General features: G+C 50.0%; 59 protein-coding genes, 1 tRNA gene and 1 pseudogene (1 of these 61 running past the window's edge). 40 read left to right on the top strand and 21 right to left on the bottom strand.

Annotation, left to right across the window (positions count from 1 at the left end):
• On the top strand, positions 1-435 hold the 3' portion of the coding sequence (gene zapC, locus KP80_RS12920; RefSeq protein WP_052284056.1) for a cell division protein ZapC. Its footprint begins 108 nt before the window's first position; only the last 435 of its 543 coding nucleotides appear in the window; its start codon lies beyond the left edge, outside the window; it ends in the stop codon at positions 433-435.
• Here zapC and KP80_RS12925 read toward each other — a convergent pair.
• A complete protein-coding gene (locus KP80_RS12925; protein WP_052284057.1) occupies positions 432-1,541 on the bottom strand; it encodes a YcbX family protein in 1,110 nt (369 codons plus the stop codon). The two genes, zapC and KP80_RS12925, sit on opposite strands and share 4 nt — an antisense overlap.
• A 98-nt stretch (positions 1,542-1,639) precedes the next feature.
• On the opposite strand from KP80_RS12925, the gene rlmKL reads away from it, so the two are divergent.
• The 6 genes from rlmKL to rmf all read left to right on the top strand — a co-directional run bounded on the left by rlmKL (position 1,640) and on the right by rmf (position 9,566).
• On the top strand, positions 1,640-3,745 hold the full coding sequence (rlmKL, locus tag KP80_RS12930; protein WP_052284058.1) for a bifunctional 23S rRNA (guanine(2069)-N(7))-methyltransferase RlmK/23S rRNA (guanine(2445)-N(2))-methyltransferase RlmL: 2,106 nt from the start codon (positions 1,640-1,642) through the stop codon (positions 3,743-3,745).
• Positions 3,746-3,757: 12 nt separating this feature from the next.
• Positions 3,758-5,665: an ABC transporter ATP-binding protein gene (locus tag KP80_RS12935; protein WP_052284059.1), complete on the top strand. Its 1,908-nt coding sequence runs from the start codon at positions 3,758-3,760 to the stop codon at positions 5,663-5,665.
• A 13-nt stretch (positions 5,666-5,678) separates the two neighbouring features.
• Entirely contained in the window at positions 5,679-6,938 is a 1,260-nt protein-coding gene (pqiA, locus tag KP80_RS12940; protein WP_052284060.1) for a membrane integrity-associated transporter subunit PqiA, read from the top strand.
• A gap of 4 nt (positions 6,939-6,942) precedes the next feature.
• Positions 6,943-8,580 carry an intermembrane transport protein PqiB gene (gene pqiB / locus KP80_RS12945; protein ID WP_052284061.1) on the top strand — a complete coding sequence of 546 codons (1,638 nt, stop codon included), beginning with the start codon at positions 6,943-6,945 and terminating at the stop codon, positions 8,578-8,580.
• Complete coding sequence (gene pqiC / locus KP80_RS12950) at positions 8,580-9,143, top strand: membrane integrity-associated transporter subunit PqiC (RefSeq protein ID WP_052284147.1); 564 nt, start codon at positions 8,580-8,582, stop codon at positions 9,141-9,143. The genes pqiB and pqiC overlap by 1 nt, the downstream gene beginning before the upstream one ends.
• Before the next feature lie 255 nt (positions 9,144-9,398).
• On the top strand, positions 9,399-9,566 hold the full coding sequence (gene rmf, locus KP80_RS12955) for a ribosome modulation factor (RefSeq protein WP_052284062.1): 168 nt from the start codon (positions 9,399-9,401) through the stop codon (positions 9,564-9,566).
• Between the two features lie 97 nt (positions 9,567-9,663).
• On the opposite strand, the gene fabA is transcribed toward rmf, so the two are convergent.
• Positions 9,664-10,182 (bottom strand): bifunctional 3-hydroxydecanoyl-ACP dehydratase/trans-2-decenoyl-ACP isomerase, encoded by a 519-nt coding sequence (gene fabA, locus KP80_RS12960; protein WP_052284063.1) that lies wholly within the window; start codon positions 10,180-10,182, stop codon positions 9,664-9,666.
• A 69-nt stretch (positions 10,183-10,251) separates the two neighbouring features.
• Complete coding sequence (locus KP80_RS12965; RefSeq protein WP_052284064.1) at positions 10,252-12,012, bottom strand: AAA family ATPase; 1,761 nt, start codon at positions 12,010-12,012, stop codon at positions 10,252-10,254.
• 184 nt (positions 12,013-12,196) lie between these two features.
• Here KP80_RS12965 and matP point away from each other — a divergent pair, with 184 nt between their 5' ends.
• Positions 12,197-12,652: a macrodomain Ter protein MatP gene (matP, locus tag KP80_RS12970; RefSeq protein WP_052284065.1), complete on the top strand. Its 456-nt coding sequence runs from the start codon at positions 12,197-12,199 to the stop codon at positions 12,650-12,652.
• 83 nt (positions 12,653-12,735) lie between these two features.
• Here matP and ompA read toward each other — a convergent pair whose 3' ends face one another.
• Entirely contained in the window at positions 12,736-13,791 is a 1,056-nt protein-coding gene (gene ompA, locus KP80_RS12975; RefSeq protein WP_052284066.1) for a porin OmpA, read from the bottom strand.
• 353 nt (positions 13,792-14,144) lie between these two features.
• On the bottom strand, positions 14,145-14,654 hold the full coding sequence (sulA, locus tag KP80_RS12980; RefSeq protein WP_052284067.1) for an SOS-induced cell division inhibitor SulA: 510 nt from the start codon (positions 14,652-14,654) through the stop codon (positions 14,145-14,147).
• A 217-nt stretch (positions 14,655-14,871) separates the two neighbouring features.
• Between sulA and KP80_RS12985 the strand changes: the two genes are divergently transcribed.
• Positions 14,872-15,480: a TfoX/Sxy family DNA transformation protein gene (locus KP80_RS12985; protein ID WP_052284068.1), complete on the top strand. Its 609-nt coding sequence runs from the start codon at positions 14,872-14,874 to the stop codon at positions 15,478-15,480.
• 11 nt (positions 15,481-15,491) lie between these two features.
• Here the strand turns inward: KP80_RS12985 and yccS are convergent, their stop codons facing one another.
• The gene (gene yccS / locus KP80_RS12990; RefSeq protein WP_052284069.1) at positions 15,492-17,618 is read right to left on the bottom strand and encodes a YccS family putative transporter; all 2,127 of its coding nucleotides are present in this window, start codon (positions 17,616-17,618) and stop codon (positions 15,492-15,494) included.
• Between the two features lie 20 nt (positions 17,619-17,638).
• Positions 17,639-18,085: a YccF domain-containing protein gene (locus KP80_RS12995; protein WP_052284070.1), complete on the bottom strand. Its 447-nt coding sequence runs from the start codon at positions 18,083-18,085 to the stop codon at positions 17,639-17,641.
• A gap of 123 nt (positions 18,086-18,208) precedes the next feature.
• On the opposite strand from KP80_RS12995, the gene helD reads away from it, so the two are divergent.
• On the top strand, positions 18,209-20,263 hold the full coding sequence (helD, locus tag KP80_RS13000; RefSeq protein ID WP_052284071.1) for a DNA helicase IV: 2,055 nt from the start codon (positions 18,209-18,211) through the stop codon (positions 20,261-20,263).
• Positions 20,264-20,306: 43 nt separating this feature from the next.
• Here the strand turns inward: helD and mgsA are convergent, their stop codons facing one another.
• Positions 20,307-20,765 carry a methylglyoxal synthase gene (mgsA, locus tag KP80_RS13005; protein ID WP_052284072.1) on the bottom strand — a complete coding sequence of 153 codons (459 nt, stop codon included), beginning with the start codon at positions 20,763-20,765 and terminating at the stop codon, positions 20,307-20,309.
• A gap of 133 nt (positions 20,766-20,898) precedes the next feature.
• Between mgsA and KP80_RS13010 the strand changes: the two genes are divergently transcribed.
• Positions 20,899-21,312, top strand: coding sequence for a CoA-binding protein (locus KP80_RS13010; protein ID WP_052284073.1), 414 nt, complete (start codon positions 20,899-20,901; stop codon positions 21,310-21,312).
• Positions 21,313-21,355: 43 nt separating this feature from the next.
• Here KP80_RS13010 and hspQ read toward each other — a convergent pair whose 3' ends face one another.
• Together hspQ and rlmI are read right to left on the bottom strand one after the other, a co-directional pair.
• The gene (gene hspQ, locus KP80_RS13015) at positions 21,356-21,673 is read right to left on the bottom strand and encodes a heat shock protein HspQ (RefSeq protein WP_052284074.1); all 318 of its coding nucleotides are present in this window, start codon (positions 21,671-21,673) and stop codon (positions 21,356-21,358) included.
• Positions 21,674-21,743: 70 nt separating this feature from the next.
• Entirely contained in the window at positions 21,744-22,934 is a 1,191-nt protein-coding gene (gene rlmI, locus KP80_RS13020) for a 23S rRNA (cytosine(1962)-C(5))-methyltransferase RlmI (RefSeq protein ID WP_052284075.1), read from the bottom strand.
• 142 nt (positions 22,935-23,076) lie between these two features.
• Between rlmI and yccX the strand changes: the two genes are divergently transcribed.
• Entirely contained in the window at positions 23,077-23,355 is a 279-nt protein-coding gene (gene yccX / locus KP80_RS13025; protein ID WP_269432224.1) for an acylphosphatase, read from the top strand.
• Here the strand turns inward: yccX and tusE are convergent.
• Both tusE and yccA read right to left on the bottom strand, forming a co-directional pair.
• Entirely contained in the window at positions 23,352-23,681 is a 330-nt protein-coding gene (tusE, locus tag KP80_RS13030) for a sulfurtransferase TusE (protein ID WP_052284077.1), read from the bottom strand. The genes yccX and tusE overlap by 4 nt on opposite strands.
• Positions 23,682-23,770: 89 nt before the next feature.
• Complete coding sequence (yccA, locus tag KP80_RS13035; RefSeq protein WP_052284078.1) at positions 23,771-24,430, bottom strand: FtsH protease modulator YccA; 660 nt, start codon at positions 24,428-24,430, stop codon at positions 23,771-23,773.
• A 235-nt stretch (positions 24,431-24,665) separates the two neighbouring features.
• Here yccA and KP80_RS13040 point away from each other — a divergent pair, with 235 nt between their 5' ends.
• The 5 genes from KP80_RS13040 to KP80_RS13060 all read left to right on the top strand — a co-directional run bounded on the left by KP80_RS13040 (position 24,666) and on the right by KP80_RS13060 (position 28,102).
• Positions 24,666-26,285 (top strand): ABC transporter substrate-binding protein, encoded by a 1,620-nt coding sequence (locus tag KP80_RS13040; protein WP_052284079.1) that lies wholly within the window; start codon positions 24,666-24,668, stop codon positions 26,283-26,285.
• A 144-nt stretch (positions 26,286-26,429) separates the two neighbouring features.
• A tRNA-Ser gene (locus KP80_RS13045) sits at positions 26,430-26,517 on the top strand.
• A gap of 445 nt (positions 26,518-26,962) precedes the next feature.
• The gene (locus KP80_RS13050; RefSeq protein ID WP_052284148.1) at positions 26,963-27,211 is read left to right on the top strand and encodes a type II toxin-antitoxin system HicA family toxin; all 249 of its coding nucleotides are present in this window, start codon (positions 26,963-26,965) and stop codon (positions 27,209-27,211) included.
• Complete coding sequence (locus KP80_RS13055; RefSeq protein WP_052284080.1) at positions 27,204-27,662, top strand: type II toxin-antitoxin system HicB family antitoxin; 459 nt, start codon at positions 27,204-27,206, stop codon at positions 27,660-27,662. Before KP80_RS13050 ends, KP80_RS13055 begins: the two co-directional genes overlap by 8 nt.
• Complete coding sequence (locus KP80_RS13060) at positions 27,662-28,102, top strand: hypothetical protein (protein WP_052284081.1); 441 nt, start codon at positions 27,662-27,664, stop codon at positions 28,100-28,102. Before KP80_RS13055 ends, KP80_RS13060 begins: the two co-directional genes overlap by 1 nt.
• Positions 28,103-28,463: 361 nt before the next feature.
• Here the strand turns inward: KP80_RS13060 and KP80_RS13065 are convergent, their stop codons facing one another.
• The 6 genes from KP80_RS13065 to KP80_RS13085 form a co-directional block, all read right to left on the bottom strand.
• Positions 28,464-29,495, bottom strand: coding sequence for a tyrosine-type recombinase/integrase (locus KP80_RS13065; RefSeq protein ID WP_052284149.1), 1,032 nt, complete (start codon positions 29,493-29,495; stop codon positions 28,464-28,466).
• A complete protein-coding gene (locus KP80_RS22480; RefSeq protein WP_072129105.1) occupies positions 29,434-29,712 on the bottom strand; it encodes a DUF4224 domain-containing protein in 279 nt (92 codons plus the stop codon). Before KP80_RS22480 ends, KP80_RS13065 begins: the two co-directional genes overlap by 62 nt.
• A gap of 69 nt (positions 29,713-29,781) precedes the next feature.
• On the bottom strand, positions 29,782-32,268 hold the full coding sequence (locus KP80_RS13070) for an exonuclease (RefSeq protein ID WP_052284082.1): 2,487 nt from the start codon (positions 32,266-32,268) through the stop codon (positions 29,782-29,784).
• Between the two features lie 141 nt (positions 32,269-32,409).
• Positions 32,410-32,754 carry an Rrf2 family transcriptional regulator gene (locus KP80_RS13075; protein WP_082221741.1) on the bottom strand — a complete coding sequence of 115 codons (345 nt, stop codon included), beginning with the start codon at positions 32,752-32,754 and terminating at the stop codon, positions 32,410-32,412.
• A gap of 41 nt (positions 32,755-32,795) precedes the next feature.
• Positions 32,796-32,981, bottom strand: a complete 186-nt coding sequence (locus tag KP80_RS13080) for a hypothetical protein (RefSeq protein WP_052284084.1) — start codon at positions 32,979-32,981, stop codon at positions 32,796-32,798.
• Between the two features lie 301 nt (positions 32,982-33,282).
• Positions 33,283-33,672, bottom strand: coding sequence for a helix-turn-helix domain-containing protein (locus KP80_RS13085; protein ID WP_052284085.1), 390 nt, complete (start codon positions 33,670-33,672; stop codon positions 33,283-33,285).
• Positions 33,673-33,773: 101 nt separating this feature from the next.
• Between KP80_RS13085 and KP80_RS13090 the strand changes: the two genes are divergently transcribed.
• The 15 genes from KP80_RS13090 to KP80_RS13150 all read left to right on the top strand — a co-directional run bounded on the left by KP80_RS13090 (position 33,774) and on the right by KP80_RS13150 (position 46,566).
• On the top strand, positions 33,774-33,989 hold the full coding sequence (locus tag KP80_RS13090; RefSeq protein ID WP_052284086.1) for a transcriptional regulator: 216 nt from the start codon (positions 33,774-33,776) through the stop codon (positions 33,987-33,989).
• Positions 33,990-33,991: 2 nt separating this feature from the next.
• Positions 33,992-34,546, top strand: coding sequence for a toxin YdaT family protein (locus KP80_RS13095; protein WP_052284087.1), 555 nt, complete (start codon positions 33,992-33,994; stop codon positions 34,544-34,546).
• 46 nt (positions 34,547-34,592) lie between these two features.
• The gene (locus KP80_RS22485) at positions 34,593-35,609 is read left to right on the top strand and encodes a DnaT-like ssDNA-binding domain-containing protein (protein WP_072129106.1); all 1,017 of its coding nucleotides are present in this window, start codon (positions 34,593-34,595) and stop codon (positions 35,607-35,609) included.
• Positions 35,521-36,066 (top strand): replication protein P, encoded by a 546-nt coding sequence (locus KP80_RS13100; RefSeq protein ID WP_231625924.1) that lies wholly within the window; start codon positions 35,521-35,523, stop codon positions 36,064-36,066. Before KP80_RS22485 ends, KP80_RS13100 begins: the two co-directional genes overlap by 89 nt.
• Positions 36,067-36,080: 14 nt before the next feature.
• A complete protein-coding gene (locus KP80_RS13105; RefSeq protein ID WP_052284088.1) occupies positions 36,081-36,521 on the top strand; it encodes a PerC family transcriptional regulator in 441 nt (146 codons plus the stop codon).
• 814 nt (positions 36,522-37,335) lie between these two features.
• On the top strand, positions 37,336-41,613 hold the full coding sequence (locus tag KP80_RS13110) for an autotransporter outer membrane beta-barrel domain-containing protein (RefSeq protein WP_156315654.1): 4,278 nt from the start codon (positions 37,336-37,338) through the stop codon (positions 41,611-41,613).
• Between the two features lie 283 nt (positions 41,614-41,896).
• Positions 41,897-42,136: a hypothetical protein gene (locus tag KP80_RS22490; protein WP_072129114.1), complete on the top strand. Its 240-nt coding sequence runs from the start codon at positions 41,897-41,899 to the stop codon at positions 42,134-42,136.
• Positions 42,137-42,263: 127 nt separating this feature from the next.
• Positions 42,264-42,464, top strand: coding sequence for a hypothetical protein (locus KP80_RS13115; RefSeq protein WP_052284090.1), 201 nt, complete (start codon positions 42,264-42,266; stop codon positions 42,462-42,464).
• Entirely contained in the window at positions 42,461-42,838 is a 378-nt protein-coding gene (locus KP80_RS13120; protein ID WP_052284091.1) for a RusA family crossover junction endodeoxyribonuclease, read from the top strand. Before KP80_RS13115 ends, KP80_RS13120 begins: the two co-directional genes overlap by 4 nt.
• Positions 42,823-43,872, top strand: a complete 1,050-nt coding sequence (locus tag KP80_RS13125; protein WP_052284092.1) for a DUF968 domain-containing protein — start codon at positions 42,823-42,825, stop codon at positions 43,870-43,872. The genes KP80_RS13120 and KP80_RS13125 overlap by 16 nt, the downstream gene beginning before the upstream one ends.
• Before the next feature lie 12 nt (positions 43,873-43,884).
• On the top strand, positions 43,885-44,484 hold the full coding sequence (locus KP80_RS13130; protein WP_052284093.1) for a hypothetical protein: 600 nt from the start codon (positions 43,885-43,887) through the stop codon (positions 44,482-44,484).
• A 394-nt stretch (positions 44,485-44,878) separates the two neighbouring features.
• Complete coding sequence (locus KP80_RS13135) at positions 44,879-45,145, top strand: HP1 family phage holin (protein WP_052284094.1); 267 nt, start codon at positions 44,879-44,881, stop codon at positions 45,143-45,145.
• A complete protein-coding gene (locus KP80_RS13140) occupies positions 45,120-45,659 on the top strand; it encodes a lysozyme (RefSeq protein ID WP_052284095.1) in 540 nt (179 codons plus the stop codon). The genes KP80_RS13135 and KP80_RS13140 overlap by 26 nt, the downstream gene beginning before the upstream one ends.
• 94 nt (positions 45,660-45,753) lie before the next feature.
• Positions 45,754-46,284 carry a DUF2514 domain-containing protein gene (locus KP80_RS13145; protein ID WP_052284096.1) on the top strand — a complete coding sequence of 177 codons (531 nt, stop codon included), beginning with the start codon at positions 45,754-45,756 and terminating at the stop codon, positions 46,282-46,284.
• 18 nt (positions 46,285-46,302) lie between these two features.
• Positions 46,303-46,566, top strand: coding sequence for a hypothetical protein (locus KP80_RS13150; protein ID WP_052284097.1), 264 nt, complete (start codon positions 46,303-46,305; stop codon positions 46,564-46,566).
• Between the two features lie 46 nt (positions 46,567-46,612).
• Here KP80_RS13150 and KP80_RS13155 read toward each other — a convergent pair whose 3' ends face one another.
• Entirely contained in the window at positions 46,613-47,158 is a 546-nt protein-coding gene (locus KP80_RS13155) for a hypothetical protein (protein WP_052284098.1), read from the bottom strand.
• A 533-nt stretch (positions 47,159-47,691) separates the two neighbouring features.
• Here KP80_RS13155 and KP80_RS13165 point away from each other — a divergent pair.
• The 8 genes and pseudogenes from KP80_RS13165 (at position 47,692) to KP80_RS13200 (ending at position 54,929) form a co-directional block, all read left to right on the top strand.
• Positions 47,692-48,507 carry a hypothetical protein gene (locus KP80_RS13165; protein WP_052284100.1) on the top strand — a complete coding sequence of 272 codons (816 nt, stop codon included), beginning with the start codon at positions 47,692-47,694 and terminating at the stop codon, positions 48,505-48,507.
• Positions 48,508-48,683: 176 nt separating this feature from the next.
• Complete coding sequence (locus KP80_RS13170; protein WP_052284151.1) at positions 48,684-49,172, top strand: DUF1441 family protein; 489 nt, start codon at positions 48,684-48,686, stop codon at positions 49,170-49,172.
• The gene (locus tag KP80_RS13175) at positions 49,172-51,274 is read left to right on the top strand and encodes a phage terminase large subunit family protein (protein WP_052284101.1); all 2,103 of its coding nucleotides are present in this window, start codon (positions 49,172-49,174) and stop codon (positions 51,272-51,274) included. The genes KP80_RS13170 and KP80_RS13175 overlap by 1 nt, the downstream gene beginning before the upstream one ends.
• On the top strand, positions 51,271-51,483 hold the full coding sequence (locus KP80_RS13180; RefSeq protein WP_052284152.1) for a hypothetical protein: 213 nt from the start codon (positions 51,271-51,273) through the stop codon (positions 51,481-51,483). Before KP80_RS13175 ends, KP80_RS13180 begins: the two co-directional genes overlap by 4 nt.
• The gene (locus KP80_RS13185) at positions 51,411-52,982 is read left to right on the top strand and encodes a phage portal protein (protein WP_197276158.1); all 1,572 of its coding nucleotides are present in this window, start codon (positions 51,411-51,413) and stop codon (positions 52,980-52,982) included. Before KP80_RS13180 ends, KP80_RS13185 begins: the two co-directional genes overlap by 73 nt.
• A pseudogene (locus tag KP80_RS23400) lies at positions 52,927-53,358 on the top strand (head maturation protease, ClpP-related); the annotation flags it as partial. The gene KP80_RS13185 and the pseudogene KP80_RS23400, both read left to right, overlap by 56 nt.
• Before the next feature lie 103 nt (positions 53,359-53,461).
• Positions 53,462-54,697, top strand: coding sequence for a tyrosine-type recombinase/integrase (locus tag KP80_RS13195; protein ID WP_052284104.1), 1,236 nt, complete (start codon positions 53,462-53,464; stop codon positions 54,695-54,697).
• 1 nt (position 54,698) lies between these two features.
• Entirely contained in the window at positions 54,699-54,929 is a 231-nt protein-coding gene (locus KP80_RS13200; RefSeq protein ID WP_052284105.1) for a helix-turn-helix transcriptional regulator, read from the top strand.
• A gap of 19 nt (positions 54,930-54,948) precedes the next feature.
• Here the strand turns inward: KP80_RS13200 and KP80_RS23095 are convergent, their stop codons facing one another.
• On the bottom strand, positions 54,949-56,124 hold the full coding sequence (locus tag KP80_RS23095; RefSeq protein ID WP_072129107.1) for a DUF5677 domain-containing protein: 1,176 nt from the start codon (positions 56,122-56,124) through the stop codon (positions 54,949-54,951).
• A gap of 31 nt (positions 56,125-56,155) precedes the next feature.
• Positions 56,156-56,350, bottom strand: a complete 195-nt coding sequence (locus KP80_RS13210; RefSeq protein WP_052284107.1) for a toxin-antitoxin system HicB family antitoxin — start codon at positions 56,348-56,350, stop codon at positions 56,156-56,158.
• Between the last annotated feature and the right edge of the window lie 96 nt (positions 56,351-56,446).

Raw genomic sequence — 56,446 nt, forward strand, 5'->3', positions numbered from 1 at the left:
CGAATGTTAACCCCTGATGCTTTTGACCCAACCGGTTTTTGCGTTGACGATGCCGCGCTTTATTTCTCATTTGAAGAAAAATGTCGTGACCTCGTGCTGTCAAAAGAACATCGTGCTGAACTGATCTTAAATGCGCTGGTTGCGATTCGGTTTCTTAAACCGCAAATGCCCAAGAGCTGGCATTTTCGCGCGCATCAAGACGCATGGGCCCCGGCTACCGGAGACGCCGCCAGCGTATGGCTAAGCGATGACGACAGTCAGGTGAATCTGCTGGTGGTTGAGCCGGGTGAAAACGCTGCGCTCTGCCTGCTTGCACAGCCGGGATTGGTCCTTGCTGGACGGACCATGCAATTAGGTGATCCCATTAAAGTGATGAACGACAGGCTGCAACCCCAACCGGGGCTGGATGGCTACAGCCTGGAACAGGCCGTTTAAAGCTTGAGTTTCAGTGCAGTTTTCGGAACGCAGCTGCAGCTTAGAATGGTGCCATCGTTGCGAATTGCGCTCTTCTTCAGCGGATTCACTTCTCCGTCTAACAGCGTAACCCGGCAGCTACCGCAGAGCCCGGCGCGGCAGGAATACGGTACGCGGATGCCTTGCTGTTCCAGCTGCTCCAGCAAGATTTGCTGATTATTACCGCTGAACGTTTTCCCCTCCCAATCAATATCCACCAACGCGTTTTGCACAACGGCTGACACAATCACATCGTCGCTTTTGCCGACGCTGTAGATTTTGGCAGGCCCGGTGGTCAGGATTTCAACCTCATCGCCGACGCGAATCACACCGCTATTACGGGCAATGAGATTCTGGCCAAAATCAACGTCACCGCTGGCTGGATCGGTGCGGAAGGATTGCAAGGTACTGAGCGGTTCACCGCCTGGATGTTTTTGCCCTTTTTCTGGGCTGATGGTGGTAAAGACACACCGGCTACAGGGTTTCACAACATCAAATACTACCGAGCCAATACGAATGGTTTTCCAGCTATCTTCCGCCCATGCCTCGACGCCCGTAACCACCAGATTAGGGCGGAACTGTTCCATACGAACGCTGGCTTTACAGCGCTGCTGGACGTCGCGCAGCGACGCTTCGTTGGTCAGCAAATAGGGAAATCCATCGGCAAAAGACAGCGGTACTGCATCGTGGCGTTTCACGCGGCGGGTGAGATCGGTACCAAGCCAGCGCAGCTGGACATTGCGCTTAAAGAACGGCGAAAGCCACTGATTGATAGCATCCGGGGCAATACGCGAGGTAAAATGATTGCCCCACACTTCGGTCGGCGATGCCTGATCGGTGAAATCAGCAAAACGCACCAGTGCGCTGCTGCCGTCGGGGGCGGTGAGATGGAGACCATCGTGCAGGACGGCGGGAGTAAAACGCACCATCGCTGGGAACTGACGGGCGGTAATAAAGGTGCCATCAGGTTCGGTAATCATAAAAATGCGATCAAACGCAAATCCGCTAATATCAGCGAAGGCATGCGTTAGCCCAATACCCCGCATAGATTTCACCGGATGAATAAAAAGCCGCGATAATGTAGCCACAACGCTATCCCTGAATCGAAATTAAGCCTTTAACTTTATGACATGGGCTACAGATTGGCTATAATGCGCAACAATTTTCTGCGAGTAAAAGTGACGATATGAATTCTCTGTTTGCCAGTACGGCCCGTGGGCTGGAAGAGCTGTTAAAAACTGAACTGGAAGGTCTGGGCGCGCAAGAGTGCCAGATCACCCAGGGTGGCGTCCATTTCCAGGGCGATACGCAGCTTCTGTACAAAAGCCTGATGTGGAGTCGCCTGGCGTCGCGCATCATGATGCCGCTGGGAGAATGTAGCGTCTGGAGCGATCTCGATCTTTACCTTGGCGTACAGGCTATCGACTGGACATCGATCTTTACCCCGGATGCCACTTTCGCGGTGAGCTTTGGCGGTCTGAACGATAGCATTCGTAACAGCCAGTATGGTGCGTTGAAAGTTAAAGATGCCATCGTCGATGCCTTTACGCGCAAAAATTTGCCACGCCCGAATGTCGATCGCGAAAATCCCGATCTGCGTATTAACGTTCGTCTGAACAAAGAAACAGCCTATATTTCTCTCGATCTGAGCGGCGATGGTCTACACCTGCGTGGCTACCGCGATCGCGCCGGTATGGCACCGATCAAAGAAAACCTCGCTGCGGCTATCGTGATGCGTTCCGGCTGGGTGCCAGGTACGCCGCTGCTCGATCCAATGTGTGGTTCCGGTACGCTGCTGATTGAAGCGGCGATGTGGGCGACCGATCGTGCTCCCGGGCTACACCGTAGCCATTGGGGTTTCAGCGGTTGGGCTCAGCACGATGAGGTTATCTGGCAAGAAGTGAAAGCTGATGCACAAACCCGCGCACGTGCTGGTTTGGCTGCCTATGAATCACGTTTCTACGGTTCTGATACAGATCGTCGTGTGGTTGAAATTGCCCGTAGTAACGCCCGTCGTGCGGGTATTGGTGAACTCATCACGTTTGAAGAAAAGGACGTTGCGCAGCTGAGTAATCCACTGCCAAAAGGACCCTATGGTACGGTTATCAGTAACCCACCGTACGGCGAACGTCTGGAAAGCGAACCGGCGCTGATTGCACTGCACAGCCTGCTGGGGCGCACGATGAAAAGCCAGTTTGGCGGTTGGAACTTGTCGCTGTTTAGCGCCTCGCCTGAGCTCTTAAGCTGCGTGTCTCTGCGCGCTGAACGCCAGTTTAAAGCGAAAAATGGCCCGTTGGACTGCGTGCAGAAAAACTATCACCTGGCAGAGAGCACGGGCGAAACGAAAGCGACAGTGGCAGAAGATTATGCTAACCGCCTGCGCAAGAATTTGAAGAAATATGAGAAGTGGGCGAAGCAGGAAGGTATCGAATGCTACCGTCTGTATGACGCCGACCTTCCTGAATATAACGTTGCCGTTGACCGTTACGCTGATTGGGTCGTGGTACAGGAATATGCGCCACCGAAAACTGTCGATGCGAATAAAGCGCGCCAGCGTCTTTTCGATATCATCGCCGCAACCATTTCCGTACTCGGAATTGCACCAAATAAACTGGTGCTAAAAACACGCGAACGTCAAAAAGGTAAAAACCAGTATCAGAAGATGAATGAGAAGGGTGATTTCATGGAGGTGAGCGAGTACAACGCGCGCCTGTGGGTCAACCTGACTGACTATCTGGATACCGGCCTGTTCCTCGATCACCGTATTGCTCGTCGTATGCTGGGTCAGATGAGCAAGGGTAAGGACTTCCTTAACCTGTTCTCCTATACCGGCAGTGCCAGCGTGCATGCAGGGCTGGGCGGCGCGCGTTCTACTACGACAGTTGATATGTCGCGTACCTATCTGGAGTGGGCAGAACGAAACCTGCGCCTGAATGGTCTAACCGGTCGCCCACACCGCCTGATGCAGGCCGATGTGCTGTCATGGCTGCGCGATAGCGACGAACAATTCGACGTGATCTTCATCGATCCACCGACCTTCTCGAACTCCAAACGTATGGAAGATGCGTTTGATGTTCAGCGTGATCATCTGCGTTTGATGAAGGATCTGAAGCGCCTGCTGCGTAAAGGCGGCACCATCATGTTCTCCAATAACAAACGCGGTTTCCGTATGGATCACGACGGTTTGGCTGAGCTGGGACTGAAAGCACAAGATATTACCCAAAAAACACAGTCGCCGGATTTTGCCCGTAACCGTCAGATCCACAACTGCTGGCTGATTACCGCAGCCTGAAAGGAATAAAGAATGTCATTAATTAGTATGCATGGCGCCTGGCTGTCGTTCAGTGACGCGCCGCTTCTCAATAATGCCGAGCTGCATATTGAGGACAATGAGCGAGTTTGTCTGGTTGGTCGTAACGGCGCGGGTAAATCGACGCTGATGAAAATCCTCAACCGTGAACTGGGGCTTGACGACGGGCGCATCATCTACGAACAGGATCTGGTTGTGGCGCGTCTGCAACAGGATCCACCGCGCAACGTTGAAGGTAGCGTTTACGACTTCGTCGCCGAAGGGATTGCCGAGCAGGCAATATACCTCAAGCGTTATCATGATATTTCGCATCTGGTGATAACCGATCCGAGCGACAAAAATCTGCAGGAACTGGCAAAAGTCCAGGAACAGCTGGATAACCTTGGACTGTGGCAGCTGGAAAACCGTATCAACGAGGTACTGGATCAGCTAGGTTTGAAGGCGGATACCGAACTGGCATCGCTTTCCGGTGGCTGGCTGCGTAAAGCTGCATTGGGCCGTGCTCTGGTCAGTGCGCCTCGCGTTCTGCTGCTTGACGAACCAACGAACCACCTTGATATCGAAACCATCGATTGGCTTGAGGGCTTCCTGAAGGCCTTCAAGGGAACGATCATTTTCATCTCTCACGACCGTTCATTCATTCGTAACATGGCGACTCGTATCGTCGATCTCGATCGCGGTAACCTGGTGACCTATCCGGGTAACTACGACCAGTACCTGCTGGAAAAAGAAGAAGCGCTGCGTGTTGAAGAACTGCAAAACGCCGAATTCGATCGTAAGCTGGCGCAGGAAGAGGTATGGATTCGCCAGGGCATTAAAGCGCGCCGTACTCGTAACGAAGGTCGAGTTCGCGCGCTGAAAGCGATGCGTAATGAGCGTAGCGCACGTCGTGAAGTGATGGGCAGCGCGAAAATGCAGGTTGAAGAGGCCTCACGCTCCGGCAAAATTGTGTTCGAAATGGAAGATGTCAACTATCAGGTTGATGGCAAAGTGCTGGTGAGAGACTTCTCCGCGCAGGTGCAGCGTAGCGATAAAATTGCGCTGATTGGCCCGAACGGCTGCGGTAAAACCACGCTGCTTAAGCTGATGCTGGGCCAACTGCAGGCCGATAGCGGGCGAATCCATGTAGGTACTAAGCTGGAAGTGGCTTACTTTGATCAGCACCGTGCAGAGCTGGATCCGGACAAAACGGTGATGGATAACCTTGCGGAAGGCAAGCAAGAAGTGATGGTTAACGGTAAGCCGCGCCATGTACTGGGCTATCTACAGGACTTCCTGTTCCATCCTAAGCGGGCAATGACCCCGGTTCGCGCACTGTCCGGCGGTGAACGAAATCGTCTGCTGTTGGCCAGACTGTTCCTGAAGCCAAGCAACCTGTTGATTCTCGATGAACCAACCAACGACCTGGATGTCGAAACGCTCGAACTGCTGGAAGAACTGATTGATGGCTACCAGGGAACCGTACTGCTGGTGAGTCACGATCGTCAGTTTGTCGATAATACCGTGACGGAATGTTGGATCTTCGAGGGTGAAGGGCGTATTGGCCGCTATGTCGGCGGCTACCACGATGCGCGTGGGCAGCAGGCTCAGTCTCAATCTCGACAGCAGGCCGTTGCGAAAAAAACTCCGGAAGCGGCCCAGCCGAAAGCAGAAACTGTCAAACGCACAGCAACCAAATTAAGCTATAACCTGCAGCGCGAATTGGAACAGCTGCCGCAAAAGCTGGAAAAACTAGAAGCGGACCTGGAAGCATTGCAGCTACAGGTTGCTGATGCGACGTTCTTTAGCCAGCCTCATGACCATACCCAAAAGGTATTGGCTGATATGGCGCAAGCAGAGCAGGCGCTGGAAGAAGCGTTTGAACGATGGGAATATCTGGAAGCGTTGAAAAACGGCGCCTGATTGAGGACTTTTCATGTGCGAACAACATCATGCTGCGCAGCATATTCTGTGTTCACAGTGTGACATGCTGGTGGCGTTGCCGCACCTTGAGCACCGACATAAGGCGAATTGTCCGCGTTGTGGTACGACGCTGACCACATCGTGGGATGAACCAAGACGGCGCCCGACGGCGTACGTCCTGGTTGCGCTCTTTATGTTGGTTCTGGCCAACCTGTTTCCGTTTATCAGTATGAACGTGGCGGGTGTGAGCAGCGAAATTGAACTGCTGGAAATCCCCAGCGTCATGTTTTCTGAAGATTACGCCAGCCTCGGCACTTTTTTCCTGCTGTTTGTTCAACTGGTGCCGGCATTTTGCCTGATAACCATTCTGTTGCTGGTGAATCAGGTCAGAATGCCCTACAGGCTTAAAACCTTCCTTGCGCGTATTTTGTTTACGCTCAAAACGTGGGGAATGGCGGAAATCTTCCTTGCTGGAGTACTGGTGAGCTTTGTGAAGCTGATGGCCTATGGTGATATTGGCGTCGGCAGCAGCTTCCTGCCCTGGTGTCTCTTTTGCTTACTCCAGTTGCGTACTTTTCAGTGCGTGGATCGACGCTGGCTGTGGGATGATATCGGTCCAATGCCTGTACTTTCGCAGCCGTTAAAGCCTGGAATCACCGGAATACGGCAGGGGCTGCGTTCTTGCTCGTGCTGTACGGCAATTCTCCCTGCTGACCTGCATGAATGCCCGCGTTGTCACAGTAAAGGCCATGTCCGGCGTAAAAACAGCCTGCAGTGGACCGTCGCGCTGCTGGTGACGTCAATTATGCTCTATCTCCCCGCCAACATCTTGCCGATTATGATTACCGATTTGCTGGGTGACAAAATGCCGTCGACCATTATTGCCGGCGTGATTTTATTGTGGAGTGAAGGATCGTATCCGGTGGCTATGGTGATTTTCATCGCCAGTATTATGGTCCCGACCCTGAAGATGATTGCTATTGCCTGGCTTTGTCTGGACGCGAACGGGCTTAAACGTCGTCATCAGGATAGCGAGCGAATGCACCTGATCTATGAAGTGGTGGAGTTCGTGGGGCGCTGGTCAATGATTGATGTCTTTGTCATTGCCGTGCTCTCTGCGCTGGTGCGTATTGGGGGATTAATGAATATCTATCCGGCAATCGGCGCGCTGATGTTTGCGCTGGTTGTCATAATGACCATGTTCTCAGCAATGACCTTTGATCCGCGACTGTCCTGGGATCGGGAACCTGAATCAAGCCATGAGGAGTCGTAATAGCATGGAAACCAAGAGTGGGGAGGCAAACGTGCAGAAAGTGAAAAACTGGTCTCCCGTTTGGATCTTCCCGATCGTCACGGCGCTTATCGGCGCGTGGATCCTGTTTTACCACTACAGCCATCAGGGGCCGGAGGTGACGCTTATCACCACCAACGCTGAAGGGATTGAAGGGGGTAAAACCACGATCAAAAGTCGCAGTGTGGATGTCGGCGTGGTTGTCAGTACCACGTTAACTGACGATCTCACGCATGTGGAAATTAAAGCGCGGCTGAACTCCGGAATGGAGAAGCTGCTGCATAAAGACTCCGTGTTCTGGGTGGTGAAACCGCAAATTGGACGTGAAGGGATCAGTGGTCTTGGGACGTTGCTGTCCGGTGCATACATAGAGTTGCAGCCGGGTTCCAAAGGGGCGGAGCCTGGCAATTACCAGCTGCTTGATGCGCCACCGCTTGCGCCGCCGGATGCCAAAGGCATTCGCGTGGTGCTGGATAGCAAAAAAGCAGGGCAGTTGAATCCCGGCGATCCCGTGCTATTCCGTGGTTATCGAGTAGGGTCAGTTGAAACCAGTACCTTTGATCCTAAAAACCGCAGTATCTCTTATCAGTTGTTTATCAGCGCACCGAATGATCGTCTGGTGACCAGCAACGTTCGTTTCTGGAAAGACAGCGGCGTGGCGGTTGATCTTACCTCTGCCGGGATGCGCGTGGAAATGGGATCGTTATCCACGTTGTTTAGCGGTGGCGTGAGTTTCGATGTGCCGGAAGGCGTCGATCTCGGTCAGCCTATTGCCGAGAAAACCGAATTTAAACTCTATGACGATCAGAAAAGTATTCAGGATTCGTTGTATACCCAGCACATTGATTATTTGATGTTCTTCAAAGATTCGGTTCGAGGTCTGCAGGTTGGCGCGCCGGTAGAGTTCCGCGGTATTCGTTTAGGTACGGTCGCCCAGGTTCCATACTTTGTTAAAGGGCTGCATCAATCGTTGACCAGCGACTATCGTATACCGGTCAAAATCCAGATTGAGCCGGAACGTCTTGCCGCGCAGTTTGGTGAAAGCCCGGACATTCGAGGCCATCTGCCAGCGTTGATTGAACGTGGTCTGCGCGGATCGCTTAAAACCGGCAACCTGGTAACCGGTGCGCTGTACATTGACCTCGACTTCTATCCGAAAGAACCGCCGGTATCTAATGTGAAAGCATTTGATGGCGTGGCGATTATTCCTTCGGTGAGCGGTGGTCTGGCGCAGATTCAGCAGCGAGTCATGGAAACGCTGGATAAATTTAACAATTTGCCGCTGACGCCGATGGTTGAACAGGCAACGAATACGCTGACTGAAAGCCAGAACACGATGCGCCGTCTGCAAACGACGCTGGATAATCTGAATAAGATCACTGCCAGCCAGTCGGCTCAACAGCTGCCAGCAGATATGCAAAAAACGCTACGTGAGCTCAATCGCAGTATGCAAGGCTTCCAGCCGGGCTCAGCGGCCTACAACAAAATGGTGGCAGATATGCAGCGCCTGGATCAGGTGCTACGTGAACTGCAGCCGGTGCTGAAGACGTTGAATGAGAAGAGCAATGCGCTGGTATTTGAAGCGAAGGATAAAAAAGATCCAGAGCCTAAGAGGGCGAAATGATGAAAAAGTGGTTAGCACTGGCTGCGGCTTGCCTGTTGGCAGCCTGCAGCAGCGGCGGGGAGAACAAAACCTATTATCAGCTGCCGCTGGCGACAGGAACTGTACAAAATGGCACAAGCACCAGCCAACGCATGCTGTGGGTTGAACAAGTCAGCGTGCCTGATTTTCTTGCGGGCAGCGGCGTGGTCTATCAGACCAGCGATGTTCAGTATGTGATTGCCAGCAATAACCTCTGGGCTAGCCCGCTGGATCAACAGCTGCGTACCACGCTGGTTTCTAACCTGAGTAATCAGCTACCGGGCTGGGTAGTATCATCCCAGCCTTTAGGCAGCGACCAGGACACCCTGAACGTTTCTGTGACGGGTTTCCATGGGCGATTTGACGGTAAGGTGGTGGTGAGTGGTGAATGGTTGCTCAATCATCAGGGCCAACTGACCAAGCGTCCGTTCCATATTGAAATGGCTCAGCAGCAAGATGGATATGATGCGATGGTGAAAGTGTTGGCCCAGGCCTGGAGCCAGGAAGCGGCCTCTATCGCGCAGATTATCAATCGCCACCCATAAATAGAATTAATTGTTCTAAGGGCCGTCGTCGGTGCAAAACCGACGGCGGTTTTTTTATGTCTGGCTTCAACTGGTTACTTATGCCACATCACGTTTTTTGTACAAATGAACTTCTTATTAGCTCACAAATATGACATTGGTATGAATTCTGCGCATTGACGGGACTCTTTTTTAGCGGTATTCGTATTATGTGGTCGCATACTTTGTGACCACTGTTTTCTTTTCCACCAGACCAAGATATGAGGGAAACGAGGCATGAAGAGACAAAAAAGAGATCGCCTGGATCGGGCACATCAGCGTGGATACCAGGCCGGGATTACCGGACGGTCGAAAGAAATGTGTCCCTACCAGACCATTAACCAGAGGTCTCACTGGCTGGGAGGCTGGCGAGAGGCCATGGAGGACAGGGCAGTAGTTGCCTGACACTGTCTCTTTAAAAAGAAACCTCCGCATTGCGGAGGTTTCGCCTTTTGATTCACAACACTTATTTACCGTCAGCCAGGGCTGACGACAAGTCGTATTAGAATGCAGAAGTATCCTGGAACAGACCCACTTTCAGATCGTTCGCGGTGTAGATCAGACGACCGTCAACCAGAACTTCGCCATCCGCCAGGCCCATGATCAGACGACGGTTAACGACACGTTTGAAGTGGATACGATAGGTCACTTTTTTTGCCGTTGGCAGAACCTGACCGGTGAATTTCACTTCACCTACACCGAGCGCACGGCCTTTGCCTTCACCGCCCAGCCAGCCCAGGTAGAAACCAACCAGCTGCCACATTGCATCCAGACCCAGACAGCCTGGCATCACTGGATCGCCGATAAAGTGACAACCGAAGAACCACAGGTCCGGATTGATATCGAGCTCAGCTTCAACATAACCTTTGTCAAAGTTGCCGCCGGTTTCGGTCATTTTAATGACACGATCCATCATCAGCATGCTCGGAGCAGGTAACTGTGGGCCTTTTGCGCCAAACAGTTCACCGCGACCAGAGGCAAGAAGGTCTTCTTTTGTATAGGATTCGCGTTTATCTACCATGTTTTAAGTAAGCCTTATTTTAAGTTCGGAACGCAGGATAGCTAACACGTGTACGCTGAACAAGTCCGATCAGTTGGATTGCGAACGGTTTAGCCAGCGTAACGGCCATGGATAACGGTGGCGAGGCTCTTGCTGCATGGCCTGTGCAATGCGTTCCTGAATCGTTTGCAATAGCGTCTGCCCTTCACCATCCCAGTTGAGCTGCGTCAGAAGCGGCAAGGCATCGCCGACATCGTCGATAGCCCAGATGGAAAACGCACCCGCTTCTACTGCTTCCTGTACTTCATTAGAGAGGCTCAGGTGGCGGACGTTAGCAGAAGGAATGATGACCCCCTGCTTGCCGCTTAAGCCGCGTTGTGCACAGATAGCAAAGAAGCCTTCAATTTTCTCATTCAGACCACCAACGGGTTGCGCACGACCAAATTGATCGACGGAACCCGTCATCGCAATACTTTGGTTGATTGGTACGTTAGCGAGAGCACTGATGAGAGCGCACAGTTCGGCCATAGAGGCGCTGTCGCCATCAACTTCACTGTATGACTGCTCAAACGTCAGCGACGCAGAGAACGGGAGCTGTTGCTCTAGATCGAGCTCTGCCATCAGGAAGGCCTGCATCAACATCATGCCTTTCGCATGGATGTTGCCGCCCAGCTCAGCTTTACGCTCAACGTCGGTAAACTCCCCATCACCGATGTGTACCACACAGGTAATACGCGATGGCTCACCAAACGGGCGAGGGTGGCCTGGGAAATCAATGACGGAAAGGGCGTTGATCTGGCCGATACATTCGCCTTCAGTCTCAATCAGGATCTGTTCCAGCAGGATTTCATCCTGCATCCGCTCAGCCAGGAAACCTTCACGCCACTGACGTTGCACCAGCATCGTTTTGAGCTGTTCTGCATTGATGACATCGTTGTCCGTAAACGGAGCGGCTTCTCGTAGCTGGCGAGCAATCCACAGAGGGCAAAGGGGCATGATTTCCTGATCGCCGCTGTCTCGAGCGCCTTCCTGCATCAGCAGCGGCCACGCGTCGGCAGCTAGGCCTGGCAGGGATTTCTCACGGGCGATGCTCCAAACCCACTGACACCACTGTTTAAGCGTTTCTTCATCGCTGATTTGCAAGTTGTCTTCAAACTCGCTGTAGAGTGATGTTTCTGCCAGCTCCGGTTCCATTTCCTCGAAATCCGCCAACGAATCACGATCGCCCATCAGCACGACTTTAAGGGATAGGGGCATCGAAGGGATGCTAACCGGAAGGGGGCGCGCATCGTCGAAGGTCAGCCAGTCAAAGCGCTGCTGGGATATTAGGTTTTTTAAGCGCATCCATAAAAGCGGCTGTGCCATGAGAGTACGCAGCGACAGTATTAAAATACCGCCGTTGGCTTGATGAACTAAACCAGGTTGTAGGGTGATTTCACCATTGAACTGGCGTACGCAGCCAAAAAGCTGTTCAGCTTCAATCCAATCCGCATAGATTACCGGGCCGGTGCTGGCAAAATTGTCGTCAGCATTGCTTGCTGGAATGGCCGTAATCTTGCTGCCATTTACCTGATAATTAACACCCGTTAGGGTAGCTTCAGGAGTATCACGTAAAGATAGTGTTGTCTGGGTGAGTAGCTGCAGGTACTCTTTTTCTTCTGGCGCTTTGACCAGCAAGAAAGGGGAGATACCCTGCGGGTGCAGGAACTGCTCCAGCGCGTAATGTAAACGCGACTGCAGCTCGCTGAATAAGGAATCGTTTTCTGAGGCCAGCTCAGGCTGGGCAAATAGCGGCTGAAATGCTTCAGTCGCGGGGGCGAGAAAGCGCCGGGAAAGAGTATTTATAGTCAATGTCGCTATTTTTAGTCAGATGTAAAGTGCGTGATTATACCTGATGCCAACGGGAAGCTCACGGATAATAGGGAAGTATCTTCGGACGTTGGCCCATTACGTATCACAGTTGCAGATTTCTTCTCAGCACATTGAGAAAAAACTGTTATTCTGAAAAGAGTTACACGGTCACACTGAGATCGCAATGAAATATCAACAACTGGAAAATCTTGAAAGCGGCTGGAAGTGGAAATACCTGGTTAAAAAGCACCGGGAAGGTGAACCTATCACTCGCTACATTGAAGCCAGCGCCGCACAAGAGGCCGTCGATGTTTTGCTCAAACTAGAGCATGAACCGGTTCAGGTGCATGATTGGATTGACCAGCATATTAATCCACATCTGGTTAACCGGATGAAGCAGACGATTCGTGCACGCCGTAAGCGCCATTTTAATGCAGAGCACCAGCATACTCGCAAGAAGTCTATCGATCTTGAGTTTGCCGTTTGGCAACGGCTGGCAGGTTTAGCGCAACGTCGTGGAAAAACGTTATCCGAAACTGTCGTCCAACTGATTGAAGATGCCGAGAATAAAGAAAAGTATGCAACCAAGATGTCCAGCCTTAAGCAGGATCTCGAGGCCATGCTGGGCAAAGACAAGTAAGCGTATTCAGATGTCGCTTGTCGCCACAAAAACTATAGTTAAAAAAAAACCCCGCAGTGCGGGGTTTTTTATTAGACGATAACTTAAGCCTGAGGCTGAGTTACAACGTCTTTGCTACCTTTAACTTCGATCTCAACGCGACGATCTGGTGCCAGGCAGTCGATCAGCGCAGCTTTCGCTTTCACGCCATCACAGGTGCTGCCGGTAACTGGGTTAGATTTACCCATGCCACGTGCGGAGATTTTGTCAGAAGGGATACCTTTAGATACCAGGTAGTCAACTACGGACTGAGCACGTTTCTCGGACAGACCCTGGTTGTAAGCGTCAGAACCGATGCGGTCAGTGAAGCCCAGAACGACTACGGAACCGTCTTTCGGATCCAGGTTGCTCAGCTGGCTGTACATCTGATCCAGAGCCTGCTTACCTTCTGGTTTCAGGGTAGCTTTGTTGAAGTTGAACAGAACGTCAGACTTCAGAGTGAAGTGTTTGGTCTGTACTTCTGGAGCTGGAGCTGGAGCTGGAGCGATTACTGGAGCCGCTGCATCCTGCTGGCCGAAACGGTAGGAAACGCCTACGCTCAGCATGCCGTTGTCAGGACGAACACCAACGGTGTTTGCGTCGCCGATGTTGTTAACCCACTGGTATTCCAGACGGGTAGCGATGTCACGAGTCACAGCCCACTCAACGCCGCCAGCGAATACTGGGGAAACGCCGGTGTCGTGGTGATCGCCAGCGATGTTGTTGCTGGAGTCAGCACGCCATACCATACCACCCAGACGAGTATAGATGTCCAGATCGTCAGTGATTGGGTAACCCAGTTTAGCGGTCAGCTGAACGCCTTGAGCTTTCAGAGCACCGTTAGTCTGGCTACCGGTGTATTCCATACGGCCCAACCAGTCGTAACCCATTTCGAAACCAACGTACGGGTTAACCTGGTAGCCACCGAACGCGCCTGCGCCCAGCTGGCTGTTATGGGTAGAACCGTTGTTGTTCAGGTCACTCTGGTACCAGCCAGTGTCATGGAACTGAGACCAGCCCAGTTTACCACCAGCATACCAGGTGTTGTCTTGCGGAGCGGCCTGCGCTACAGAAGCGAAGCCTGCCAGTGCCACTGCAATCGCGATAGCTGTCTTTTTCATTTTTTGCGCCTCGTTATCATCCAAAATTTGCCATGAAGTTCTAAATAGACTCACGGTTAAATCCTTCCACCGGGGTGTGGCTTAGTGAATTACTTAGCAGATATCTGCGGTGTAAGCTGAGCACCCCTGGCGATGTAAAGTCTACAACGTCGTTCGAAACTTACAAGTGTGAACTCCGTCAGGCTTATGAAAAAAAAAGAGTTGTATACGCAATATTTAACAAATATGTTGAGAAATTGAGCAGCGCAAAATACTGGAAACCGCACCAGACAAGCCTTCTGAGAAAAAACTATCAGGAAATCTAAGAGATAAAAAAGTTGCAAAAAAAATACCAGGAAAATTCCTAATTTCGGTTAATGGAACAAATTTGAGTGAATTTTTAGCCCATTAAATTGTCCAGTGGGGTGTAATGTCGACTGAATTGGACGCATTATGAGCACCATGGCATTACCTTCCTCGGCAGCGGCCTGTAAACGCGCATGCTCTTCTGCTGATAATTCATCCGTTAACCAGCCGATAACAACACTATAGTTACCCGTGCGCGATGCGCGTACCATGGAATCGAGCATATCGCATGGCAACATTTGACGCAGCTGCATTACTTTCGTTAACGGCAGACCTGATTCTTGCACCCACTGACGACTCAGCTTCTGCTGCGGAGTCAGCCAAAGCTGCCAGCGCGACTGTTGTCCTAGCTGCTGAAGTAATGGCAACAATAAGAGTTGTGCCATCATTGGCTGATCTTCTCGATAGAGCACTTCGCTAATTAAAGCCGAGGAGGTGCTTTTTGCAGTAGTAAAAGCATGAGAAGCCGTTGTTGCGACAGCGGTAGAAGAATGATTTACGGCACCAGAAGTATACATAGCTAATCCAACCTTGTGGGTTACTGTATGCATATACAGTACTACCCGTCTCACTAAAGATCAACCCATTTTCTGAAAGTAACTCGCAAAATTGCACACTAATTGCGCGGAATTAAAAATTCATCTTGCCGTACTAAGCGAACTTCCCTATGTTGCTTATTAAATGTTCTATTAACATTTGAAATGTATTCATCTACATGATTATTAAGGATTAATCATGAAAGCAATATCATATAAACGGATTTATCAATCCCAGGAATGTTTTTCCATATTGGGGAAAATCAGGTCACGGGCGTTATTCGGCGGTTACAGTCTTGCAGTCGACAATACGGTCTTTGCTATGGTTGCAGAGGGTGAATTGTATCTGCGGATGTGTGAGGAGAATGCCACTTATCTCGCTCAACACGCGCCGCCATTATTAACGCTACGCAAACGCGGTATGCCGTTGCAGTTAAAGTACTTTCGTGTGGACGCCGCTCTTTGGCTGGATCAACCTGTTTTGCTACAGCTTGGTTTATCCTCGCTGGAGGATGCGCGGCGAGAGAAATCACAACAACGGATGTCACAACGCTTAAAGGATTTACCGAATCTCTCCTTTCATATGGAATTATTGCTGAATGAAGCCGGAGTGACGGATTCCTGGGCGCTACGACAAATTGGTGCGGAAGCCGCGTGGCTACGTCTTCGCAGGATTCGTAAGCAGATCAGTATTAACGTGCTGTATTCGCTTGAGGGAGCCATTAGGGGTGTCCATGCCGCAGCACTCCCGGCGCAAAGGCGCCAGGAGCTGCAGAGCTGGGTGCAAACCAGCATCAAAAAGAACTAAATGATTTGGTATTAAGCCAGAACCTGCTTTTGCAGCCGACAGATTTCCGGTAACAGTGAAATCATTAAACCGATTTGTTGCAGTACTAATGGCTCTTTGCTGTCAGGACGAGTATCGAGATGATGAATTCGTGCGGCTAACCCCGTTAATGCCAGCTGCACTCGGTCTTCATCAGAAGGCTGGTGGTGTAACGCATCATCGACATAGCAGACTGCATCGTCCAGTAGAGCAAGGATTTCAGGTGTCGTTAATTTCTCGCGGTGGGCGCCCAGCGCTGAGATATAGCTTGTCAGAGTGTGATTCAGACAAAGCAGACGAAAAGCGGTTTCACGCATTTCCGCAGTAACTTTTGGCTCAGTCGACATGTTTGATACAACAGATGCCAGTTCCGCATCGCGATTATGAGCATCACGTCGTGCTATCCGATAGGCCAGACGATTGTCACGTCCCTGATGGTATTGCTCCAGAATGGCATCAAGATAGCGACAGTTTGCATCGACAGCGCGCTCGAGCACGCGAGGTAAATTACGAAACTTCCAATCCGGCCAGACAAAGCTCACCGCAATCCACGCAATCCCACATCCAATCAGCGTATCAATGACGCGCGGCAGTGCCACTTCAAATCCTTCGCCGAGTAGGTTGAAACACAGTAGCACCAATAATGTAATGAACATCGTTGCATGGGCATACTGTACGTTGCGGAAAGCGAAAAAAAGCACGCCAGTTATCACAATCAGAACCAGTTGCCCTTCAAGAGAAGGGACCAGCAAGAGAATAGGTAAGCCGAGAGCCACGCCGACGAGGGTACCGATAATACGCAGTGCCAGCCGGTGCCGAGTGGCGTTATAGTTTGGCTGGCAGACGAACAGGCTGGTCAGCAAAATCCAATAACCGTGCTGAAGGCCGGTGAATTGAATAAAGGCATAGCCCGCGCATAGAACCAATGACATGCGCACTGCATGACGAAAAAGCGCAGACTCCGGGGACATATTACGGCTGAGACGCGAACGAATATCATCAAATCCGTGCAGGCTATCGTCGGCCAGCAGAGTTTCCGTTTCGCTCTTCATCTGTGACTGAAGCTGTTCGGACTCAATCGTCGCTAGCTGCGCGTCAATGGCGCGCAAATTGTTCAGCAGAAAACCCAACGCTTTTATTTGCTCTGGCGCAGCGCTACTGGCGCGAACACGATCGAGTGCGGCGTCGAGATGAGTAAATGCACGTTCAAACCGGGCATCGTGCTGGTATGGGGTGCGTAGCAAAATGGCTTTTGCTAAAGACTGGCAGGCCATCGATTGCATTGACAGAAGTCGCTGAAAACGGAACATCACATCGCTGTAGCGGAAGTTATCCCGAAGAGCCTGATATTGAATATGCGACGAACTGGCGCGTTCATGGATATCTTGAGCCACAAAATAATAGTGCAAGGTTCGACGAGTGCTGCGTTGACCGCGGTCGCCGCGCAGACGTGTTAATAATGAAGCTTTAGTTTGATTTAGCGTGGCCATCAGTTGCCCATTAGCTAACGCAAGATCGTACAGTGGTGCCTGATCTTCATCGTCAAGGTCAGGGTCAAACAGACGTGATTTCAGCTCAAGATAGTGGGCGAGCTGCTCGTAGCTACGGGCGAGGTTATCCTGCAGTGGGCGAATAGGGAAAATCAGATGCCCAGTCAGGGTTAACAGGTTATACCAGACCGCACCGGCAATCAGCAGCAGAGGCTGTATATACCAGTGACTGTATAGAGATACGCCGAGCATGGTGTAAATTGCGATCAGCAGTGCACCAAAAGCGATAGTCGCATAGCGCTGTCCAAGGCCACCAAGCAAAATAAAGCCGATAGTCGATGCGGTTAAACCCAGCGCGAACAGCCACGGCCACGGAAAGAGAATCTCGACGGAAGCGGAGGCAATAAAGAAGCAGATCAGCGTAATAACCAGATTGCGCAGCCGCCCGCTTAAACGATCGTCTAAATCGGTCAGCGCCGCGGCGACGACTCCCAGTGTGAGCGGGATAGTCAACTTAACGTCGCCCAGCCACCACGGCAGAGCGCAGGTCCCAACGAGCGCGATAAAAATTCTGGCGTTATACAGCCATGCGCTGTTCCATGTATAGCGGCGAAGCAAAGGGCTTAGCATCTTGTGTGATGAGTCCTGATTTACTGAAAACGACGGCGAGCGTTAGCTTCGCGGGCTGCTCGGGCGACTTCAACAGGTACCACACGACGGCCAACCGGCCACAGGGCGATAGCGGCAATTTTGAAGTTTGCGATACCCACTGGGATACCAATAATCGTCACACATTGTGCAATACCCGCCATGATGTGGGTCAGGCACAGCCACCAGCCAAACAGCACCAGCCAGACAATATTGAGCACCGTGCCGCCAGCATTCATCACGCTGCTTTTTGCACCAGGCTCTAATTCGTCTACATGTACCGCTTCATTGCCGTAGGGCAGCAGCGACAGCTTGGTAATTTCCCAGCATGAGCGCGTGAGCGGCAGAGTGATAATGAGCACGATACTGAACAGCGTTGCTATCAGCCAGCCCAGTGTTGTCAGAAAACCACCTAATACAAAATTCAAAATATTCAGAACAGTACGCATAAATCCTCTGTGCAGTGCTGTGAAAAATAAGACCTAATGATTGTAACGTTTTTTTAGGCTGGAGCACCTATTCTCTGGCGGTTACACTGTGAGATATCGAAAAAAGTCAGGACTCGGCATGACATGGAATTAAAAGCAACGACGCTGGGCAAGCGCATGGCGCAGCATCCTTACGACCGGGTTGAGCTCCTCAACGCGGGCGTCAGGGTATCGGGCCCTCAGCACGAATATCTCATTCCTTTTAATCAGTTATTAAGTATCAACTGCAAGCGCGGCTTGGTATGGGGCGAGCTGGAGTTTGTTCTGCCTGAGGATAAGGTGGTTCGCCTACATGGCACTGAGTGGGCAGATACGCAGCGCTTCCATCGTCATCTGTTGGGGCTATGGCAGGAATGGAGCGCAGAAATGAGCGCTATCGCCGCTGAGCTCCTTCAGTCGCAGTTGTCCATTATCGCGGGAAGCAGCGTTGAAACTCAATGGTTGACCCGGCACAAGGCGCAGGCAATCCGCCAGCAAATTGTCGCGGCTCTTGAAGGGCTACCGTTGCCGACCAGTCGTCTTGCCGAGTTTGATAACTGCCGCGATGCCTGGCAGCAGTGCCAGGCCTGGCTGGCTGATAAAGAAAGTGGCAGGGCGAAGCACAACCAACGCTACACTGAGGCCATGCTTTCTCAATACAGCGAATTTTTTGCTCAGATTGAATCCTCACCGTTAAATACGTCACAGGCGCAAGCCGTGGTGAACGGCGAACGATCGCTGCTGGTGTTGGCTGGTGCGGGTAGCGGTAAAACCTCCGTGTTGGTGGCGCGCGCGGGATGGCTGTTGGCGCGCGGTGAAGCGTCGGCCGAGCAAATACTGCTGCTGGCGTTTGGTCGTAAAGCGGCGCAAGAGATGGACGAGCGTTTACAGGAGCGGCTGCATACCGACGCGATTACAGCGAGAACCTTCCACGCGCTGGCGCTGTTTATCATTCAGCAGGGAAGTAAAAAAGTGCCGGTGGTCAGTAAACTCGAAAATGATGCCGCGGCGCGCTATGCCCTGTTCACCGAGTGTTGGCAGTCCCAGTGCCGGGAGAAAAAAGCCCAGGCGAAAGGTTGGCGGCTTTGGCTGCAGGACGAGTTGGGCTGGGATGTCGCTGATGACAACTTCTGGGAAAATGAAAAAATCCTCAAGCGAATGGGCAGTCGCCTGGATCGCTGGGTAAGCCTGATGCGGATGCACGGCGGTGCACAGGCAGAAATGATTGCTGCTGCACCGGAGGAAGTCCGCGAGCTATTCGGTAAGCGGATTAAGTTGATGGCGCCATTGCTGAAAGCATGGAAAACCGCGCTGAAAGATGAGGGGGCGGTAGATTTCTCAGGGCTTATCCATCAGGCGATTATCATTCTGGAAAAAGGTAAATTTGTCAGCCCGTGGAAGCATATTCTGGTTGATGAATTTCAGGATATCTCTCCGCAGCGAGCGGCGCTTTTGGCGGCGCTGCGAAAACAGAATTCACAAACCTCGCTCTATGCGGTGGGGGATGATTGGCAGGCTATCTACCGCTTCAGCGGTGCGCAACTGTCGCTGACCACTGCGTTCAACCACTATTTTGGTGAAGGGGATAACTGTGCGCTGGATACTACCTACCGCTTCAATGGCCGTATTGGTGAGATAGCCAACCGCTTTATTCAGCAAAACCCGCATCAATTAACTAAGCCGCTTAACAGTTTGAGTGTGGGAGATAAAAACGCGGTCACGCTGCTGGAAGACGACAAGCTTGATGATTTGTTCGATAAACTCAGTGGTTACGCCACCCCTGACCAGCGAATTTTGGTGCTCGCTCGTTATCATCATCTGAAACCGGCCGCGCTCGGCAAAGCGGCAACCCGATGGCCAAATCTTAATATTGATTTTATGACCATCCACGCCAGCAAAGGCCAACAGGCAGATTATGTCATTGTATTGGGGCTTCAGGAGGGTTTTGATGGTTTCCCGGCCCCTACGAGGGAGTCGATTATGGAACAGGCGTTACTGCCGGAGCCGGAAGATTTCCCGGATGCAGAAGAGCGTCGGTTGCTGTATGTCGCTATCACGCGTGCGAAGCAAAGAGTGTGGCTGTTGTTTAATAAGGCCCAGCCATCGCCGTTTGTTGAGATTTTAAAGCAGCTGTCGGTACCCGTGGCACGCAAACCGTGATGAGAACCGGCGCCGCTGTTGCGGTGCCGGAATGTGTATCGGTTTACTTCAAGCGTTCGGCAAGATAGCGCTGGTAATCTGGGATCAGAATATCAACCGGCTCACCGAATTTGGGTGACTGGATAATAAAATCAGCGGTGGAGGCGTTGGTGGCAACAGGAATGTTCCAGACGGTTGCCAGACGCAGCAAGGCTTTGACGTCCGGGTCATGCGGTACTGCGTTAAGCGGGTCCCAGAAGAAGATCAGAACATCAATTTTACCTTCCGAAATCAGCGCGCCGACCTGCTGGTCGCCGCCCATTGGGCCGCTCAGTAGAGCTTTAACTTCCAGGCCCGTTGCTCGCTGCACCAGATTACCAGTAGTGCCGGTGGCGGACAGCGTATGCTGTGCCAGGCACTCTTTATGGCGCTGTACCCATTTCATCAGCATATCTTTGCAGTGGTCGTGCGCAACCAGCGCAATGTGTTTACGCGCCGCCAGGGTGCGAGTAGTGAGTTCCATAAAACCATCCCTAAGTGTGTAATCCAGACAGATTACTGCAAGCAAATCAGGCTGCAAGCCCTGATTGGCAAAAATTTGACGCGCGACAGCGGTGGTCTGACATACACTTAAGTGATTGGCCAGGAGGATAATGATGACTGAAAACGATATTGCCAGTATTTTGACCACAACGCGCACCATCGCGCTGGTGGGAGCCAGCGATAAACCGGACCGCCCGAGCTATCGGGTCATGAAATATCTGTTGGATCAAGGCTATCACGTGATCCCGGTTTCACCTAAGGTAGCCGGTGGCACACTGCTGGGGCAAAAAGGCTACGCCACGTTGGCAGACGTGCCGGAAAAAGTGGATATGGTTGACGTATTCCGCAATTCGGAAGCCGCGTGGGGCGTTGCGCAGGAGGCGATTGCGATAGGTGCAAAAACGCTGTGGCTGCAGCTTGGTGTCATCAATGAACAGGCTGCGGTTCTAGCGCGCAATGCAGGGCTGAACGTGGTGATGGATCGCTGTCCGGCAATCGAAATACCGCGGCTTGGTCTGGCGAAGTAATAAAAAACCCCGCATAGCGGGGTTTCTTCATTTTAGCGGGCGACTAGTTGCGTAGCCGCGGTGCCTGTAGCTGTCGGCGAATGGTGCGGGCCAGTTCATCCATCGTGGGTTGCTCTGGATGATCCTCACGTGGCTCACTGCTTAACTGCGCTTCGGCCAGATAGGTGTGCATTGGCTGGCCGTCATCGTCTTCCATCACCACGTGATACCAGGGCAACGCACGAAGCTCATCGTTGGCCGCCAGATCGTCGGGCTCGGGATCGTCAAGCGAGTAAACCGGGTCGATATCCACCACCACACCCAGATAGCCCAACAAGGAGTGACGCACCTGTTGGCCAATACCGAATTTGCTGGTAATCATCATATACACCTCCCGGGAAACAGCGCCTACTACCTACTCTTTATATATAGACACCATTTCGCTTTTCAAGTTACATGACGCGGCAGGCAAATCCTTTCAAGTACAGTCCTTCCGGGTACGTCGCAATCACCGGGTGATCGGCTGCCTGACGGAACTGCTCTATAAATTGTACATCACGACCGGCATCTACAGCGGCATCGGCGATGATTTTCTGGAATAAATCCGTAGTCATCAGGCCTGAACAGGAGAAGGTCAGCAGGATCCCGCCCGGGTTCAGAAGCTGAATCGCCAGCATATTGATGTCTTTATAGCCACGGCAGGCGCCCATCAGCTGATTTTTGTTTTCAACAAATTTCGGCGGATCCATGACGATGACATCAAACTTTTCGCCCTGATCGCGATATTTACGCAGCAGTTTGAACACGTCATCACGAACAAACTCCGCTTTGCTCAGATCAAGCTTATTCAGCTCAACGTTCTGGCGCGCAATATCCAGCGCTTCCTGAGAGGTATCAACGCTGGTGACCTGGCTGCATCCGCCCATCAGTGCGGAAACGGCAAAACCACCGGTGTAGGAGAAGCAGTTCAGCACGCGTTTATTAGCCACGTAGCGGCGGGTTGCCAAACGGCTGTCGCGCTGATCGAGGTAGTAGCCCGTTTTATGGCCGCCCTGGATATCGACCAGCAGCTTCATACCGTGTTCTTCAATCGGTAGAAGGGCTGGAGGTAATTCGCCGGTCACCGGGCCTTGAGTCAGCTCCATCCCTTCTTTTTTACGCACGGCCACGTCGCTGCGATCGTAAATGGCACATTCTGGATAGAGCGTTTGCAGCGCGCTAATCAGGGCGGCTCGCTGGTATTCGGCACCAGCGCTCAGCAGCTGCAGTACCAGGAATGAACCAAATCGGTCGATAGTGATGCCCGGTAAACCGTCGGATTCACCAGCAATGAGACGATAGCTGTCCAGCCCGTCTTTTTGCGCCAGCCAGTCACGCCAGCTTTGCGCTTGCTGTAGACGGCGGACGAAGAAATCAATGTCGATGGTTTCATTAGCGTCAAATGTCCAGACGCGGGCACGGATTTGCGACGCCGGAGAATAGGCACCGCGGGCTAACCATTTACCCTGATGGTCAACAATATCAATGGTCTCGCCGAGGTTGGCTTTGCCTTCCATGCGGGCGACCGCGCCGGAAAAGACCCAGGGATGACGGCGCAGCAATGATTTTTCGCGCCCTTTGGCTAACACTAAACGTACACTCATAGTTTTTATATCTGGTCATTTGAAGGAATCAGGCTGCATTTTCCCGACTTCCCCGCACAAATGCAACGAACGACGGAAGAATGTGACGGCGATTAACGCTACAGTGTCAGAATGACGTGAACAGACGGGAGAGGAAATTCGCGTGGAGAAATGTGTAATTTGTTGGGTTTACGGTATGGTTCAAGGCGTCGGCTTTCGCTACTTCACGCAACAGGAAGCGGGACGTCTTGGGCTGCACGGCTATGCGAAAAATCTGGATGACGGCAGCGTCGAAGTCGTGGCCTGTGGTGAAGACGAGCGGGTGGAAAAACTGCTGACATGGTTAAAATCCGGTGGCCCACGCAGTGCCCGGGTTGATAAAGTTTTGTCAGAGCCTCATCAACCCGAAAAAGCGTGGAGCAACTTTAGCATACGCTATTAGATGCATTTCACCGGCTTAGGCAGGCCCGCAATTTTCGTTGCCTGTTTGGCCGGGCCTTTCGGGAACAGACGATATAGATAGCGGCTGTTACCTTTCTCTTCGCCAAAGGTGTTAGCCATCGCTTTCACTAGCATACGGATAGCCGGTGAGGTGTTGAACTCAAGGTAAAAGTTACGCACGAAACGAACCACTTCCCAGTGTTCAGGGCTCAGCTCAATCCCTTCATTGGCCGCAATGACTTGCGCCAGCCCTTCGCTCCACAGCGTGGTGTCTTTAAGGTAGCCTTCGCTATCGGTATCAATTTCGGTGTTTTCGTAGATAAGCATAATATTTCACACAGCAAACAGATGGCGGGCAGTGTAGCAAATAAAAAGGCCCCGCATAAGCGAGGCCTTGATACTGAAGCAGCTTAGGGTTAGTCGCGGCTTGCGAAGCCCAGGATGCTCAGCAGGCTGACGAAGATATTGTACAGGGAAACGTACAGGCTCACCGTCGCACGGATATAGTTGGTTTCACCACCGCGGATAATGTTGCTGGTCTCATACAGGATTGCGCCGGAAGAGATCAGGATGAACACCGCGCTGATCGCCAGGTGCAATGCCGGAAGCTGTAGGAAGATGTTCGCCACCATACCAATCAGCACCACCACGATACCCGCCATCAGCATGCCGCCGAGGAAGGACATATCCTTACGGGTGGTCAACACGTACGCTGAGCAGCTGAAGAACACCAGCGCTGTACCGCCTAAGGCCATACCGATAACGTCGCCCATGCCCGCAGACAGGTAAGCGTTCAGAATTGGCCCCAGGATATAGCCCAGGAAACCGGTGAAGGCGAAAGCGGACAGAATACCAACCGGTTTATCTGCTGTTTTATAGGTCAGGAACATCAAACCGTACATGCCGACCAGCGTCAGGATTAATCCTGGAGACGGCAGCATCAGCACGGTGCTGGCGGTGGCGGTGATGGCAGAAAATGCCAGCGTCAGGCTCAGCAGGAAATAGGTATTACGCAGGACTTTGTGCGTGCTCAAAAGCGATGAGCGGTCACGCGATGATGTAATTATGCGATCCATGAGTCACTCTCTTATGACAGATGTTATTAGTGGCTCAGCATAAGAAATCTTTCCTTTATACCCAAATGTTTTTACCCATCTTTACTCTGCCTTATCAGGGGATTACTGCCTGTTCACAAAATTTAGGGGAAAGCGTGAAAGAGCGAGATCAATCTCTTATAGGTTGTTGAAAGAACTTGCGTAATTTCGTATCCGTGCCAAGAGTGAAAAGGGTTAAAACAACAAGGCAATGGAAATGAAAATACAAAAACATAACTACATCACAATGGTCATTCTGGCAATGGGTATGGCAGGAGCTGCACAGGCCGCAAACGTGCCGGAGGGTACTGCGCTTGCTGACCAGCAAACGCTGGTGCGCAGCAACGGTAACGAACCGGCGTCGCTAGATCCGCATAAAGTGGAGAGCGATGTCGAATTCAACATTATCAGCGATCTGTTTGACGGACTGGCGGCGGTGAAGGGCGATGGCAGCATTGAGCCGCGTCTGGCAGAGTCCTGGGACAATAAAGACAACACCGTCTGGACCTTCCATCTACGTCCCGGTATTACGTGGGCAGATGGCTCCGCCATTACCGCGCAGGATATTGTCTGGAGCTGGCAGCGTTTGGTGACGCCAGCCACCGGTTCACCATATGCCAGCTACCCTGGCAACATGCATATTGTTAACGCCGCCGATATCGCACTGGGCAAAAAAGATCCTGATACGCTCGGCGTGAAGGCGCTTAACGACACCACTTTAGAAGTCACGCTATCGCAGCCAACTTCATCGTTCCTCGCCATGCTGGCGCACCCTTCGCTGGTACCGCTCGATAAAGTCTTGATTACTCGCTATGGCGATAAATGGGTTAAGCCGGAACATTTTGTTGGCAGCGGCGCATATACTTTATCTGATTGGGTCGTGAACGAGCGCATCGTCGCCGTCCGTAACCCGCGCTACTGGGATGATAAGCACACGGTCATTAATAAAGTGACCTATCTGCCAATTCGTTCTGAGGCGGCGGACGTTAACCGCTATAAAGCGGGCGAGGTCGATATTGTTTATACACTGCCGATTAATCAGTTCAGCCAGTTGCAGAAAACGCTGGGCGATGAGGTTGATGTCTCACCACAGTTAGCCACCTATTACTATGAATTCAATACGACCCGCGCGCCGTTCAACGATGTGCGCGTGCGCCGAGCGCTGAATATGGCGCTGGATAAAGACATTATTGCCGATAAAGTGTTGGGGCAGGGGCAACGTCCGGCGTGGGTCATTAGCCAGCCGGAAATTGGCGGCGTGAAGCTCCATGGGCCAGATTACGCCTCCTGGCCTCGCGACAAGCGTATTGCGGAAGCGAAAAAGCTGCTGGCGGAAGCGGGATTCAATGATTCACATCCACTGTCGTTTAATCTGCTTTATAACACGTCAGAATCACACCAGCGGATAGCCATTGCGGCAGCATCGATGTGGAAGAAAAACCTCGGTGTGGAAGCTAAGCTGCAAAACCAGGAATGGAAAACCATGCTGGATACCATGCACACCGGCAACTTCGATGTGGTGCGTTACGCCTGGATTGCCGATTACGACGATGCCTCAACCTTCCTGAATACCTTCCGTACCGGCGACAGCGAAAACACGGCGAAGTACAGCAACCCGGATTATGACCAGGCGCTGCGCGATGCGGCGAAGGCGCAGGATGCGGCCCAGCGTGCCAGTGATTATCAGAAAGCGGAAGATATGCTGGGGCGTGATGTGCCAGCGATTCCGGTGTACCACTACGTGCGTACGCACCTAGTGAAACCGTGGGTTGGCGGATTTACGCCGGATAGACTGGGGTATTACTACACCAAAGATATGTATATCAAAAAACACTAAGTAGAAAAAAGGCGGCTAAAGCGCTGTAAAACTAGCCGTTTTGTTGTTTTTTCAGACGAACAACAACTTTTTGGCTGTTTTTCAGGCAAACGAACATATTGGTGCTTTACAGGTCCGTTCGGGATGTTTATAGTGCGCCTCATTGGAAGCGTGGCCGAGCGGTTGAAGGCACCGGTCTTGAAAACCGGCGACCCGAAAGGGTTCTAGAGTTCGAATCTCTACGCTTCCGCCAAATTAAACAAGGGGTTACCGAAAGGTAGCCCCTTGTTGTTTCTGGTTCTTGGTATAGTGTTGGTATATTCACTTGGTATATCCACCCCTTCTCCTGTTACTTTCCTGTTCATCTTTTATCTGTTCCGCTTTACAACAACCTTCTTTTTATTGATACAATGCCTGTATGGTTTTTAGCCCATTGTGCGTCAAGGATTTATCATCGTATCAATCGGGTGGGGTGTTGCACTCATTGGATAAATCTATCTAGTCATTGTTAGTCAGTTCGTAATTTTGAAAACCATCCCAACCTTATGTTTTTATTCATTTTTATCATGAATGTACTAATAACCCCGGAATTTTAGATGTGATTTTTGTCTTTCTTGATGATCTTTCTGAAATTTTTCCGGTACAATAGTCTGCAACTGAATTTTAGTTGCAATCAAGCTCTTGATGGATATACTGGAATGAGTAAAAGCAAGAAACTAAGGGAGCGATTGGCATCGCTACCAAAAGATTTCACCTGGGAAGAGCTTGTTACACTTCTGGGGCAGTATGGCTTTAAAATTCTTAATGGCTCTGGTTCAAGAAGAAAATTTGTTAATGAGCAGAGCAGGTTGATTTCATTTCACTGTCCACATCCGGGTAATATAGTAAAAGGGTATGTACTCAAGGAAGTTAAAACTCTTTTAGATGAGCTAGATAATTATGAGTAATATGCTGAAATATAAAGGTTATTTTGGAAGTGTTGAGTTTTCTCTTGAGGACGGTGTCCTTCATGGGAAAGTTCAGTGCGTAAATGATCTTGTGACTTATGAAGCTGAGAGTCTTGATGGCCTTAAAGGGGCCTTCGAAGAGGCTGTTGATGATTATCTGGATACATGCAAGATCCTGAACAAGGATCCAGAAAAACCTATGAGCGGCACATTCAACGTCCGCATCGGTTCTGATTTGCACAAAAAAGCCTACTTGGCAGCTTGCGCTGATGGAAAAAGTCTAAACGACTATGTAAAAACAGCCATTGAAGAGAAGGTTGCTGGTAAGAAAGAGATTCACTTTCACTTCGAGAAACGCGAAAGAACAGAGATTTATTCTCAAGAATATTTCGCCACTTCAGAGCGCGAGACTAAGTGGGTCGGGGATATTGAAAAAGGAACTCGTCACTAATGCTGGAAAGAATAAAGTTCAAAGGTTTTGAGGTTTCCTCATCACAATTTATTGAACACAAAGACAGTGATGGTGGGCGGTATAAATTAGTCGTTAGTGACTGCGATTTCGGTTCTGGTTATGACGAAGAGCAAGAAAAATGCTGGGCCCAACTAACTATTGATGCTTCAGTTAAAGGTTATGACGATGGTGCTCTTGATGATCTAGACAATCCAGATGAAGAAGGTCTGGCATTTGAAGTTAATCTTAAGATTTTCATCTTCTATGATATTGAAGGTAAAGAGCCTATTGAAGAAGAGTTTTATGAATCTAACCAATGGTTCTTTGAAAACTTCACTTCAATTGCGTTGAAACTCGCGTTTGAATCTACGTTGGAACGCACACCAATGCGTACCATCAAGCTTCCATGGTCGGTACCATTAGTATCAGTGGAAGAGTAAAAAAGACAAAGCCCTGCTGAGAACAGGGCTTTTGAAGGTGTGGGAAGTCTGAGAAACTTTCCACTGTGTATGGAGGTATCCCATCCGCTACACTTGTTTAAGGCAAAAGAAGTTTAGCGGTTCTCCCAACAATGCGCAACCTGTATGGGTTTACAGGTATGCAGGGATCGTAGACTATATGGCTATGGGAACCTGTCGCAAATGTGGGAATACTTGTGAAATTATTTTCCGCTACACCACCTGTGTAGATGGCGTTGTTCGTCACGCTAAAAAAGGAAAACCATTTCCTATTCCGCTTTGCAACTGCTCTGAAAAAAAAGCAGCGTAATCTTTAGCAAGGCCCACCGTTTGGTGGGCTTTTTTATTTGTCCCTCTTATCAAGCATAGGGACCTTTAATGTCGGCGATATTTTGATCTTTCTATCGTAGGTCGTAACTTGATTTTCGGTTTTGTGTCCGCTGAATAGCTGCTTGTCTTTACTGCTACCTTCAAAATCTGAAATCGCCTTAGCTTTGATATCGTGGAATGTTCCAGGGATCTTTTTCCCTAATTTCAGTCCTGCTGCTTTCTTGGCATCATTCCACCAGGTATTGAACGTTTTACGGTTCAGTCTCCCCCCTGATGGGCTAGGGACTACAAAACCAGCGGCAGACCTTCCAACTAATTGCGCCAGCGCTTTATCTATCGCTGCGCGTAGCCGTGGAGTCCATTCCTTAATCTGTTTTTTCCCTGTTTTGTTTTGCTCAATAAAGATTCCATCCGTCATAAGATCCTGCACCATCAAGTCAAAAACGTCGCCCTCGCGTGCTGCGCACAAATACGATATTTCCATTGCTACCTGAACCTCTACGCGAGCATGTTCATAAATTGCCAGGTAGTCCTCGTCGGGAATATAGACATCACGATCAACCAGAGTAAATTTTCTAATCCCTTTGCATGGATTATTACGGACATAACCTCGTTCAAATCCCCAGCCAAATACCCGCGACATACTTGATACTTCCTGATTTGCCTGGTTCTTACTGCTGATCCCTCTCTTATCCATATAAATGCGGACTTGCTCAATTTTAATATCGTCGGCTTTGACCTTACCGAATACTGCTAACAGTTTCTTTTCGTGCTGGTGGTAATCCTTCTGCGTTCTGGCCGCTAGTTCTGTAAACGTTGGGCTTGCCAGAAACATTCCCCACAGTTTGGAAAATGTCATTACGTCGTGACGTTTGGCTTTTTCCTCCTCATATCTCCGCCAAAGTGCGGACATGCTGGTTTCTCTGATCTTCCCAAGGGTTATGCTTAATTTCGTTCCCTTGGGCTTCCACACATAGCTGTACTTATTTTTGGTAACCCTGGGCGGCAGCTGCGCATCCGCGGGGTTTTTTCGTGGTCGTCCCATAAATGGCGTCGAAATTTGGTTCCGTTGCAACATACTCATCAACCTTTGGTAATTCAGTAATATCTGGCTCCAGATTTTTACGCAGAACAATCGGCCTGTTTCTACCATCGATGGTGAAAGGGATTCCGTGACATCTGAGCTGTCGCTGCTGTTCTGTGTAGCGTCTGTAACCTGTTATTTCTTCTATTTCCGCCGGTGACAGTGTTAGGTTTTGCATAGCTATCACCTCAGATAGCCAGCCAGTTAAAAGTAACCGGCTGGTGGGCTGTTTTCTGAAAAGAAAAAATCAGTTATTCGTTAACTTCTGCCAGATGGCGGAAACATATTTGACCTGATGACGGGCATCAGAGAGGGCATTGTGCATGTCCCCATCAAATGGGATGTCGTAGCGCGGATTAATACCGATAGCTTTGCCCAGTTCTGTCATGGTCCGCACGTCGCGATCATTCCGGAACTTCCATGGACATTCGATATTGGCGCGATCATAGGATGAACGCAGGATCACGTTGTCGAACGACGCGCCATTTCCCCAAACCTGCACATCAGGACCAGCGTCTGAATTTTCGCTGATGAAATCAGAAAATAGCTCCAGCGCATCAATCAGCGGCATTGTGTCGGCCATAGCGATCGCCGAACGAGCCTCTGGAGATTGTTTTAACCACCAGATAATTGTCCCGGCGTCAGGGACACCACCAAGGAGCATGGAGGATTCAAGGGAAACCGCTGTATAAAACTCTGCCCCTGTATTGCCGGTGTTCGGGTTAAAGAACACTGCGCCGATCGAAACAATAGGAGCGTTTGATTTATTTCCCATGGTTTCGAGGTCAACCATGAGGTGCCGATAATCATCATTGTGATGACCGGTATCATTAATCATGGGATCTGTTTGATCACCATCTTCAACATTGCCTGCAGTTGTGTCAGTTGCTGTTTTGCTGATTGGCACTTCAGGAGCAATCGTGGCTTCATTACTGCGAGTTTCTTCCATCTGCACATTGCTGGTAGTCTCCAGATCTATTGCTGTATCAGGTGTCGCTACGGTTGTAATTAAGTTGTCGATGGAAAAGATCCCGTTACCGACATTGCAGACTTCAGTTGTTCTGGGTTTGGTGAGATCTTCATGAACCCATTCAGGATCATTCGGGTCGCTAATTCCCTCGACAAATTCACCGCGGCCGGCGGCGAGTCTTTTGCTCATATCGTCACGCAGAGAATCCTCAGTTGATACATCAGTGCTTTCATCTTCTGGGGAAGGTAAATGCCGGGCCGCAGCGAGTAATTCAGCGCTAGGGTTAGCGTGGTCCGTTTCCGTCAGATTTTTGCTGATATAAGCAAGGTGCTCGCTCGGGAATAAATGGATCTCCGGGCGTGCCTGGCGAATCAGGGCAAATATTGCGGCGCGGGAATAGTCCAGGATGCCAGCGGATTTCCGCAGCAATTCAGACCAGGCGCTAAACGCTGGCATTGTTTGCTTGTTTTTTACGATGTCCTTACTACGTTGCAGGATCCCTCGAGGGAATGCGTAAATATCAAAATCCATCGGTAGTAATGCGGCCGCGATATCGATGTCCAGCGTATCAAGGGAATGCTCTAACAAATCTCCGCGGTCTGTTTTGCCAACGCCGCCAGCGTTTGTCCCTGTGTCTGTGGTTTTCATTGGGATCGGACCACATGGTTTGCCTGTACGCCATGCTTTCACGAATACGCCGCGGTTGATATGCGGGGTAATCCACCAGTCACGGATGAAAGAGATTAACTGGTTGAGCTCTGGTTTTTTATTTTCAGACGGCCAGATTGATTTGATCGCTTCACACAGGAAACTAAGGTTTGCGTCGTTCGCCTTATCCTTAAACTCACCGGCGTTCTCGGCGGCCAGAAGCAGATTCTGAACGTAGCTGTTATCGGTGTCTGTTTCGGCGTCAGCGATTTGTTTAATCAGGTCTGTGTCGGCGATGGTCACCAGCTCATGAGTTAAGTATTGAGCCAGCAAACGACGGCGGAATGACATGCTGGCAACAGCTACCTGCAGGTTTTCTGGCTCGGTTTGTGGCTCTTGCTTCCGTGTCCAGGCTTCTACCACTGCAACGCGTTCATCTTCGGTGTCGCATGTTTCATAGTCCTGGACAAACAGGGCTATGTCCTGCCCGGTCATTTCATCAGTTTTTTCATGCCAGATTTCTGCTAACAGCTTAACCAGCAAACTACGCGCCGCACAGGCGCAGCCTGACTCAATAAGTTTTGCTGCGAGTTCATCTGTCAGTTCTAAAACATCCGGGGATGTTAGCGCAGCAGCTGCGACACACAGCGCATTGTGAGTACCGTCATTATTCTTGAGATATTCATTGATGGTGCTGACTTCTTCCTGTGATGGGTGCTGCTTGCCGTAGAGCCAGTGACAGGCCACCTGCTGAGCAGGGGAGAGCTCGCGAACAGAAATATAGTCGTTACTCTCTGTTTTAGTTTTTTCGGAAACAGCTGGTGGCGTGGCCTCCACAACGATTTTTTGCCAGCAGTTGTCGTCGTCGAGCTGGTAACGGTCGCACCAGGTGTCATCCAGTACGCTTTCTACTGGCAGATCGTCCAGAACAGGAAAGTTTGTGCGGATAGGGAGCTGGTGGTCGGCTGCACGCCCGACGGTGATCCCTTCATCCTCAAGAATGTTCAGTATCTCGCGGTCTGCTCGCGAATCAGATTTTGCAGAAAACCAGCAAAAAATGCTTTTAGCCTCAGTGGCTTTCGCTTTTGCTTTAATCAGGTACGCATAGTTGTTCATTGCGTTCGGGCTCCTTCAGGTTGTAAGATACCCGGCAGCTGATGGCAGCCGCCTTGGTGGTGGTCATTGGTCAAAACTCGAAACCGGAACGCTTTGGTCGGCTTTCCGGGTGCTTAACCCGCCTTGCGCGGGTTTTGTGCTTTATGGGGCTGGAGAATCGCCCCGCAGCAGCTGCGACACGTGAACGCCGTCAAGCGCTCGCAGGATAGGCTCAAAGGTTTTATGGGCTGGCAGTTTAGATACCGCAGTGATTACGTCTGTAACGGTGATGTCTTCGCCTCGAGGGCTATAACCGCCACCGGGTCCGCGCTGTGAGATAACCAGGTTACCGTTACGCAGCTTTTTGAATATCTGCTCAAGATATGAAGTGGACAGCTTTGATTCTTTGCTGATAGCCGTCAGGGACACCGGCGAACCATCGTACATTTTGTTCAGGGTAGCGACGGCCTGGACGGATGCCAGAACGCGTTTCATTCCAAATTCCATATTCACATCTCCGGCCGCAACGGCCATTGGTCAAAACTCGATTAGAAGCTTTTTACTGGCTGTTGGTCGGCAGCCGGGTCGCCTTTCTGGGCCAGGAAGTAGCAGAGTCGGCGGATCCACACTTCGATTAAATTCAATTTCACGGCTTGTTGCCGAGCTGGTCGGGCTGCAAAACAACTAAGCTTCACGGCCTGCTGGCGTGCTGGTCTGCGTGCAAAATCAATCATGATTTCTCCTGTGTGCCTTTAACGTCTGGCTGACGGAACGGTAATGCCTGCTGCGCGTTGATTCTTGTCATCTCATCCGGTGTTTCGTATGCCGCCGGCAGCTACTTCGTGGGCTTCCTGCCTTGATGACTCGTTGCGACGAAGGAATTAAAGCACTGATTTATATTTTATGTCAATCTTGGATTTATATGATTATAAACTTTTGCTTTAATACGAGAGAGAGGAGGCTGGAGTGGTGTTGTATGATGGGCGTAAAAAAACCGGCTAGGAGCCGGTTTGCATGTTTTAACGTATTGTTTGGCTAATTGTTATCATCAGCCTTCGAGCGACTACGGAGATATCTCTCAACATAATCATCGATTTCCTTTAAACGTAACTCAAAGGTATCGATCATTCTTTCCTGCTCAGCCTCAGGCAACTGCCTAAAAAGCCGCAGCATTCTATTCTCGTTGGGCTTGAGCCCTGAATCTTCTGAGACTTCCTCACCCAACAGCCAAGTAACAGAAACGTTGGCAGCGTCTGCAATTGCTATCGCAGACTTCTTGCTGATCACTCCTTTCTTAAACCACCCATTCACTGCTTGGGGCGTGACGCCTGCAATACGAGCCATATCAGCTTTGCTGATTCCCCTTTGGGTAATTTCTTCTAAACGAGCAACCAGTTGGTTGTTGAGTTCTTCAGTCTTTTTCATACACCCATTGTAAATGTTTGGTTTATAGTCACAATAAATTTACAGTTTGCATAATATGCAAACCTATGCTTTATTATGCCTAACTTAACTAGGAGATAGACATGACTGCCCTTGATAACGCAATTCGAGCTGCTGGCTCAGCCAATAAACTTGCTTCCACGATTGGTGTAAGTGGGATGGCTGTGAGTCAGTGGAAAGCAAAAGGCACAGTCCCTTCATCACGGGTTCTCCAGGTGTTTAACGCTACCGGGATTACACCCCATGAATTGCGGCCTGATTTATACCCAAACCCGACAGATGGGATTCCGAAGGAGTGATTATGCAAACCATCTCTTCTCAAAATCATACCGCAGTGAAAGGTATGCAACTGAAAACAAAAAATCAGTATTCGCCACGTCGCCGCGATGGCATGCAGTGCCAGAAAATTTATGCGGCAGTGCAGGAATGGGAATCCACGATTCCTGGCAAAGCACAGGATGTGGTGGCGCAGCTGGTGGCCGAACGGTGGGAAAAACAAAACGGTCGCGGCATCAGTGTTAACAAGCAAAACCTGTACCGCTATCTGAAGAACGAAAACGGTTCTGAGAAATACACCGGATATGTCATCCAGCTTTCCACGGCGATTGCTGATGCGATGCCGATTGAAGTAGCCCGTAAGTACGGTTTAAAGCGCGGGTTAACGGAAACAGAGCTGGTGGCCAGTGCGATCAAAGAGTGTAGCGATGCTCACCAGGCGAAGTTGTTAGGCGCTCCGGTTAAGAAGCTTGAACGCGAGATAAGAGAGGCTGCAATCGCATTGTTTAACCTGCTTCCAGCAGATCTGGCGGGACCACTACTGGCGAGCGTAGCCGCCGTAGCGCCACAGTGTTTTTAATCGAGTTTTGACCAATGAGTACCGTAAAGAATCGAGAGGAGGCCGCATGAGCATTGACGCAATGCGATGGGCCAAAAAGGTGAAGACCGGGAAATCATCTGCAAAGGCGGTATTAACCTGGCTTGCAGATATGTGTGGGGCGGATCTTTGTGCTTTCCCATCCATTCCAGCGCTAGCCGAAGCAACTGAACTGGATAAGAAAACCGTTCAGTCCAGCCTGCAATATTTAGTGTCCGTTGGGCTGATTCAGGATACCGGTGAACGTCGGGGCAGGACAAAACAAATTCCTGTGTACCGTCTCCTTGGTGTGGAAGAAAGCATTGGAGATTTAGAACACACCCGAAAACGGGAACATTACCAAAATCGGGATCGTTTAAATGCACCCGAAAACGGGGTTGTTACACCATCAAACGATACCGAAAACGGTTGTGTTTCCGGTATGAAAAACAGCCAAACGATCCCGTTTTTTCCGTCAAACGATCCCAAAAACGGGATCCGGAATCTACCAAAGGAACCTAAAGATCTAAACCCCATACATAGAGGAATGGTCGGACCAGATACCCCGACTTATCCTGGACAGCCCGGAATTGCGTTTGGTGGTAGCCAGTCGTTTGGAAAATTCCAAATGTACCAGGGCTGGAAACCTTCCGGCGATTTCCAGCGGCAAGCGGTGCTTTGGGGGATGCCTGTTAAGCAAGGGCTAAACCTTCCGGCGGAGCTGAGTAGTTTCATTGCCTACTGGCAGGCTGAGGGGAAAGTTTTTCATCAAGTTCAGTGGGAGCAGAAGTTAGCCCGGCACCTAAACAGGGCAGTAGCCCAGTCAAAACCAGCACAAGGGGAAACAGGTTATGTGGGAACGCGAACTGAACCAGCAGCATCCAGAGCTGTTCAACAGATACGAGCAGCCCGTGAACAACGGCAACGCGCTGCAGAACACTCAGGCGAGCGAAACGGCCTGGCGTCTGTGGGAAGTCATGGGCGAGATATTTTCGAATCGCTGGATTCAGAAGAACGGGGAAGAACCGTCAGAACTCTGGATGGCCCAAATTGGAACGATGAGTGAAGCCCAGATTGCGCTGGTGTGTAGCCAGTGCATGGAGCGGTGTGCTTTGGGTCACACATGGCCGCCAGATCTTGCCGAGTTTGCTTCGTTGGTTTCTTCCAGCGGCGCCAACCCATTCAATCTGACCTCTGACGCCGTTCTTACAGAGTACAGACTCTGGCGAAACGAATCATACCGTTATTCGGGAAGCGACAAATACCCGTGGAAACAGGATGTGCTCTATCACATCTGCATTGAAATGCGCAGAACCGGAGTGGAAAGAAGCCTGACAGAAGGAGAACTAAAAAAGCTGGCAGATAAGTTACTGACGAAGTGGACGAAGCATCTGGCTAACGGCTTTTCAATCCCGCCGATACGCCGCCAGTTAGCTGCGCCAAGTCACCCTTCGGGGCCAACGCCAGCGCAAATTCTGATGGACGAGTACAAGCGTCGCAAAGCGGCAGGTTTAACCAAGTAAGCGAGTTTTGACCAATGACCAAAAAGACTAAAGACCGAGTAACTCAGGCGCGGCTGGTGCTCGCAGTTGTGGACAGAACGCCGGAATGTGTTCTGCAGGATATTTGCGAAGCGCTGGATCTTACGTCAAGCCGCGCGGGAAACCATCTGCGCCAGTTGTACTACGCGGGAAAGCTAGGCCGGATTAACAACGGTACTCAGTACGTTTACCGGGTGCGCGCCGGCGTTGAGATCCCCGATGTTGAATTGCCAGATATGGCGCCGCGCTGTGCACCAGAAAACCTGCTGGAAGTTCAGGAGGCGATGGCAAAGGCCAAAGCGCTTGAGAGCAAAGGGCTATGGCGGAGAGCTGCAACAGCTTACACTTTGATTATGGGGATGGCTAGAACATCAAATGAACTCTGGAGCATTGCCCGGTTGCGTACCCGATGCCTTAGGAATGTTCAAAGACATTAACTCCTTCTCAATACGACGAAGATAATTATGATTTAAATTCTGCTTCAAGTTTGCGCATATCTGGTATGTGAGGAGTTGTATATTCTCACTTCACTGTGTAGTGGTTCGTCTGATTGAAGCAACGCAGAGGGCTACTGCACATTACTAATGAAGTGTTTAATTTATTATTCTCAACACAATAAGTGCTATTAATTCTTTTACCCTGATAGCAGCTATATATATTTTGATTTTTTGTTTGATAGATTTGAGTGATGATTGTAATGTAATTAATTATCTGTAATTGCGTTGCTGTTGTATTTATTTTGTTTATTATTTGTTTCAATTGTGGTGTTTTCGGTGTTTTTTAACATTAAGTTAGCAATAGTTTCTGCGCGGTATGGTTCATTTGTATTACAAAATATTGGCTGGGGCTAATAGGACAATTACTAAACTATAAATTTAATTCTAGGGGGGAGAGGGGGAAGCTATTAGCAAAAATCCTTACAATTAAGAGTGTTAAAAATTAAATAATTATTAGTGTGCTAATTACATTGTTGGCAACATAGGATAATTCCTACTAATGATTTGTAATATTTTGAAATATATATAGGCAGTGATCTGATTATCAGATAAGCCAAAAAAATTTAAAATTGATTTGTATCATGAATGATATTTTTTCTCACATATGCTGTAGATGCTAATCCGCATCCAGTTAGTATTCATATCGGATACGTAAAAAAACATAGGGGCAACGTCATTAGCAATGCTTAGCCTGCGAGGACTCGTGCTATAGGCTAGACTTGCTAATCGGGCACCACAATCAGGATTAAAATCAATGAATCACGTCTATAATGTTGTCTGGAACCATTCTCTTTTGATATGGACCGTCGTATCCGAACTGGGTAAAGGGAAAACAAAATCCTCAACACCAAAAGCGAACTCAAAATCTACTAGAAATGCTTCTCTGGTTGCATCGGCATTACTTATCGTGAGCGGTAATGTGTACGCATATGACGTTAATGGATACACTGATTTTAATTCTTCGACATCGATTTCTGATGGCTTACAGTGGAATGGTACTGCAACAGTCCAGGTCGATCAGGGGGCTAATGTTACTGTTTCCAATGCGTCAGGCAGCTCAACATTGGATATGAATCCTGCTGGCGGCGGAAATACCTCTTTATGGATTCATGGGGGGACCCTAACCGCTAGTAATAATGGTAGCTTGCTCATGGGGACCAACAGCTTATTGCAGGTAGGTGGCGCCAAAGTTGGTGGGTTGACAAGCGAGCAATCTGGAGGTTTTGGGGGAACATTAACCGTTGGCGAGTTAAAAACCGCGACTGGAGCAACTGATGCCACAATCTGGATGTTTGGCTCCTCTTCCTCTACAGCTAAGTTAAATGCAGACAGCATTGATTTGGAGGCTGATAAAAATGATCTCTTCATTGACCGGGCTAGCGACACAGAGCTAGGATCTGACATTAATGTCACCAATGATATGACGATAATTAATAAGACCGGAGGCAGCTTCCTGTTAGCTGGTGGATCGAACATTAATGTTGGTGGAAACCTGTATCTTGATACAACGAATGGTTCATTTCTTGTTAGCAATGATAGTAGTACCAGGGGAATCAATGTCGGCGGTGATTTAACATTGATAAACAATGTTCAACTTTCTTCAGACATAAACTCAGTAAGTACAGAGGCTGGGATATACTCTGCTGTTGTAAATGTCGATGGTGATATTAATTTAGTAGGCAAGAATGTTGGTAGTACTGGTCTACAGATCATTAATGGAACTGGCACTGGAATAACCAGTCTTGGTGACTTCAATATATCTTCAACAGTGAGTGGAAACACTACAGATGTGATTTTTGGTCACGCTGCAAAAGTGACAAGTTACCAGGATATTACACTTAACAGTGTAGTTGGTGGTGCAACAAATCTTTACATCGGTGATTCTAAGTACGGAGCTCCTACCGATATTTCAGCGAAAAGCATTGATATGACAGGGGGGGGTAATAATAAAGTTATATTTAACAATAATATAAACACTCCAGCTGGTACCGGCTATTTATTTGATGTCGCGATTAACGGTAATGGATCTATTGAGCAGCAGTCTGGCCATACGACCCTAAGTGCGGCTTCCAACTTCAATGGGGGGACGGTCATCAGCGGCGGTTTGCTTTCCATTGCCAACAGTCAGGCTCTGGGTAGTGCCGGGGTCGCCATTAACACTGCAAATAATGATGATACAAAAGGGCTTGATATTGCCTACACAGATGGTGCGTCGTTCGGGAATCAGTTATCAGGTTCGGGATATACGACAGTATCTGGGATTGCGCGTATTGTTGGCTCTAACCAGGCTTATGCGGGTAACTGGAATATCACCGGTACTGCGATGACTGATAAGAACGTGTCTTCAACCCTCACTAATTTTGGTACCGGTGAAATCCAAATAGCTGATAGTGGTACCCTTATAGCAGAAACCGCGGGTGCGTTTGATTTCGTTAACCAGTTAGTCGGGAATGGCACTCTCATTGCTGACAATAACAATGCCGAGTTTAATTTTACCGCGGGTGCTGGCAATCAATTTGCTGGGGATGTTGTTTTAAAAAACAATACTTTCGATCTGGAAAACATCAATACCACAGCACTGACTAATGCTACTTTGCATGTCGGTACTGGAAATGCAACTACGGTAGGTATTGGGACCCAGAATATCGGGGGACTGGCCTTTAATGGCGGCAAACTCATTTTTGGCGATGTTAATCCGGGTGACACTACCAGTGATCGTTATATCGAAACCAGCAAGGAACTTAATTTGACTGGTACCGGTCAAGTCCAGATCAATGATGGCGCACCTTTTGAAAACCTCCCTCAAACGCCGAATACTGCCTTACCTTTGCTACAGCAAGATAGTGCCGGAGTCATGGTTAAATTGGCTGGGGCCAGTGGCACAGTAACTGGTGATGGCGGAAATCTTTCTTTCATCGATCAGAACGGCAATGTTATTTCCGAGAAGACATTCTCAAGCATTACTCAAAATGGCGAAACAGTTGCAATAGGAACCTATGACTATCGCCTTACTAGTGGTGATAATGCTGATGGCCTCTATGTTAACTATGGATTAACTGAGGTTGAATTATTGGCGCAAGGTAGTAACGCTTTGACGCTGAATGCTGAAGGTAATACCGGAAATGCTGCAGATTTAAGTGCGAAAGTCACCGGAACCGGCGATTTACGTATTGATTCCGATACTGCGGTTAGCTTGTCCAACAGTGATAACAGCTACAGTGGCCTGACTGATGTGGTCGCAGGTACACTGAAAATGGGTAATAACAACGTTCTGGGTAAGACCCGGTTACTGAATATTCGCAGCGGCAGTCAATTTGATATGAACGGCTACGCTCAGACATTACAGAATATTCAGACAGAAGCTGGAAGTTTACTGGACTTTAACCAGGGTAGTTTGACTGTAAGCAATGGGACAATTGCTGGTGACATGACTGGCGCAGGTAACCTGACCGTTACTGGTGGCATCGTCACGGTTAGCGGCAGCGGCGCTGGAATGACTGCTAAAACAACGATTGCTTCCGATGGCACAATCAATATGTTGTCTACCGATGCACTCGGTAGCGGTGATGTGGATAACCAGGGATTACTTGTGCTTGGGGAAAATGCCACAGGTACCACACCTACCGGTTACCAAATCGGTTCTTTGAGCAATAGCGGCACGGTTATGATTGGTCATAATGATGATGCAGGTAATGCAGTTGCGGGGACTACACTGACCGTCAACGGTAATTATGCTGGAGATAATGGGCACCTGCTATTTAATACTGTGTTAGGGAATGATAGCTCGGTCACCGACAAACTGGTGGTCACTGGTGATACGTCAGGCGATACTTCCGTTAGCGTAACAAATGCTGGAGGTACTGGTGACAGCACGTTGAACGGTATTGAACTTATTAGTGTTGGTGGCCAATCTGACGGTACCTTCACTCAGGCTGGTCGAATTGTTGCTGGTGCATATGACTATTCTTTGGTTCGTGGTACGGGCGATAATAGTAATAACTGGTATTTAACCAGCAGTCTGACACCGGTTGATCCACCGGATGAGCATGTGAATCGCCCGGAGGCAGGTAGTTATATTGCCAACATGGCAGCAGCTAATACCTTGTTCAACACTCGCCTACATGACCGCTTGGGTGAAACACAGTACGTTGATGCCCTGACTGGTGAGAAGAAAGTCACCAGCCTATGGCTACGTCAGGTTGGTAACCATAATAGTTGGCGTGATGGTAGTGGCCAGTTGAAAACACAGAGCAACAGCTATGTCGCGCAACTGGGAGGGGATGTTGCACAGTGGTCCACAGACGGTCTGAACAGAGGGCACATTGGCCTGATGGCAGGTTACGGTAATAACCACAACACGACCCGTTCTTCAGTTACGGATTACAATTCAAAGGGCTCACTTAACGGTTACAGTGTTGGTACTTACGGCACCTGGTTTGCAAACGATGCGGATAAAGCTGGGTTGTATGTAGACAGTTGGTTGCAGTATAGCTGGTTTAACAACCAGGTTAATGGACAACAACTTGCCAGCGAGAGTTACAAATCAAAAGGTCTAACGGCTTCTGTTGAGACGGGTTATACCATCAAGATGGGCGAATTTGCTGGTAGTCAAGGTTCGCTTAATGAATGGTTTATCCAGCCACAAGCTCAGGCAATCTGGATGGGCGTGAAGGCGGATGATCATCGTGAAGAGAATGGTACACGTGTCAGCAGTGATGGAGACGGTAACGTTCAGACCCGTCTTGGCATGCGGGCCTATCTGAAAAGCCACCATGCCATGGATGAAGGCAAAGGTCGTACTTTTGAGCCGTTCATAGAAGCGAACTGGTTGCATAACACTCGTACTTATAGCACGACTATGGATGGTGATCGCATTTCCCAGGCCGGAGCTCGCAATATTGGTGAAGTTAAAGTGGGTGTTGAAGGGCAGGTTAACTCTCGCGTGAATCTATGGGGGAATATTGGTACTCAGGTTGGTGATAAAGGGTACAGTGATTCTAGCGCTATGGTGGGGATCAAATATAACTTCTGATGCTATAGAGGTCGGGGATACACTCTGGTCTCTAACCTCCATAATCATTTCAATTTAGTTAATTATTCAAACCCGCTTCGGCGGGTTTTTTATTTCTTATACAAAACCCAATGGAAACATAGATGTATCATTGGCAAAAAATGCCTTCATGGGATTGATAAATTGCCTGCATGAGTATACTGTACGTATATACAGTATTTGCGTGTTGGGGCTTTGATTCGTTTTATTATTTAGCGCTTAGACATGCCGTAGCTAGGGGGTTGTAGTGGATCTAAAACAGAACATGCCAGATCAGGGCTATGTCGTAATTCGATGTGATGATGGCGTTATTGTCGCCAGGCTTCCATCATTTCCTGTCAGCGAGCGCGCGCTGATGTACCGCCGCGGGGATGTGATTTCCTTCATGCCTTTGCAGCCAGACGAGATTGTTGGTACACCTTCGTTATTCGCACAAATGCTTGAAATGGCTAAGTCCCGACCTGGTTACCTGATTCCCTCCGGTTCTGTTAAACTCCCTTCATAGGCCTGAACAACCTATACCTGCTGCGCCACGGAGACACCATGGCGCAAAACACACAAATCCCGATTTTTTCCCTGATGTGCAGCCACGTCAGCGGTTCTCTTTTGTCTTTTTTCTGCCGGGGTACGGTATGAAAAGAGACTGGTTCTATCAGGACAACCTGACCGAAGAGCAGGCCGAAGAGCTAGTGGCCCGTTATCGTGCGAATAACATCACCGTAGAAAAAAGCCTCGATGTTGATCCCCGCTTTTGGGTTGTATCAGCATTCCTGCCTGTATCTGACCGCCACCAGCGGACGCAGCGCTCTATGTGCTCTCGGGGGTGGAAATGAACGAGAAGGTTTACAACATCACCCCACTGGGAAAACCCCGAATGACCCGCGCCGATAAATGGAAAAAACGCCCGGAGGTTCTCCGGTACCGTGCTTTCTGTGACGAGGTGAGGCTGAACAAGGTCACGCTCCCGGAAAGCGGGTATCACGTTATCTTTGTGCTGCCGATGCCACCGAGCTGGAGTAAGAAGAAGCGAGCCTTAATGGACGGGAAACCCCACCAGCAAAAGCCTGATAAAGACAATTTAGAAAAGGCGCTGCTGGATGCCCTTTTTGGCGAGGATAGCCATATCTGGGATGGGCGCGTGACCAAAATCTGGGGCGAAACCGGAAAGATGATCATCCGGGAGGGGGAAACGTGCGAGCTCTCCTGATGCCAGAGATTGCCCGTCATATGGGTATTGTTCTGCTGAAGCCAGGCAAGGAGCTGATGGGCTTATTCAGCGGCGGACGTATTCTGATTGAGCGGCAACCGGACTTCATGAAAGATTTGCCGTCGGGCAGAATAGCGGACGCCCGGCAGCTGCTGGCGGAAGATCCGACACTAACGCCATTCTTTCTGGATGCGCGTGTTGTTCGGGCTGCTGGTGGCGTTACGGCGCTGGAGGACTGGCTGGGCCGTAATGTTTCAAAATGCCAGTGGCCGCACAGCAACTACCATCACCGTGAGCTGGTGATGTTCAGGCATGAGCCGGGTTCAATTGTCGCGTGCTGGCATTGTGACAACGAGATACGCAACCAGAGCGACAACGTTCTGGATGATCTGATCGCCCGAAACCTCGCTGATTGGGTGATTGAATGTGTTCGTATCAAAACCGGCTGCGCTGCGGACAGAATGCTTTCGCTGGCTGAGTTGTGCTGGTGGGCCGTATCAGAGGGGATAGGGGATGCCATAACCGAAAATATGGCGAGCCGTTCCCTTGGTCTGAAAGATGATCCTTTCCAGTCGGTCTACAAAGAAAGCGAGATTGTTCCGTCATACCCGGCATCGGACATACTCGCCGAACGGATTAGCCTTGTTCCTGCCCGTCAGGCAGCTGCTGAACCACAACCGGAACCAAAAGCAGTAAAACCCGTTGTTCAGGTTCAGGTAGACCCAGAAGCCCCCGCCACATTATTCGCCCGGCCTAAGCGTATTCGCTGGATATCCCCGCGCTTTATTGAATGGGTTAAAACCCAGCCGTGCGCGTGCTGTGGACAGCCGGCAGATGATGCCCACCATCTTATCGGATGGGGACAGGGCGGGATGGCAACCAAAGCCCACGACATTTTCACCATACCGCTATGCCGGGTTCATCACCGCCGGTTACATGACAATCCCACCGCATTCGAGCGCGAGTATGCGCCGCAGCCAGTATTAATCATTCAATTGCTGGACCGGGCCTATGCGCTCGGCGTTCTGGCGTAAAGGAGAATCATCATGACACCACGTCAACGCCGTCTGCACCAACAAGGGCTCGTCACTGTCGCCACCGCGCCCCGCAAAAGCTGGTTAGGCCGTTTTACCCCGCTCACCAATATTCAGGGGGGGTGGATTAAATCACTTCTATCAACCTGGGGAGAGGGCGTTAGAGGAGGAGCTGCCCCACGTATGCCGCGTGAACATTCCTGCTGGAACGTAATCAGAAGAGGGCGATGGTCAGATAAAGCTCTGGAACGATTCACCGTTGCGCTTGAGCAGGCTAGAAACGAGGGATTCAAAGGGGAGCAGGCCTTAAAGAGAGCACACTGTATCATCTGGCCGCAAACCCCAAGCAGCGTCATTGATGAGGCGATAACCAATGACGACGTGGATTTTATTGAAGAGTCTGTACTGTCGGCTTTTGATATCAGCGATCCCGTCTACATTGTCGGCCTGCAGTATTACACCACGCGAAGAAAAATTGCTGATATCAGTAGAGAGCTGCAGGCGATTGCCCCATGGCTGACTGATGGAGAGGCGCGGAAGCGCGTTCGCTGGTGCCTTGAGATTTTCCGGGCAAAGGTATTCCTCTCATCCCGTAAGCTGATGGAAGAGTGATTAATTTTAGCTATTTGTGCTCTTTTTTTATTTTGTTATTGAAAGCTGGCCAGAAAATCAGATAATCCATTCATGCTTGGCAGAGCTGCGCCACGATGGCAGCGACGTTAAGCGACAATTTGAATATAGCGAAAGCCCCGCCAGTCGGGGCTTTTGTTTTGCGGCGATACGACAGGGGTATTCGCGGGATGCATTGCATCAGTACCCCTGTCACATCGCCGTTTCTCGCACTATCCAACAACATTTTCACTTCATATAAAGGCTGCCATCTGGTGGCCTTTTTAATTTTCAGGCTCCGGGAATCACTCCCTACTTACCCTTTGACACAAGAGCCCGCGAGCCTGATCCCTTTCCACCACACACAGCACCATCCGAATTGTCCGGAGGTGAGGCTATGACCCGAATGAGCACAATTTACAGCAGACTTTCATATGGGACGGGAACCGCGTTGACTGGCTGCGGTGTCTCTGCAAAGGCCCATGCCGAAATAACTAAAGAGGTATCGTGGATGCTGGCCGAGAAAGTGGCAGGACTCGGTTTAAGTGACTGGGCAATTATTGTCGGTATCGCATGCACCGTTATCACCTGCGGCGTGAACTGGTATTACCGTCGTAAAGAGCGGGAGGATCGGTTAAATGCCCGTCAACAAAACGAAGCTTAGCGCGGCGATGCTGGCGCTGCTTGCATCAGGTGCAACGGCGCCTTTTTTATTTGACCAGTTTATCAGTGAGAAAGAAGGCAATGCGCTGGTGGCCGTTGTCGATCCCGGTGGCATCTGGTCGCTATGTCATGGCGTCACCATAATCGATGGCAAGCCCGTTGTGAAAGGTCAAACCGCAACCGAGGCCCAATGCAAAAAAGTTAACGCCATTGAGCGTGACAAGGCGCTCGCGTGGGTTGACCGCAATATCAAAGTGCCACTGACCGAGCCACAGAAGGTCGGCATTGCGTCGTTCTGCCCCTATAACATCGGGCCGGGCAAATGCTACCCGTCAACGTTCTATAAGCGCATGAATGCCGGTGATACGAAAGGTGCCTGTGAAGCTATCCGCTGGTGGATTAAAGACGGTGGCCGCGATTGCCGCCTGACCAAAGGTCAGAAGAATGGCTGCTATGGTCAGGTGGAACGGCGGGACCAGGAAAGCGCGCTGACGTGCTGGGGGATAGACCAGTGAAACCAAGTAACATTTGTTTCATTGCGGCTGGTGTGCTGGCTGTTACGGGATTGCCTGGCTGGGGATGGTTCTTATTTGTGGGAGTAATCCTGCTATGAGCATTCGTTCTCAGCTTATTGTCGCTGCGTTGCTGGTGGCTTGTGCGTTTCTCGCTGGCAGTGAGTGGATGAACCGCAGCTGGAAAATAAAGTGGGCTGACCGGGATAGCACGGAATCCTCACAGGAAGCGAACGCGCAGACCGCTGCTCGCATGATTGAACAAGGGCGAACAATTGCCCGGGATGAGGCCGTTAAAGATGCTCAAGCTAAAGCAGCGAGCGCTGCCGTTACTTCTGCTGGCCTGGCTACCACTGTTAGCCAGCTGCAACAGCAAGCCAGAAAGCTCGCTACCCACCTGGACGCCGCAAAGCACACCGCAGATCTCGCCGCTGCCGTCAGAAGCAAAACAGCCGGAGCCGACGCCGCAATGCTCGCCGACATGCTCGGAAGTCTTGCAGAAGAAGCTCGATATTATGCTGGACGAGCTGACGAAAGCTACCGGGCAGGGATGACGTGTGAGCGTATCTATGACTCAGTGAGAGAGTCAAACAATAACCCAACAGCCTCGCATCAGCGGGGCTTTTAATTACTTAGAGAGCGAATAATGAAAGCAGCGAAAGATTTTAAATTCTGTCTGGGGCAGTTGGTTAACCTGCGTATCAGTGATGAGCATGGCGAGGTACAGGCCCGCTCCCAGCATGTAACTGGTGAGAACCAATACTTTATTTACTACCAGGCTGCAGATAAGTGCGCGACAGAGCGTTGGTATTCCGAATCCCAACTGGTAGCGGTTGAGGACGATCGCTCACCGGGTATGCCGGTCTTTGGTTGCGTTGAGTTGCCCGAGGGCGCTGTAGTCGAAGAGTAACGCATTACAGCAGGCATTCGCTGAGTGCCTGCTGTAAAATGGATGGTTAGAGTAATTTTATAAATTTATCGCTGTCGTTAACTTGCTTGGCAATCCTGAGAATTACCGCAGCAATAGAAGCAATGAACTTTTCACGATTTGAAATACCTTCGTCATTGAGATGTATTCCTTTATCACCAACCAGAATGCCAAATTTGGGGTTTTCAATAAGCTCTCTTTGATCACCTTTGCTTATGTGGGTGATTAATTTATTTATTTCTTCATCGGTAATTTCCGAGTTATCAATTTGATGAGAGCGTGCATTCCTGATTTTGTTTATGACTTTAAGCTCTTGGTAAGAAAACTCATTCAAACCAAAATTTGTAGCGAGTTTGAGTTTTGCCGCGTATGACATAGTGAGGTTTTCGCCGAAACCATCAAAAAAATTAACGTTGTTTGATGCCGCACAGCACCATGCTTCAATAATTTTCTCGGTTACCAGGTGAAGGCGCAAGACTACACCTATGTCGTCTTCACTTTGCATTATCGAAGATAGTCTTTCCCATGTTTGTTCATTAAGCAGAACCATTTCATTGAAAATTTTCTTATTCATAAATCATTCCTTTGTTGGATGCGCCAGTGCTCGTGGGCAGACGAGCACTCTACACCAGTATACAGAGAGGTAACGCATGGGCGGAACAATCGAGATCAGTGAAGTTGGGATGACAGTCAATATGGCTGGTGGCGGGAAAATAGTTATCGGAGATTGGGGCGATAACATAGTGCCCAGAGCTGAACCACTCCCACCTCTTACCCCAGAAGAGGAGCTTTACGGCCGCGATCTTTGCCTCTTACCTGCTGGTTGGGAAGATCTAATCGGTGACGGGAACTGGCAACATCATCTTAGCGAATCTTTGCGTCACCTATGGTCATCGTTCAACAGGGTGCAGAAGATGGCTATCGCTTATTCCATCAGTGAACTGTCAGATGAACTGACGAACATCGCATACGAACACTCCTGGTAGTACCACCGAAGCGCTTCGCACGCGCACATCAAAGAGAGTCTTTCAGTAGTGAGCCTGGGCAATCCGTTTGCTCTCGGGCGATATTGCCGTGCGACAGGCTCACACCTAAAAGGATAATCCAATGCAATTTCCGCAAGTATTAACGACACCGAAACCTTGGGGCATTCATGTTAAATGGCAATGGCCAGAGGGTAGTGAACAGTATTCCCATCTTGAAATTCAGTATCTCTATTCGGGTGGAGACCTAAAGAAACAAATTCTCGGATGGCCTTGTGAAAGTGTGACTATCGGCGGCCTAAAGGCAGGAGAACATCTGCAAATTCGTTTGCGACCCATTGATAAAAATGGCGCAGGCCGCGAATGGACTCAGGGCGACTGGATAGAAGGCGTTGCATCAAGTGATGTAGGAGATTACCTCGCCGCAATGCCCGTTGGCAGCGACACGCGCTTAATGACTACCTTTAGTGCACCAAAATTTAAAATTGAAAACGGTGAAGTCTTCATCAATAGCGCTTTTATTTTTGGAGATTCTAAGGCGAAAGACGCTCTGAAGTCGAAGACTAGCAGTGACAGCATTGTTGTTAGCCAGATTCTTGACGATGCATGGAAAAGTGGTCTCCCATGTGTTGGGGAGGCAGTTAACGATCTGGCTCAGGCTATAGCAAATGCCCGGGCATGTTCTCAAAGCTACAGGCAACATACTGTCGGCGGGGAAACGAGCGCATCAACATATAGCGTGTCTATGCACATTAATCTCAACGATGCTCAGTCCGTATCAGGTGTCGATAGCAACATCGAAGCCATTATGCAAAACGCGCTGGCGAATGAAATGGCAGCGTCAAAGCTACGAAAAATTATAGATAAAAGCATTGAAGAGAGTATCAGGCTCAGTTGCAGGCCCGGGGGAGTCATCTGGCAAACCACCAAGCGCGGGTGATAACCATTCGCATTTGATGGGTCCTCCCGGCGGGGTGGTCTACCACGGGGCGGCTGGCTCGCGGGAAACGGCTAGTTTTTCGGATCTAAGGTCATCATCATCATGTGCGCATGTTATTGATCTCGTTAGAGGTGATTTTGCGTAGATGTCGAATCGTTTAAAAAGTGTTCACCATCATGGACCAGGAAATTGCCGCTTTAAAACTGAACATAAACCAGCTGGCGGGGATTACCGGTGTACACCGTCAGACGGTTGCCACCAGGCTTAAAAATATCGAACCAGCGCCGGGCAGCAACAGCAAACTTAAACTTTATCTGGTCACCGATATTCTGGCCGAGCTGATGATCCCCACCGTGTCAGCCAACATTGATGACATGCCACCATCGGACAGGCTTTCGCACTGGAAAGCGGAAAACGAGCGACTGAAGTTCGAACAGGACACCGGCCAGCTTATTCCGGCAGATGAGGTGGCGCGTGAATTCTCATTGATGGCGAAAGCCGTCGTCATGGTGCTTGAAACTCTCCCCGATGTACTTGAGCGTGACTGCGCATTAACGCCTGCAGCGGTTTCACGCGTGCAAAGCGTTATTGATGATCTACGCGACCAGATGGCGGAGAGAGTGCAGGACGCTGAAACAGAGGAGGAAGAGCCAGAGGAGGACTGATGGCAAAGCGGGCATCCGCCAGAGGCATCCGCCGCGATGTTTCCGGTATTTTACGTGCCCCGCGTCGTATGCAGGTGGCCGATGCGGTCAGTACTTATATGCGCGTGCCAATGGGGGCGGGCAACTCCGTTCCATGGGATCCAGATCTGGCACCTTACGTCATTGAGCCAATGAACTGCCTGGCATCACGTGAATATGATGCGGTGGTGTTTGTTGGTCCGGCGCGAACCGGTAAAACCATCGGCCTGATCGATGGGTGGATTGTCTATAACGTTGTCTGTGACCCGGCGGATATGCTGCTGATCCAGATGACAGAGGAAAAGGCGCGCGAACACTCTAAAAAGCGTCTTGATCGTACATTTCGCTGCAGCCCGGAAGTGAAAATCCGACTGAGCCCACGGCGTAATGATAACAACGTCTACGACCGCACGTTCCGCGCCGGTAACTACCTGAAAATTGGCTGGCCATCGGTCAATATCATGTCCTCATCAGACTATAAGTGCGTGGCACTGACCGATTATGACCGCTTCCCGGAAGATATCGATGGGGAAGGTGATGCCTTTTCGCTGGCATCAAAGCGAACGACAACCTTCATGTCGTCCGGGATGACGCTGGTCGAGAGCTCTCCGGGCCGCGATGTACGCGATACGAAATGGCGCCGTAGTTCTCCGCATGAAGCGCCGCCCTCAACCGGGATTCTGGCGCTGTACAACCGTGGCGATCGTCGCCGTCTTTACTGGCCATGCCCTCATTGCGGCGAATACTTCCAGCCTGAAATGGACAATATGGCTGGTTATCGCGATATCACTGATCCCGTTGAGGCCAGCGAGAAAGCCTATCTGCAATGCCCAGCCTGTCAGGAACACATTCTTCCTCATATGAAGCGATCGCTGAATATGAAAGGGGTGTGGTTACGCGACGGGCAATCCATTGATAGCGATGGTGTCATTACGGGAGAAGGGCGGCGCTCGCGCATCGCCTCTTTCTGGATGGAGGGGCCAGCCGCCGCGTACCAGACCTGGGCGCAGCTCATCTATAAATTTCTTACCGCGGAGCAGGACTATCAGGCGACCGGCAGCGAGGAAGCGCTGAAGACGGTAATCAATACCGACTTTGGGCGTCCGTATCTTCCCCGCTCCAGCATGGAGCAGCGTAAAAGTGAGTTGCTCGAGCAGCGTGCCGAGGATGTGCCAAAGCGCTCTGTGCCAGACGGTGTTTGTTTTCTTATGGCGACGGTCGATGTGCAGGCGGGGCGCAACCGGCGCTTTGTTGTCCAGGTCACAGGTTACGGGAGCATGGGAGAACGCTGGCTGGTGGACCGCTACAACATCCGGCAGTCGATGCGCTACGACGGCAATGGCGAGAGCCAGCAGATTGACCCGGCAAGCTATCCCGAGGACTGGGATTTGTTACTGACCGATGTGTTTAACAAAGGCTGGCCACTGGCTTCGGACCCGAACCGGTGCATGCGCCTGATGGCGATGGCCGTGGACTCCGGCGGGGAAGATGGCGTGACCGATAACGCCTATAAATTCTGGCGCAGATGCCGCCGCGAGGGGTTAGGTAAGCAGATTTATCTCTTCAAAGGTGACAGTGTCCGACGGTCAAAACTTATCTCCAGAACCTTCCCGGATAACACCGGTCGCTCAAGCCGCCGGGCACAGGCCTCCGGTGATGTACCGCTTTACCTGCTCCAGACGGATTCCCTCAAAGACCGTGTGAACAATGCGTTGTGGCGTGATTCACCCGGTCCCGGCTATGTGCATTTTCCGGAATGGCTTGGCACCTGGTTTTACGATGAATTGACCTATGAGGAGCGATCGACCGATGGCAAATGGAGTAAGCCGGGACGTGGTGCAAACGAAGCGTTTGACCTTCTGGTCTATGCAGATGCGCTCGCCATCCTCCACGGCTACGAGAAAATTAAATGGCCCGATGCTCCTGAGTGGGCGCGGCGGGAAACGTGGCTGGAGAACGCGCCGGCGGAAGCTGGCGAAGCGCCATCCACGGCGCCAGAACCAGCCCCCACAAAAACCAGGAAGCGGAAGAAAACCGTAACCGATGATGCTAACCCTTGGACCACTTCAGGAGGATGGTTGTGAACCGTGTCGATATTGAAACCATGATCCAGCGATATACCGAAGCCGAGATGGCGGTGCTGGACGGCAAAACCATCCGTTTCAATGGGCAGGAAATGACGATGGAGAACCTTTCCGAGATCCGCAAAGGGCGGCAGGAATGGGAGCGGCGTCTTTCTTCCCTGATTGCGCAGCGCCGGGGGCAACCCGGCTACCGACTGGCGAGGTTTTAATGAGCCTGTTAGATGATGCGATTGGTGTTTTCTCCCCTGGCTGGAAAGCGGCTCGCTTGCAGGCACGCGCGAAAATCAGGGCATATGAAGCCGTTACCCCAACCCGAACGCATAAAGGGCGTCGTGAGAATCGTTCTGCTGACCAGCTCAGCAATATGGGTGCGGTTTCATTACGAGAGCAGGCCCGGTGGCTTGATAACAACCACGATTTGGTGATTGGGGTGTTTGACAAGCTTGAAGAGCGGGTGGTGGGAAAGGCCGGAATTATCGTCGAACCACATCCGAAACTTACGAACGGGAAGATCGCCAAAAATCTGGCTGACCAGATCCGCAGTAAGTGGTCTGAATGGTCTGTCCGGCCGGAGGTCACCAACCAGTTTACCCGGCCAATGCTTGAACGTCTGATGCTGCGTACCTGGCTGCGTGATGGGGAGGTTTTTGCGCAGATTGTCAGTGGTACAGGGAATGGACTCACGCCGTCCGCGGGGGTTCCCTTCTGGCTAGAGGCTCTCGAACCTGACTTTATCCCGATGAACAGTGATGCGGCACGCCAGCTTAATCAGGGGGTTTATGTCGATAACTGGGGCAGACCAAAGAAATTTCAGGTTTATAAAAGTCTGCCCGTTTCAGGCCGTCAGTTTGATATGAAAGACGTTGATGCGGAAAACATGCTGCATCTTAAATTTGTTCGCCGTCTGCACCAGACCCGCGGTGTATCAATGCTATCCGGCGTACTGATGCGGCTCAGCGCACTGAAAGAGTACGAAGATGCCGAACTCACTGCTGCACGTATTGCCGCGGCGCTCGGTATGTACATCAAAAAGGGTGATGGACAAAGTTACGAGGGGGACGACAAGGACGATGACCGGGAAATGATGATTCAGCCGGGCATTATCTATGACGATCTTAAAGCGGGTGAGGAAATTGGCATGGTGAAGTCTGACAGGCCAAATCCGAACCTTGAAACCTTCCGCAATGGGCAGTTGCGCGCCGTCGCCGCTGGCAGCCGCCTCAGCTTTTCAAGTACGTCCCGAAACTACAATGGCACCTACAGCGCGCAGCGGCAGGAGTTGGTGGAATCCACAGACGGTTATCTCATTTTACAGGACTGGTTCATCGGTGCTGTGACCCGGCCAATGTACCGCGCCTGGCTGAAAATGGCGGTGGCCGCTGGTGAGATTAAATTGCCCCGCGGTCTGGATATGGAGTCGCTTTACTCGGCGGTGTATTCCGGCCCTGTAATGCCGTGGATTGACCCGGTTAAAGAGGCCAATGCCTGGAAGGCACAAATCCGTGGTGGTGCTGCGACAGAATCTGACTGGGTGCGCGCCAGCGGACGCAATCCGAATGATGTGAAAGCGCGCCGTAAGGCAGAGATCGACGAAAACAAAGAGATGGGGCTGGTGTTTGATACCGACCCTGCTAACGACAAAGGAGGCACTAGTGCCGAAGCCAAAGAACCGGGCGCAACGTCGTCCGAGAGCCAGCGCAAAAAGTAATTCCTGGTTCCGCATGCAGGCCAGCGCCGATAACGAAGCGGATATTTATATCTACGACGAGATCGGCTACTGGGGGGTAACGGCGCGCCAGTTCGTGAATGACCTGAAAGCGCTGGGCGACGTGACCCATATTAACCTTCATATCAATTCGCCCGGTGGCGATGTCTTTGATGGCATCGCCATTTTTAATGCTCTGAAATTCCACGGCGCCGCGATTACCGTTTATATCGACGGGCTGGCGGCATCAATGGCTTCGGTGATTGCGATGGTGGGAAATCCGGTGATCATGCCGGAAAACACCATGATGATGATCCATTATCCATCACACTACCTCATGGGGACGCATGAAAAACCAGATTCATTCATTAACTCATTGTTAATTATGAATAAGAAGGAAATGCTGTTTGCATTGCTTTTCTACTGTTTTTCGGCGTTGCAGCTAAGTGTGTATTGCAATGTGTATTGCAGAATGAGGTGTTATGGCTGGCGAGAACAAGTTAAGCGACAAGGCGCTAAGGGCTTTGCATGGTAAACCCCAGCAGAGCCAAAAGATGGTTGCTGATGGTAGGGGACTGTCTGTCAGGATCAGCGTGAATGGCACTGTTAGCTTTGTTTTTTTCTTTAGACATTCCGGCCGACAGAGTGCCCCCATCTGGATGACGTTAGGCAAGTATCCAGATATGACACTTAAACAGGCTAGGGAGAAAAGGGACGAGTGCCGGGGATGGCTGTCACAGGGACTTGATCCACGGATAGAGAACAAACTCACTAAAGAGAGCTTGTTTACTCCGGTGACAGTTAAGAACGCTGTCGATTACTGGTTTGATAATTATGCCAGGGAAAAACGCAAAGAGACTGTACGGCTCTATCGCCGGTATGAGAGATATATCTTTCCCTACATAGGTGGATTTCCTGTCGAGAAATGCGGCCTGTCAGACTGGATCAAATGCTTTGATCGCGTAAAAAAAGTAGCACCGGTTCAATCCGCCGCGATGCTTATAGAATTAAAACAAATCTTCAAATACTGCCGAGTACGCCAGTATGTGCGGTGTAATGTGCTGGACGACCTGAGCCCTAGCGATATTGGTAAGTATCAGAACAAGAGAGAGCGGCTGCTTGAGGAAAGCTACATTGCCGATCTGTGGGGGATTTACTTTCATGGTAAGGGCAAAACTCGCGTATTGAATTACAAAAAACGCATGGCGATTTTGTGCCTTGTGTTTGGATGCCGGCTTAGTGAGGCTCGTCTATCAACATGGGAAGAATGGGACTTCGATAAATGGCTTTGGACAGTGCCGAAAGACCATAGTAAAAACGGCGCAGAGATTATTCGCCCTGTTCCTCAAAAAATGCGGCAATGGCTCGTAAACCTGTACGAAGAGACTAAAAGGCGCAGCTACATACTTGGCGAATTTAAATCTGATTCAACTGTCAGCGTGATGGGATGCACAAATTTTATATCGTTAAAGCATGATAAGCGCTGGTCATTGCATGACTTGAGACGAACATTCTCAACAAGTCTTAATGATATGGGGGTTGATTTTATTGTGGTGGAGCAGCTGCTGGGGCACACCATAAAGGGCGTGGCCGGAATCTATAATCGCAGCAAGTATATTCCTCAAAAGCAAGAAGCGCTGGACCGATGGGTTGATTACCTTGATGGGCTGGTGGGTGAAGAGAATACAGTCAAAGTAATTAAGAAAAGGAGCGCCTGATATGGCTATGTTGTCTGTTGTGAAAAAAGAAGATTTACAGTTAATGCCTGAACTTGACCGAATGATTCGCGAACCTGAATGCCGAGCTATGACCACGCTGTCAAACTCAACACGCTGGCGTATGGAGCAGGAAGGAAAATTTCCTAAACGCATCAAGATTGGGCCGTCAGCCGTTGCATATCGCCTTTCTGAAATTCAGGCGTGGATTAGGGGGGAGTGGGGTAATATTTAAACTACCCCACTATGTGGGGCTAGTTTTGTTTTATTCTAATACAATAATTATTGTGATCGATTTGATATGCGGAGGGTTCGGATGAATTTAAATAATCGTCCAGCTGATTGTAAGTTACTGGTTCTCCATTAAAGTCTATCCGCCAGAAAGTAGGGTCGAGAGAGTTGATAAACTGATTATCTTCTTCATTGATTAATTCAAGGACAATTTCATTATTTTTCTTATAGTAGTATCTTGTTAAGAATCTCGTCTCAGACTCAATGGAAATAGTTACTTTGACATATTTATTTTCATCAATAATGATGGTTTCGCCTATGTTAGACAGTTTCTCCACTTCATCAATTGACTCACTGGGAGCATATTGTACGTCAGGTGTTTTTATCTCTTTGAATATTTCCGTCAATGCGATCCCCGCTCCTTTCAGAAGAGAGCTGGATAGGCTTAAGCACATTGACGTATATGACTCTTCTACAGGACTAGGGAGACCACGCCCTCTCTCTTCCTCACTCAGACCAATTCTATAGAATGAGAGTGGTAAGGCATGAACATGGCTGGACAAAAATGTATACATCCATCGAAACGTTGGACGATCAATATCTATTTTTTCAGCTATTTCCTCTAGAGGCTGCATATATGGTGTTTGTCCATTTAAGTACTTTCTTTGCTCACCAGGCTTCAATGATGCAAAAAAAGCATTAGATGTTAATCTTTCTTTTAATTCTTCTGCTTGCTCTGTTAATTGCTTTATTTGGTCTTCATTATCTAGAGCTGTGAAAAGTCTAATTCTTGCTGTGCAGTCATGAAGATTTAATATATTCCATCTGCAATCCCATTCATTTGAATCGCAGTCCTCGACACATAAATAATGAAAGCAAAGTCTTATTTCTAATATTGTTCTTGCTATATTGCAACAAGTCGCGTAATCCCAGTGTTCTATTGATTTGGATGACCAGGAATTGTGAGGGGCTAAATTAATGAGACTCACGGCTCTAACAATCATGGCAGTGTAAAGCACGCTTGCATAAAAATGCTTACTAGTAGGTGAAGGAATGCCTGAAAATTCCTTAGACAAAAGGATACTTTCTTTTAGAACACTGTCAAAAGCTGATAAGGAATCAATATATTCTGGGGATGGTTCTGTTGGCATATTTGCGTCAGACATGATTTCATAATCTGTTGAGTTGCCATTGTTCATAAATTCTCTCACTATATAATAATTAACAGAATTAACCTTTAGGGTTTATACCCTGTCTAAGCAGTTCTGCCCTTACTAACTGCTTGATCCAATTACCCAGACTCATCCCTTCTTTTGCAGCAGCGTTCGCCATTTGCTCTTTCAGTTCTGGATTGATACGAATCTGAAAAGCAGGTGCTTTCCCAGAACCTTTAGGCTGTTTATCACGTTGAACAACAGTTGACATGTATGTACCTATTTCATAGTATGACTTCGGATAGGTACACACCTTATCATGTTTTATTTCTATGTAACAACGCCCTGCAGTGCTCGCAACACATAC

The organism is Kluyvera genomosp. 1 (genome assembly GCF_001266615.1).
In the GTDB taxonomy this organism is placed as follows: domain Bacteria; phylum Pseudomonadota; class Gammaproteobacteria; order Enterobacterales; family Enterobacteriaceae; genus Kluyvera; species Kluyvera cryocrescens_A.

Bases quoted from the DNA above. Each gene is read 5' to 3' on its own strand.
- hspQ (WP_052284074.1), bottom strand. From the start codon at position 21,673: ATGATTACCAGCAAATTCGGTATTGGCCAACAGGTGCGTCACTCCTTG.
- yccS (WP_052284069.1), bottom strand. From the start codon at position 17,618: ATGCTAAGCCCTTTGCTTCGCCGCTATACATGGAACAGCGCATGGCTG.
- KP80_RS12985 (WP_052284068.1), top strand. From the start codon at position 14,872: ATGAAAGCAATATCATATAAACGGATTTATCAATCCCAGGAATGTTTT.
- KP80_RS12995 (WP_052284070.1), bottom strand. From the start codon at position 18,085: ATGCGTACTGTTCTGAATATTTTGAATTTTGTATTAGGTGGTTTTCTG.
- KP80_RS13210 (WP_052284107.1), bottom strand. From the start codon at position 56,350: ATGTCAACTGTTGTTCAACGTGATAAACAGCCTAAAGGTTCTGGGAAA.
- rlmI (WP_052284075.1), bottom strand. From the start codon at position 22,934: ATGAGTGTACGTTTAGTGTTAGCCAAAGGGCGCGAAAAATCATTGCTG.
- KP80_RS13060 (WP_052284081.1), top strand. From the start codon at position 27,662: ATGCTGGAAAGAATAAAGTTCAAAGGTTTTGAGGTTTCCTCATCACAA.
- KP80_RS13170 (WP_052284151.1), top strand. From the start codon at position 48,684: ATGGACCAGGAAATTGCCGCTTTAAAACTGAACATAAACCAGCTGGCG.
- KP80_RS13150 (WP_052284097.1), top strand. From the start codon at position 46,303: ATGAAAGCAGCGAAAGATTTTAAATTCTGTCTGGGGCAGTTGGTTAAC.
- KP80_RS13090 (WP_052284086.1), top strand. From the start codon at position 33,774: ATGACTGCCCTTGATAACGCAATTCGAGCTGCTGGCTCAGCCAATAAA.
- KP80_RS13130 (WP_052284093.1), top strand. From the start codon at position 43,885: ATGACACCACGTCAACGCCGTCTGCACCAACAAGGGCTCGTCACTGTC.
- KP80_RS23095 (WP_072129107.1), bottom strand. From the start codon at position 56,124: ATGAACAATGGCAACTCAACAGATTATGAAATCATGTCTGACGCAAAT.
- KP80_RS13110 (WP_156315654.1), top strand. From the start codon at position 37,336: ATGAATCACGTCTATAATGTTGTCTGGAACCATTCTCTTTTGATATGG.
- pqiA (WP_052284060.1), top strand. From the start codon at position 5,679: ATGTGCGAACAACATCATGCTGCGCAGCATATTCTGTGTTCACAGTGT.
- sulA (WP_052284067.1), bottom strand. From the start codon at position 14,654: ATGTATACTTCTGGTGCCGTAAATCATTCTTCTACCGCTGTCGCAACA.
- KP80_RS13185 (WP_197276158.1), top strand. From the start codon at position 51,411: ATGGGAGCGGCGTCTTTCTTCCCTGATTGCGCAGCGCCGGGGGCAACC.
- KP80_RS22485 (WP_072129106.1), top strand. From the start codon at position 34,593: ATGAGCATTGACGCAATGCGATGGGCCAAAAAGGTGAAGACCGGGAAA.
- KP80_RS13155 (WP_052284098.1), bottom strand. From the start codon at position 47,158: ATGAATAAGAAAATTTTCAATGAAATGGTTCTGCTTAATGAACAAACA.
- helD (WP_052284071.1), top strand. From the start codon at position 18,209: ATGGAATTAAAAGCAACGACGCTGGGCAAGCGCATGGCGCAGCATCCT.
- KP80_RS13115 (WP_052284090.1), top strand. From the start codon at position 42,264: ATGAAAAGAGACTGGTTCTATCAGGACAACCTGACCGAAGAGCAGGCC.
- KP80_RS13070 (WP_052284082.1), bottom strand. From the start codon at position 32,268: ATGAACAACTATGCGTACCTGATTAAAGCAAAAGCGAAAGCCACTGAG.
- yccA (WP_052284078.1), bottom strand. From the start codon at position 24,430: ATGGATCGCATAATTACATCATCGCGTGACCGCTCATCGCTTTTGAGC.
- mgsA (WP_052284072.1), bottom strand. From the start codon at position 20,765: ATGGAACTCACTACTCGCACCCTGGCGGCGCGTAAACACATTGCGCTG.
- ompA (WP_052284066.1), bottom strand. From the start codon at position 13,791: ATGAAAAAGACAGCTATCGCGATTGCAGTGGCACTGGCAGGCTTCGCT.
- KP80_RS13075 (WP_082221741.1), bottom strand. From the start codon at position 32,754: ATGGAATTTGGAATGAAACGCGTTCTGGCATCCGTCCAGGCCGTCGCT.
- KP80_RS13100 (WP_231625924.1), top strand. From the start codon at position 35,521: ATGGGCGAGATATTTTCGAATCGCTGGATTCAGAAGAACGGGGAAGAA.
- pqiB (WP_052284061.1), top strand. From the start codon at position 6,943: ATGGAAACCAAGAGTGGGGAGGCAAACGTGCAGAAAGTGAAAAACTGG.
- rmf (WP_052284062.1), top strand. From the start codon at position 9,399: ATGAAGAGACAAAAAAGAGATCGCCTGGATCGGGCACATCAGCGTGGA.
- rlmKL (WP_052284058.1), top strand. From the start codon at position 1,640: ATGAATTCTCTGTTTGCCAGTACGGCCCGTGGGCTGGAAGAGCTGTTA.
- KP80_RS13040 (WP_052284079.1), top strand. From the start codon at position 24,666: ATGAAAATACAAAAACATAACTACATCACAATGGTCATTCTGGCAATG.
- KP80_RS13050 (WP_052284148.1), top strand. From the start codon at position 26,963: ATGAGTAAAAGCAAGAAACTAAGGGAGCGATTGGCATCGCTACCAAAA.
- tusE (WP_052284077.1), bottom strand. From the start codon at position 23,681: ATGCTTATCTACGAAAACACCGAAATTGATACCGATAGCGAAGGCTAC.
- KP80_RS13175 (WP_052284101.1), top strand. From the start codon at position 49,172: ATGGCAAAGCGGGCATCCGCCAGAGGCATCCGCCGCGATGTTTCCGGT.
- KP80_RS13135 (WP_052284094.1), top strand. From the start codon at position 44,879: ATGACCCGAATGAGCACAATTTACAGCAGACTTTCATATGGGACGGGA.
- KP80_RS22480 (WP_072129105.1), bottom strand. From the start codon at position 29,712: ATGCAAAACCTAACACTGTCACCGGCGGAAATAGAAGAAATAACAGGT.
- KP80_RS13120 (WP_052284091.1), top strand. From the start codon at position 42,461: ATGAACGAGAAGGTTTACAACATCACCCCACTGGGAAAACCCCGAATG.
- KP80_RS13010 (WP_052284073.1), top strand. From the start codon at position 20,899: ATGACTGAAAACGATATTGCCAGTATTTTGACCACAACGCGCACCATC.
- KP80_RS13145 (WP_052284096.1), top strand. From the start codon at position 45,754: ATGAGCATTCGTTCTCAGCTTATTGTCGCTGCGTTGCTGGTGGCTTGT.
- KP80_RS13140 (WP_052284095.1), top strand. From the start codon at position 45,120: ATGCCCGTCAACAAAACGAAGCTTAGCGCGGCGATGCTGGCGCTGCTT.
- KP80_RS13105 (WP_052284088.1), top strand. From the start codon at position 36,081: ATGACCAAAAAGACTAAAGACCGAGTAACTCAGGCGCGGCTGGTGCTC.
- KP80_RS13165 (WP_052284100.1), top strand. From the start codon at position 47,692: ATGCAATTTCCGCAAGTATTAACGACACCGAAACCTTGGGGCATTCAT.
- pqiC (WP_052284147.1), top strand. From the start codon at position 8,580: ATGAAAAAGTGGTTAGCACTGGCTGCGGCTTGCCTGTTGGCAGCCTGC.
- KP80_RS13080 (WP_052284084.1), bottom strand. From the start codon at position 32,981: ATGATTGATTTTGCACGCAGACCAGCACGCCAGCAGGCCGTGAAGCTT.
- fabA (WP_052284063.1), bottom strand. From the start codon at position 10,182: ATGGTAGATAAACGCGAATCCTATACAAAAGAAGACCTTCTTGCCTCT.
- KP80_RS13195 (WP_052284104.1), top strand. From the start codon at position 53,462: ATGGCTGGCGAGAACAAGTTAAGCGACAAGGCGCTAAGGGCTTTGCAT.
- KP80_RS13065 (WP_052284149.1), bottom strand. From the start codon at position 29,495: ATGGGACGACCACGAAAAAACCCCGCGGATGCGCAGCTGCCGCCCAGG.
- KP80_RS13085 (WP_052284085.1), bottom strand. From the start codon at position 33,672: ATGAAAAAGACTGAAGAACTCAACAACCAACTGGTTGCTCGTTTAGAA.
- KP80_RS13055 (WP_052284080.1), top strand. From the start codon at position 27,204: ATGAGTAATATGCTGAAATATAAAGGTTATTTTGGAAGTGTTGAGTTT.
- KP80_RS22490 (WP_072129114.1), top strand. From the start codon at position 41,897: ATGCCAGATCAGGGCTATGTCGTAATTCGATGTGATGATGGCGTTATT.
- KP80_RS12935 (WP_052284059.1), top strand. From the start codon at position 3,758: ATGTCATTAATTAGTATGCATGGCGCCTGGCTGTCGTTCAGTGACGCG.
- KP80_RS13095 (WP_052284087.1), top strand. From the start codon at position 33,992: ATGCAAACCATCTCTTCTCAAAATCATACCGCAGTGAAAGGTATGCAA.
- KP80_RS13200 (WP_052284105.1), top strand. From the start codon at position 54,699: ATGGCTATGTTGTCTGTTGTGAAAAAAGAAGATTTACAGTTAATGCCT.
- matP (WP_052284065.1), top strand. From the start codon at position 12,197: ATGAAATATCAACAACTGGAAAATCTTGAAAGCGGCTGGAAGTGGAAA.